Source organism: Curtobacterium flaccumfaciens, assembly GCF_051548005.1.
Taxonomy (GTDB): Bacteria; Actinomycetota; Actinomycetes; order Actinomycetales; family Microbacteriaceae; genus Curtobacterium.
This window is the reverse complement of sequence record NZ_JBPUGH010000002.1, coordinates 1-57,671: the sequence shown is the minus strand read 5'-3', so window position 1 is coordinate 57,671 and position 57,671 is coordinate 1. Positions and strand designations below refer to the sequence as shown.

Genomic DNA, 57,671 nt, shown 5'->3' with positions numbered 1-57,671 from the left:
GTGACGATGCGCGTGCTGCGGGTCGTGCTGTTGCCCTGGTCGGTGTTCATGCGACGACCACCTCGACGTCCGCTTCGGCGAGCGCGCCAGCGAGGTCCGCCGGGGGCTCCTGGTCGGTGACGATCGTGTCGACCTCGTCGAGCCGAGCGAAGCGCATGAGGGCCTCGACCCCGTGCTTCGCCGCGTCCGCGAGCACCACGGACCGGCGAGCCGAGACGACGTAGGCGCCCTTCACGGCAGCCTCGTACTCGTCCGGCGTGCTCAAGCCGAAACCAGCCGAGAGCCCGTTCGTCCCGACGAACGCGATGTCGGGCCGGAGTGCGCCGATCTGCTCGACCGTGGCCGTTCCGACCGCGGCGCTCGTGACACCACGGACCCGGCCGCCGAGGAGGTGCAGCTCGACGTGCTCGCTGTGCTGCAGGACGCTGGCGATCGGCACCGAGTTCGTGATCACGGTGATGGTCGCTCCGGCCGTGGCGGGCTCCCACCGGGCGAGTTCCGCGGCGACGGCCGCGCAGGTGGTTCCCGCGTCGAGGCTGATCGAACCGGTGAACGTCGGCGGCACGAGACGCATGGCGGCCCGGGCGATCGCGGTCTTGGCGGAGCCGTGCTGCCCCTCGCGCTCGGCGACGCTCAGCTCGACGACGCTCGACCGTCCCACCGGCACCGCTCCCCCGTGCACGCGGCGCAGGACACCGGCGGACTCGAGGGCGTCCAGGTCACGCCGGACCGTCTCGGTCGTGACGTCGAAGTGCTCGGCCAGTTCGGCGACGGACACGCGCCCTGCCGACAGCAGCGAGGCGGCGATGGCGTCGTGCCGCTCGGTTGCGTACATGCCCGAACTCCTTCGTTCCCGTGGGTTTCGAGCACTGTACGCCGCAAACCCACACGATCGCAACTCTTCCGCCGCAGAACCAACACGACCACAGACGAACGCCCCGCCCTGCACACGGCAGGACGGGGTGTTCGGGCACGAGCACCGGTGCCGACTACCCCTTGACGGCGCCCGCCGTCATCCCGCTGACGAGCCGCCGCTGCACGATGAGGAAGAACACCACCACTGGGATCGAGAACAGCACCGACGCCGCCATCAGCCCGCCGAAGTCAGTCCCCTTGTTCGTCGAGAACCCGGCGAGCCACACCGGCAGCGTGTACATCCCCTGGTCCTTCAGCATCACGTACGCCGTCAGGTAGTCGTTCCACGCGGCGATGAACGCGAACACGCTCGTGGCGATCACCCCCGGCATCACGAGTGGGAACAGCACGCTCCACAGGATCCGGAACGTCCCCGCGCCGTCGACCTTCGCCGCTTCCTCGATCTCGACGGGCACGGCCACGAAGAACCCGCGCATCACCCAGATCGAGAACGGCAGCACACTCGCCACGTACGCGAGGATCAGCCCGACGTAGCTGTTCAGCAACCCGAGGGTCTGGAACGACAGGAACAGCGGGATCAACAGCGCGCCGGAGGGGATCATCTGCACGAACAGGATCGCCACGAGGATCGCCCGACGACCGCGGAACCGGAACCGCGACAGCGCAGCCGAGGCCAGGAACCCGACCACGATCGAGAGCAGCACCGCCGCGACCACGACGATCGCCGAGTTCCGCAGGTAGACGAGGAAGCCGTCCTGCGTGAGTGCACGGGTGAAGTTCTCGAGCGTCGGCCGGAGCGGCAACCAGATCGGCGTCAGGGTGGTGACCTCGTCCGCGGGCTTGAACGCGGTGTTCACCATCCAGTAGATCGGGAACACCCAGACCAGGCAGAACACGACCGCGATCGCGTTCGCGACCACGCGCGGCTTCCGCCGTCGCACACGCACCGGCGCGGCGGCGCCGTCCCGTCCGCCCGGCCTGGAGGCACGCCCCGCCCCCGCCACGGCTGCTTGCGCCTCCGACGCGGTCACCCCGGTGACCCCGGGTGTCGATGTCGTCGTCACAGGTCTTCCTCTCCACTGCGCACGAGCCGGCGGATGTAGTAGCTGGTGAGCGCCCCGAGGATCAGGGTCGAGATGACGGCGATCGCGGCCCCCTGCCCGTACGCGTTCGACACGAAGGACTTCACGAACGTCCAGATGCCGAGCGTGAGCGTGGTGTCCTCCGGGCCGCCCCTGGTGAGCAGCCAGATCTGGTTGAAGACGTTGAAGTCCCAGATCACCGAGAGGATCGTGACGAGGAGCAGCGTCGGCACGAGCGCGGGGAGCGTGATCGCCCGGTACATCGCCCACGCCGAGGCCCCGTCGAGGGCACCCGCTTCGTAGTACTCCGGCGCGATCTGCGACTGCGCGGCGTACAGCGTGAGGGCCACGAACGGCACCGCCTGCCAGATGACGAGCGAGAGCACGATCGCCAACGACTGCCCCGGCGTCGAGGCCCAGTTGTCCTGCGTGTGGTCCCCGAACACGCCGAGCTGCGTGATCATCCAGTTGAGCACCCCGTAGAACGGCTGGAAGAGCCACTGCCACACCAGGCTCGACGCCACGTTCGGCATCGCCCACGCCAACACGAGCACCACGCTGACGACCGTCCGCATGACGACGCCGAGTCGGGTGAGCAGCTGCGAGACGGCCATGCCGATGCCGATCGTCCCGACCACCATCGCCCCGGTGACGAGCACGGTCCGGAGGATGACGGGCCAGAAGCTCGCGTCGGTCAGGACGTTCGTGTAGTTCGTGAACCCGGCGAACCCGGCCTGCCCCGTGAAGATCGCGCGGAGCCCGTAGTCCTGGAAGGAGATGACCAGCAGCCGCACGAGCGGGTACACGACCAGCGCGAGCAGCAGGATCGCGGCCGGTGCCAGCAGCACGAGCGGCGCCCGCGACGCCGTCAGCGGCCGCCGACGGCGACCGGGACCTCCGGTCGAACCGGCGCCTGACGGACCCGCCCCGCTCGAACGACCCCGACGCGAGCCGCCACGCCGGGTGTCCGGCCCGACCGAGGCCGGACCGGACACCCGCTCAGCAGTGGAGGTCATCGACTACTGCTGCGCGTTCAGCGCGGACGTGAGGTGCTCCGAGAAGCCCTCGGCTGCCTGCTGGGGTGTCTTCCGCCCCGTGGCGATGTCCGCGAACATCGTCTGGAAGCTGGAGTCACCCTCGATCGTCGCCCAGCCCGGGGTCGCCGGGGTCGGACGGCTCGTCGAGGCTGCCTCGAAGTACGGCTTGTGGAGCTCGTCCACGTCACCGGCCACCGCATCGAGCAGCTGCGTCGAGTTCGGCTCCCACCCGTCGACCCCGAAGACCTGGTCCTTCTGGAACTCCTTCGAGGTCAGGATCTTCATGTAGTAGAGCGCGAGCTCCTGGTTCTGCGACTTCGCCGGGATGCCGAGGTCGGAGCCGCCGAGGAACACCGGCTGGGTCTTCCCCTCGGTCGCGGACGGCATCGGGAACGTGCCGATCTGGTCCTTCAGCTCGGGCTTGGCAGTCGTGATCGACCCGATCTCCCACGCCGACCCGAGGATCGCCGAGGTGTTGCCCTGCGCGAAGACGTCGGACTCGGCCGGCTTGTCGGTGTTGATGTCCTGCGTGGACTTCGCCGAGTACGAGTTCTGGAAGTCCTTCCACGCCGTGAGGCCCTTGACGGCATCGGCGGAGTCGATCGCTCCGGTCCACTTGCCGCCCTTCTCGGTGGCGATCTGCCCGCCGGCGTCCCACACCCACTGCAGGCCGCCGTACCAGTACTGCCCGGGCATGTAGAACGCGGAGAAGTCGGCCTGCGGGTTCTTCGCCTTCACCTTGTCGAGGTCGGCGGTGAGCTCGTCGTACGACTTCGGCACGTCGGTGACCCCGGCGTCCGCCCACGTCTTCTTGTTGTAGATCACCGCGCGGTTGCCGGCGAACAGCGGAGCGCCGTAGAGCTTGCCGTCGACGGTCGCCGGGCCCTCGAGGCCGGACAGCCACGTCTGCCCGTCCTGCAGCTCCTTCTTGTACGGCGACAGGTCCATGAGGCCGCCCGTCGCCGCGTACACCGGCACCTGCGTGTTGCCGAGGTCGACCACGTCCGGCGCGTCCTGTTGCGCGAGCGCCGTCGTGAGCTTCGTCGTGATGCCGTCCCACTGCTGGAGCTGCAGCTTCACCTTGGCCCCCGTGGCCTCGGTGAACTGCTTCTCGGCGACGTCGAGGATCTTCGGGCTGAGGTCCCCGTTCATGATCCACACGGTGATGGTCTTGCCCTTGCCGTCGGGTGTGCCGATGGACTTCGTGCCGCCGTCGGAAGCTCCGTTGCTTCCGGCGGAGCACCCGGTGAGGGCGAGCGCGCCTGCGAGGGCGAGCGCACCGAGTGCGGCGAAACGCGTGCGTGTCACGTTGACTCCCTTGGTCCGACCTTTATGAAAGGACGTTGCGTATTGGTGAGTAAAGACCCATCACACGGGGATGTCAACACCGGATCGCAAGCCTGTGGACAGTCGCGATCCGCATGTTTCCGGGGGATCACGGATGTCGAACAGATCGGGATGCAGCCTTGACGAACTGGTCATGACCAGGCATCATCTGCACCTCGATCGAAGACAGACGGGAGGCCCGTGGCGATCCCGCCACGGGCCTCCCGTCGGTCGTCGAGCGCGTCGCGAACGCGACGGACGGCTCGGTCGTCGGGGTGGTTCAGTCGTCGAACGGCACGTGCTCGCTCGAGCCGACACCCGCACGCTGCCGGTAGGCCAGGTGCCCACCGAGGTACCCGCCGACACCGACGACGGTCAGTCCCGCGAAGCCGAGCAGTTTGCCGGCGCCGTGGTTCCCGCGCTTCCGCTGCATCCACGACAGACCGTAGAGCGTGATCCCGACCCAGTTCACCGCCTGGTGCACCCAGCCGGTCCGGAGCTGCTCGCGGTCGAGCTCGGACCAGTCCACGTACCCGGCGACCGAGGCACTCCCGGACGACACCAGTCCGACGCCGACCAGGGTCTTCGCGGCCTTCGCGTTCCCCTTCCCACCCAGCAGGTCGAGCACCGCGGCGGAGATCCACGCGCCGAGCGGCACCTGCACCATCAAGGGGTGCAGCGGGTGCCCGAAGGGCACGCCGTGCAGCAGCTGGCGGAGCGCCTTCGGACGCGCGAGCGCGCGGACGACGGAGCGATCGATGTCGACGGCCTTGTCGAGCACGGCCGCGTGCTCGACAGCGTCGGTGAGGCGACGGATGGCGCGGGTCTCAGGCATGCCCTGGACGCTAGGCCTGGAGGCCCGGGGCGGGTTCCAGGAACGCGCCCCGGGCCTCCAGACGGTCACCCCGACCACCGCGAGGGAACCTGGTCCCGGACACCACACCCCGCCGTTCCGCGACGCGGTGTCCGGAACATGGTTCCCGCGGAGCGATCCCGCTACTCCTCGACGATCTCGCCCTCGACGACCTCACCGAGGTCGAACGGCTCGACGGTCAGCTCATCGCCCCCGTCGGCCACGTCGACCCGCACGGTGTCGCCGTCGCGGACGTCCCCGGCGAGGATCGCCCGCGCCAGCCGGTCGTCGATCTGCCGCTGCATCAGTCGGCGGAGCGGACGAGCGCCGTACACCGGGTCGTACCCGCGCTCGGCGAGCCAGGTCCGGGCCGACGGCGTCACCGCGAGCTCCAGACGGCGGTCGGACAGTCGACGCGCGAGGCGGTCGACGTACAGCGACACGATCTGCCCCAGGTCCTCCGAGGTGAGCGCCTGGAACACCACGATGTCGTCGAGTCGGTTGACGAACTCCGGCCGGAACGCCTGGGTGACCATCTCCCGGACACCCTCCTCACGCTGTTCCTCGGTGAGGGACGTGTCGGTGAGGAACTGCGAGCCGAGGTTCGACGTCAGGATGAGGATCGTGTTCCGGAAGTCGACCGTCCGCCCCTGGCCGTCCGTCAGCCGGCCGTCATCGAGCACCTGCAGCAGCACGTCGAACACCTCGGGGTGCGCCTTCTCGACCTCGTCGAGCAGCACCACCGAGTAGGGCCGGCGGCGGACGGACTCGGTGAGCTGCCCACCGGCCTCGTAGCCGACGTACCCGGGAGGGGCGCCGATGAGCCGCGCCACCGAGTGCTTCTCGCCGTACTCGCTCATGTCGATCCGGACGAGGGCCTTCTCGTCGTCGAACAGGAACTCCGCGAGCGCCTTGGCGAGCTCGGTCTTGCCGACGCCGGTGGGCCCGAGGAACAGGAACGAGCCGGTCGGCCGATCCGGGTCGGAGATGCCCGCGCGGGTGCGTCGGACGGCCTCGGACACGGTGTTCACCGCCGAGCGCTGCCCGATGATCCGGCGGCCGAGCTCGTTCTCGAGGTGCAGCAGCTTCTCGGTCTCGCCCTGCAGGAGCCGCCCCATCGGGATCCCGGTCCACTGCGCGATCACGGCGGCGATGTCCTCGTCGGTGACGCTGTCGTTCACCATCCGCTCGGCGCTCTCAGCCTGCTCGGCGGCGGCCAGCTCGGCCTCGATCCGGGGTTTCTCGCCGTACTCGAGTCGGCTGACGGTCTCGTAGTCGGCCTCGCGCTGCGCCCGCTGCGACCGCATGTTCAGGTCGTCGAGCTGCTGCTTGAGCTCGCCGATCCGGTTGAGCGAGGCGCGCTCGGCCTGCCACCGCTGCTCGAGCTCGCCGAGCAGGGTCTCGCGGCTCGCGAGTTCGGCCCGCAGGGTCTCGAGTCGCGCCTTCGACGCGTCGTCCTTCTCCTGCTTGAGCGCGAACTCCTCGACGCGGAGGCGATCGACCGTGCGCTTGAGTTCGTCGATCTCGACGGGCGACGAATCGATCTCCATCCGGAGCCGCGACGCGGCCTCGTCGATGAGGTCGATCGCCTTGTCGGGCAGTTGCCGCCCGGAGATGTACCGGTTCGACAGGCTCGCAGCGGCCACGAGGGCGGAATCGTTGATCGTCACCTTGTGGTGCGCCTCGTACCGCTCCTTGAGCCCGCGGAGGATCGCCACCGCGTCCTCGACGCTCGGCTCCCCCACGTAGACCTGCTGGAAGCGGCGCTCGAGCGCGGCGTCCTTCTCGATGTACTCGCGGTACTCGTCGAGCGTCGTCGCGCCGATGAGCCGCAGCTCACCGCGCGCGAGCATCGGCTTGAGCATGTTCGACGCCGCGACCGATCCCTCGCCGCCGCCGGCACCCATGAGCGTGTGCAACTCGTCGATGAACGTGATGACCTGCCCGTCGGAGTCGTTGATCTCCTTGAGGACGGCCTTGAGTCGCTCCTCGAACTCACCGCGGTACTTCGCACCGGCGATGAGGGCGGAGATGTCGAGCGAGACGAGCCGCTTGTCCTTGAGGGAGTCGGCGACGTCCCCGGCGACGATGCGCTGTGCCAGCCCCTCGACCACGGCGGTCTTGCCGACGCCGGGCTCACCGATGAGCACGGGGTTGTTCTTGGTCCGGCGCGTCAGCACCTGGGAGACGCGCCGGATCTCGGCGTCGCGGCCGATCACCGGGTCGAGCTTGCCACTGCGGGCGATCGCCGTGAGGTCGACGCCGTACTGCTCGAGGGCGGTCTTCTGTCGCTCTTGCGAGTCAGGAGCGCCCTGGAGGTTCGCCATGCGTTCCGTCCTTTCGTTGCGTTGGTCGTCTACTTGAGTCTACTGCACTCAACTTCTGTCCGGCACGGATTCTTCCCGCCCCGGGTTCCGGATGCCGATCGCACTGACGACCGCCCCGGCGATCAGCAGGAGACCCATGACCACCACCGCGCGGTGGAACCCGGTCGTGCTCATGGCCCCACCGAGCACCACGCCGGCGAGCGCCACCATCACGAGGCTCGCGATCCGGGCGACGGCGTTGTTGACCGCCGAACCTATCCCTGCCTCGGACTCCGGTACCGATCCGAGGACCGCACTCGTCAGCGGCGTCACCATGAGCGAGATCCCGAAGCCGACGAGCACGAGCCCGGGGAGCACCGTCCACCAGTAGGCTGCCGGGTCGTCGCCGACGAGCACCATGAGGAACGATCCCACGGCCGCGATCGCCGGCCCCGCGGCCATGAACCACCGCGGCCCGCACCGTCCGGCGAACGAGCCCACCGTCGTCGAGAGCAGCAGGAGCAGGATCGTCGGCGGCAGCGTGGCGATCCCTGCGACCCAGGCGGGGAACGCCCAGACCTCCTGCAGGAACAGGGTCACGACGAAGCCGACCATGCCGAGCGCCCCGTAGATCGACAGCGTCGCGAGGTTCCCGACCGCGAAGTTGCGCGCCCGGAACAGCCGCAGGTCCACGAGCGGATGCGCGACCCGGTGCTCCCAGGGCACGAACGTGACGAGCGCCAGCCCTCCGACCACGAGTGCGCCGACCACGAGCGGCGACGACCAACCGAGGCGCTCCTGCTCGATGAGGCCCAGGACCACCCCGCCGATGCCGACCACGGCGAGCACCGCGCCCACCACGTCGACCCTCGGGCGCCCGACTGGGCGGACGTCTCCCGAGATCCTGGCCACGAGCGGGATCGTCACGGCGATCGGCACCGCCGTGAGGACGAAGATCCACCGCCAGCCGATGCCGTCGACGATCAGCCCGCCGATCACCGGGCCGACGATCACGGCGGCGCTCGACCACGCCGTCCACGAGCCGATCGCCTTGCCCTGCGCGGCTCCACGGAAGGCGGCGATGATGAGCGCGAGCGAACTCGGGGTGACGAGCGCTCCGCCGACCCCCTGCAGTGCCCGAGCCACGATGAGCACCTCGCCCGAGGGAGCCGCTGCACAGACGATCGACGCGACACCGAACACGATCAGCCCGAGCGTGATGATCCGCACCCGTCCGAACAGGTCCGAGAGCGACCCCGCGACGAGGATGAGCGACCCGAGCGTCACCATGTAGGCGTCGACGACCCACTGCTGCACGACGAGCCCGCCACCGAGCTCGTGCCGGATCGCCGGGAGCGCCACGTTCACGACGCTCGCGTCGAGCCCGACCACGAACGACGCGAGGATCGCCACCACGAGCACCACGCGGCGGTCGTCGCGGAGCGGTGCAGCGGGCGTCGTCATGCGCTCATCCAACTCCGCACCACGGACGTCGCGCACGAGCGCACGCATGACGAAGCCCCCGCGACCGGAGTGGTCGCGGGGGCTGCCGACAGGACGGGGCTGGGAGTCCTACTGCTTGGAGTCGGCGTTCGGCTGGACCGAGGGGCCCGGGTTCACGACCGGAGCCGCCGGCTGCGCGGCCGTGTTCTGCGCGGTCGTGTTCTGAGCGGTGGCATCGGACGCCTGCTTGTCCTCGGTGCCCATCTCCTTCTTGAAGATGTTGATCGACTGACCGAGGCCCTTCGCGAGCGCCGGGAGCTTGGTCGCCCCGAACAGCAGGATGACGATCCCGAGGATGATCAGCAGATGGATGCCGGTGAGGCCTGCGAACATCATGACTCCTTCGATGGTGAACTGGTCGCCGTGCTCGGGTCTTCTTCGACACACGCGGCGGAAGCTCGTGGTCGGATCATCGTAACTCGGTCTGTCCGGGAATCACAGGCGGGGAGCCCGAACGGACACCGTTCGCACAGGCTCGGCGACTTCGACGTTCGGCTCAGTACGCCCCGTGCGAGCGCAGCACCGACGGGATCGTCCGCGCGAGGATGACGAGGTCGTGCAGGAACGACCAGTTCTCGACGTAGTGGAGGTCGAGCCGGACCCCCTCGGCCCAGTCGAGGTCTGAACGCCCGCTCACCTGCCAGAGCCCGGTGATGCCCGGGGTCACGAGCAGCCGACGGTCGGCGAAGTCCTCGTACACGGCAACCTCCTTCGGCAGCGCTGGACGCGGCCCGACGAGGCTCATGGACCCCGTCAGGACGTTCCAGAGCTGCGGGAGCTCGTCGAGGGAGGTCTTGCGGAGGAACGCCCCGACCCGGGTGACCCGGGGGTCGTCCTTCATCTTGAAGAGCGGACCAGCGCCCTCGTTCGACGCCTCGAGCGCAGCGACCCGTGCTTCGGCGTCGACGCACATGGTCCGGAACTTCAGGATCGAGAAGTCCCGCCCCTTACGACCCACTCGGGTCTGGCGGAAGAACACCGGCCCGCGGTCGTCGAGCCGGATGACCAGCGCGATCACCGCGAACGCCGGAGCGAGCAGCAGGAGCCCGAGCCCCGCGCCCACGACGTCGAGGAGTCGCTTGCCGAAGCGTCGGCGGTAGTCGGGCGTCTCGACGTGCATGAGCGGCAGACCGTCGACAGGTCGCTCGTGCACACGACCGGCGGCGATGTCCGCGAGCGGCGAGGACACGACGAGTTCGACTCCGCGCTCCTCGAGCTGCCACCCGAGGCGCCGGAGCCGTTCGTGGCCGCCGCGGATCGCCCCCGCGACGACGACGGCGGACACGCCGCTCGAGACAGCGTGGTCGAGCACAGCGTCGATCCCACCGACGACCGCGACCCGAGAGGCGCCGAGCGCGAGCGAGGACCCGACCGCGACGCAGTCCGTGACCACCCCGGCGACCCGGTACCCCGCGACCGGAGTGGCCGCGATGCGACGCCCGACGTAGCGGACGTCCTCGACGTCGCCGACGAGCAGGACGTCCTGCAGCCGCTCACCACGCCCTCGCCGACGGGCGAGCACCGTCCGGACGACCTTGCGCTCGGCCACGAGCAGCGCGAGCCCGAGGGGGAACGCGATGGCGACGTACCCGCGCGCGATGTCGAGCTGGACGGCGTACGCCACGATCGCCACGACCGCCCCGGTGACGAGGCTCGCGGTCACCAAGCGGCGGTACTCCTCGTTGCCGACACCCGCCACCCGGGCGTTGCGGGTGCCGAAGCTCGCGAGCAGCGTCATCCACGCCAGGACGATCACGGGTGCGACGACGAACTCGACCCAGCCGGCCGCACTGGAACCGGCCGGGAGCTCTCCCGGGAACCGGACGAGGTGCGCCGCCGCGAAGGCGAGGAGCAGGACGGTGAGGTCCAGAGCGGCCAACGCGAACGGGAACCCGCGGCCAGCACCAGCAGGGGTGTTCGTCGGAACGGCGCGGGTCGGGGTCGCGACGACAGCGGTACCGGCGCGCGTGGGACGGATGGCGAGGGACATCGCGAGACCTCCGGTCGGACGCCGATCGACGGAGGCCGACCGGGCACCGCCGTCGCGGACGCGCGACAGCAGTGCCCTACCAAAATATCACTGCGATGTGCGATACATCAAGAGCCGAGTGCGTACGAGAGTGTCCAGAGGACGGGTCGCTCCAGCAGCGCCCCCGCGTCGGCCGCCTCCACCCCGCGCACCCGGAACACCGCACGCTCACCGGGGAGCAAGGTCACGAAGCCCCGGTCGACGACACCCTCCGGCGACACACGGTCCGGCTGCAGGAGCAGGTCGCGCACCACCGACTGTGCCTCGACGACCACGCGGATCGTCGCTCCGTCGACCTCGGTCGCCGCGGTGAACCGAGCGGACTCCCACCGCATCTCCCGGTCCGGCGCCGGTGTCCACACGGCACGTCGCTCGTCGAGGTCGGCGACGATGAGCTCGTTCCGCGGGTCGTCGACCACACCGACCGATTCGGGCAGCGCGACGACGGCGACGCCGGCCGACAGGTGCACGGGGAGCGTGACCTCGGCGAGCACGGTGCCCGCGAGCGTGATCCGCCGCACACGGACGACGCTGTCGTTGCCGCTCCGTGTCGAGCGCACGGCCACCTCGACGGGCGACGACCCGAACGCCCCCGGCGACACCCCGAGCGAGACGCCACCGGACCCGAGCGACAGCGTGTCCGCCAGCTCGCCCAGCTCAGCCGCCTCGCCGACGGGAGCCGATGGGGACGGGCGATCCGCGCCTCCAGTCCGATCGTCCGGCGACCCCGCCGGCCGCGGTCCGGCGACCGACGAGACGGGCCGGATCGTCAGCAGCACGTCGTCGTACAGCCGCCGCAGCTCGTGCGCGAGCGGCTTCAGCCGCCCCGCGGAGTCCACCGCCGACCACGAGGCCACCGGCCACAGGTCGTTGAGCTGCCACAGGACGACCCCGGTGTTCCGGGGCCAGTGCGTCCGCCAGTGCTCGACCCCGGTCGCGATCGCGCGCGCCTGCTGCAGCTGCGTCAGGAAGTGCCACGCATCGAACGATGCCGGGTCGACGGCGCCGAAACGCGGCGCGATCCCCCGCGCCAACTTGCCCATGCCGTCGTCGGCCTTCTGGTGGTGGACGACGCCCGGTGCATCGACGGTCAGCTCGGGGTCGGACACCGCGTCACGGAGCGTCCGCCACGCGGGCGGGGCCTGCCAGCCGAACTCCGACACGAACCGCGGTACCGACGCGCGGTAGGCGGTGTCCGGGAGCCGGTTCCAGGCCTCCCACGAGTGGTGGGTCTCGTGGTCCACGTCGTTCGCCGGCAGGTCCTCGTCGCCGGACCACGGCGAACCCACCGTGTAGAACCGCGTCGGGTCGACCGCGTCGACGATGGTCGGGAGGAGGTCGAGGTAGTAGTCCAGGCCCCACCCGCGGTCCCCGAGCGTCTCCGCCCACCCGTCGACGTCGTGCAGCCAGATGTTCTCGTTGTTGCCGTTCCACACCACGAGGGAGGGGTGGCGCGACAGCCGCGCGACGTTGTCCCGCGCCTCGGCGACGACCTCGCTCCGGATCGGCTCCGTCTCCGGGTAGGCGGAGCAGGCGAACGTGAAGTCCTGCCAGACGAGCAGCCCGAGTTCGTCGCACACCTCGTAGAAGTCGCGAGATTCGTACACGCCGCCGCCCCACACGCGCACGAGGTTGGCCCGGAGCGCCGCCGCGGTGCCCAGTCGGGACTCGTAGCGCTCTCGTGTGACGCGCGAGACGATGACGTCGTCGGGGATCCAGTTCACCCCGCGGACGTCGATGAGCATCCCGTTGACGTACACGCCGAACGGCTTGCCGATCGTGTCGGACGCCGTGTCGATGCGCGTCGACCGGAAGCCGGTGCGGAACACGTCGCGGTCGAGGACCTCGCCCTCGACGGTCTGCAGCTCGACGGTCACGTCGTAGAGGGGCTGCTCGCCGTACCCCCGCGGCCACCACCGCTGCGCGTCCGGCACCCGCACGGTCACGACGGTCTCGTCGTCCTTCGGCGTCAGCTGCGCACGCGAGCGCTGCCGGGTCGTGCCGCCCTCGGCGTCCGGCCCGCTCACGGTCACGACGAGCACGAGGTCGTCGTCCTCGCCGTCCTGGTCGAGGTCGTTGATACCCGACCGCTCGACCGTGATGTGCGCGTCGAGCACGCCCTCGCCCGCCTCGACGTCGACGAGCGGACGCACCTCGCGGAGCCGCGCCGTCGACCAGCGCTCGATCGCGACCGGCCGCCACGGACCGCTCGTGACCGCCGTCAGCCCCCAGTCCCAGCCGAAGTTCGACGCCATCTTCCGCACGTACGGGAACGGCTCGTCGTAGGGGCCCGGCATGCTCCCGGCCCGGGCGGCGACGCGTCCGGCCTCGCGGTAGGGCGACTCGAACAGGATCTCGAGCTCGCGTTCCGTCCGCGCGTTGGAGCCTCCGGTCGCGTCCCGCAGGTCGAACCGGTAGCGACGGTGCATGTTGCGCGTCGTCCCGACCGTGACGCCGTCGACCGTGAGCGTCGACACCGTGTCGAGTCCGTCGCAGACCAGGTCGATGCGCTCGTGCCCGCGCAGGTCGACGTCGACGGTCCGCTGGTACGCCCAGTCCGCCCGCCCGACCCACTTGCCGTCCGCCTCGTTGCGGTCGAAGGTCGGGTCGGCGAGCAGGCCCTCGCGCTGGAGGTCGGTGTGCACCTGGCCCGGCACCGTCGCCGGGATGGAACGGCCTGCGACGCCGTCAGGGGCGCCGCTGCCGCCTGCCATCGTCACGGTCCAGCCGTCGCGGAGTTCCTCGCGGTCGAGGGTCATGCGGGTCCTTCTCTGGGCGGGCGGGACCGGTGGTCCGCTCGGTCGGGACGCCGGCCGCGTGTCCGCCAGACGGCCGGGTACCGGCCTGGAGGCACGACACCGGTCGGCCGGGCGTCGTCACGTCGCGCGCGCGAACGCCTGGGCGATCGCACGAGGGGGTGTGCGGCGATGGTAGTACGCGGAGCTTGCACGGCCGTGGGTGGCAGGCTGGGGAGCGTGATCACAGTTGCTCTCGCCGCCGCCCTGCGTGACGCAGGACTCCGCTGGCACCCCGCGACCGGCGACCGGTTCGTCATCGACAAGCCCGGCGTCGACGACGACGTCTACACGGTCTCCGAGATGACCGTCGAACGGCACGACTACCCGAGCGGCACCGTGCTCGGGTTCAACGGCACCACGGAGTGGGCGCTCGACTCGGTCGAGGCCGCCGAATCGCTGTGGCTGCCGCGCGAGGACCAGTTGCGGACCTTGCTCGGGAGCGCGTTCGTGTCCCTGGTGCCGTCCTTCACCGTCACCGCGACGATCGACGGCGCCCCGCAGACGTTCGACGCTCCCGATGCCGCGGATGCGTACGCCGCCGCGTTGCTCGCGTACATCCGATCTGCGCTGGACTGAACTCCCTCGCACCGGGTGACGCGCCCGGCTGGGAGTTGCTGGAATGCGCGCTGGGCGGGCTTTGGTTGCATGGCGACATGACCGTTCCGAACATCACCCTGAACGACGGCAAGACCATCCCGCAGCTCGGCTTCGGCGTCTTCCAGATCAAGCCCGAGGACACGAAGGACGCGACGCTCGCAGCGCTCGAGGTCGGCTACCGCCACATCGACACCGCCGAGATGTACGGCAACGAGAAGGAGGTCGGCGAGGCCATCGAGGCGTCCGGCATCCCTCGCGAGGAGATCTTCGTCACCTCGAAGCTCAACAACGGCTTCCACGACCCCGAGGCCGCGCTGGAGAACGGCAAGAAGTCGGCCGACCTGCTCGGCGGCTACACCGACCTCTTCCTCATCCACTGGCCGCTGCCCACCGTCTCGGACTTCGTCCCGACGTGGAAGGCGATGGAGGAGCTCTACCGCGCCGGCACGGCCCGTTCGATCGGCGTGAGCAACTTCCAGGCACACCATCTCAACCGCCTCGCCGCCGAGACGACCATCACCCCGGCGGTGAACCAGATCGAGGTGCACCCGTACCTCACGCAGGAGGAACTGCGCGCGTACGACCGCGAGCACGGCATCGCGACCGAGGCCTGGTCCCCCATCGCGCAGGGCCTCGTCCTCGACGACGAGACGATCACCCGCATCGCCGGCAACACGGGCAAGACCCCGGCACAGGTCGTCCTGCGCTGGCACATCCAGCGCGGCGACATCGTCTTCCCGAAGTCGGTCACCCGTGCCCGTGTCGAGGAGAACTTCGCGATCTTCGACTTCGAGCTCTCCGACGAGGACATGACCGCGATCACGTCGCTCGACAAGGGGCACCGCACCGGTCCCGACCCTGACACGTTCGACTACGTCCCCGCGTAGCCCCCGCACCGCGGAACGGCCCCCGCACGGTGTGTGCGGGGGCCGTTCTCGTGTGTTCAGTTGTGGTGGGTGCTACTCGGTGGGGTTCGGTGCCCAGGTGAAGGGCAGGGTGTCCTGCTCAGCGCCGTAGACATCGGTCTGCACGAAACGCAGCGGGTAGGTGGTGCTGTCACCGTTGGGCGAGCCCCAGGAACGGGTGTAGGACCAGTCACCGTTCGCATCCGCCACCGCGGTCGCGTTCGCCAGCGGGGTCTCCCCACGCGAGTACGTCGTGATCGTGGCGAACGGCGACGCCTTCCCCGAGAACGTCACGCGCTGCAGCGGCTCGTACGTGTCGCCGACCGCGTGGCTGGTCAACGTCAGCGCGGCGAACTTCGGCGAGTTCAGGTTCACCGTGAACGTGTTGCCGTCCGTGCCACGCGTGGCGGTGAAAGTGATCTGGTAGTCAGCACTCGGCCCGACGTTCCGGTCGAACGCCCAGCGACCGTTCGCGTCGACAGTGGCCTGCCCCATCAGCGTGCCCCACTGGTTCTTCGCCACGATGTTCGTACCCTCCGAACCCGTGCCCGTGAACGTGGTGACACCCGGCTTGTACGTCGAGTTGTTCGACGGCGAGGTCAGAGCCGCGTCCTCGTAGGCCTGCATGTCCGACGAGAGGTCCATCGTGACCATGTCCTTCTGCTCGTCCGGCGCGGTCTGCGTGAACGTCAGCGTGTAGGGAGCAGTCGGCCCGAGCTTGCCCTTGGCCTCCCACGCCCCCGACACCGGCGATGCCTGCGTGGACGCGATCACACGACCCCACTGGTTCGTGATGCGGACCATCGCGTCCGGTGTCGCGGTCCCACGGAACGTGTTCTCACCCGACGTGTAGGTGCCGCCGTCCTCATGGCTGGTGACCGTCAGCGGACGGAAGGCACCGATCGGGCTCATCACGAACGCACCCGACTGCGACGTCGTGCCGTCCACTCGCGTCTGCGTCGCGATGAACGTGTAGACGCTCGACGGTCCGTACTCGCGGTTGAACGACCAGTTCCCGTTCTTGTCCGCCTTGAGCACACGGATCTCCTTCCCGTACTTGGTCTCGATCTTCACCGACGCGTACGGCGTCGCCGTACCCGTCAGCGTCGTCTCGACCAGCGGCGTGTACTCGTGCGACGACGGCTCATCGATCGTCACCGCACGCGCCGGGATCGGGAGGTTCGGCGTCGTGGACGCTGCCCCGGTCGTGACGGTGTTGCCCTGCGCGGTCTGCGAGACCGTGATGTTCGCCGCCGTGTTCGACGGAGCAAGCTCCACCGTCGTCGACCAACGATCATCCACGACATCAACCGTCTGGGTCTGCGTGCCGACCTTCACCGACACCTTCGCACCGGTCTCACCGGTACCCGCAACGGTCACATCGCCCGGCGTCGACTGCGCCGGGAGCGCCGTCACTGCGACCGCGGCACCGAAATCACCCACAGCCCGAGTCGGCTCCGACACCTCATTGTCGATCCGCTGCGTCACGAAGAACGACCGCTCACCCGCACCCGGCGAGTTCACCGGCAGCGAATACCGGCCATCAACAACCTGCGGCGACCCAACAACAGCATTCTTCGCGTCACGAACCGTGACCGTCGCGCCATCCTGCGCGGTGCCCGTCACACGAGCACGATCCGTCACAGCCGCACCGAACTCGACCTTCGCGGTCGGAGCCGGAACCGACGACTCGCCCTCGTTCACGATGATGGTGTCGGTCTGGACGTTGCCGCCCTTGGACTTCTGCGTCACCGTCAGACGGTGCTCGCGCGCGTCCAGGTCGGTCGTGTCCAGGTCCCAGCTCTGCGAGGCACGCACCTTCACGGGGCCGCCGACACGGCGATCACCTTCGTGAACCTCGACCGTCGCACCGGGCTCACCGGTGCCGCGGACATCGATCTGTCCGCCCGGGTGGACGAAGCCGTCCGCCGGACGCGTCACCACGAGCTGCTTGCCGTAGTCGATCGACACCGGCGTCTTGCTCGCCCGCTCACCCTGCAGCGCCTGGTACACGTTCACGTCGTACGAGCCGCCCTTGTTCGGCGCCGGAAGCTCCACGCTCCACGCACCCGTGATGCTGTCCGCCGGCTCCGACCCAACCACCCGCTGGTCGTCCTCGTTGAACACCTCCACGATCGCACCGCCCTGCGCCGTGCCCGACAGGGTCACCAGGTCCGAAGCGTTCTCACCAAACTTGTGCTCGACCACCAGGTCAGCGATCTTCAGCTCGACGTCGAGGTCATACTCCGAGGTGAGCTCCTGGTTCTCGTACTGCAGCAGCTTCACCGGGTTCGAGCCAAGCTTGAGGTTGTCGAGTTCGAAGTCCCAGACACCCTCGTCGTTCACGCGGGTCTCGTCCTCGTACTCGCCGTCCCCCCACTGCAGAACGACATCAGCGCCCGGCGTACCACGCCCCGTCACGACCGCTGATCGACCAACGATGTCCACCGTTGTCACTTCAGCTCCGAACGAGGTGAAGTCCGCGATTGTCTCGATTCGGTCGGCCGCTGAACCCGTCTGCGTGCCCATAATGCGGTCGTTCTTATACGAGAACGAGAAATAGTGACCGGGACGACCCACAGATTCGAGCCCGGTACCACTCACCCCATAGCCCGATGACGTCTTCGACAGCCGCCACTGCTGTAGAGGATCACCTGGTACGCAAGATGCAAGCTGTGCGACGGAGTTCAGGCAGAGCTCTGGATTCGAGGTCGGTCGGACCGTACTCTCCATTCCTTCTCGGGGGATTGACCACTCAGTGGCATGGGCTTTGGCTTCTGTCGCGGACGAGAAGCCGCGCATCGAAACGGAGCCAATGCCGTTCGCGAACGGAGCGCTGTAGTCCTGCAAAGTCGATGCGGTCACGAGCAGGCCTCGTTGCGTCCTGTTGGACTCCGAATTGATCGAGGCCGATGCGGCGGTGGCGCCGAAGGAGAGGCCGGAGGCGATGGTCGCGATGGCGAGGGCGGATGCGCCCAGGCCCTTCGCGAGACGCTTGGTCTTCTTGGACATGAGGATGATCCCTTTCGAGGGGTCGTGCCGCGTGCGTCGTTCGGGACGATCGGGTCGCCCGCGGCTCGCGGTCAGTGTCATCGCGGGAGACCCCGCTGCCATACCAAAATATCAAACAATGAACTGAAATACAACCTGCTGTGATGAGGACGGGTTGAGTCATTCGGACGCAACTTTCAGCTGCCAGAGTTGACGCGCCTCCTGTCAGGAGTAGGGTTGAGTCCATCGGACGCAAGTCCATCGACTTCGCATCACCAGCACTGACAGAAGGAGCACCAACACATGGGACGTGCAGTAGGCATCGACCTCGGAACCACCAACTCGGTCGTCAGCGTGCTCGAGGGCGGCGAGCCCACGGTCATCGCGAACGCCGAGGGGCTCCGAACCACGCCGTCGATCGTGGCGTTCACGAAGGACGGCGAGGTGCTGGTCGGCGAGACCGCCAAGCGCCAGGCCGTCACGAACGTCGACCGCACCATCGCCTCCGTCAAGCGCCATATCGGCACCGACTGGAAGGTCGACATCGACGGCAAGCAGTACACGCCGCAGGAGATCTCGGCCCGCACCCTCGGCAAGCTCAAGCGCGACGCCGAGCAGTACCTCGGCGAGGACGTGACCGACGCGGTCATCACCGTCCCGGCGTACTTCAACGACGCCGAGCGCCAGGCCACGAAGGACGCCGGTGAGATCGCCGGCCTCAACGTCCTCCGCATCATCAACGAGCCGACCGCTGCCGCGCTCGCCTACGGCCTCGACAAGGGCAAGGAAGACGAGCTCATCCTGGTCTTCGACCTCGGTGGCGGCACCTTCGACGTCTCCCTGCTCGAGGTGGGCAAGGACGACGACTTCTCCACGATCCAGGTCCGCGCGACCGCCGGAGACAACCGCCTGGGCGGCGACGACTGGGACCAGCGCATCGTCGACTACCTCGTCAAGAAGTTCAAGGACGAGCACGGCGTCGACCTCTCGACCGACAAGATCGCGAAGCAGCGCCTCAAGGAAGCCGCCGAGCAGGCGAAGAAGGAGCTCTCGTCGCAGATGTCGGCGAGCATCCAGCTGCCGTACCTGACCCTGACGGCGGACGGCCCGCTCAACCTCGACGAGACCATCTCGCGCGCACAGTTCGAGCAGATGACCTCCGACCTGCTCGACCGCACGAAGAAGCCGTTCAACGACGTCATCAAGGAGGCGGGTGTCTCGGTCAGCGACATCGCGCACGTGGTGCTCGTCGGTGGTTCGACCCGCATGCCCGCAGTGGCCGAGGTCGTCAAGAGCCTCACTGGCGGCAAGCAGCCGAACCAGGGCGTCAACCCGGACGAGGTCGTTGCCGTCGGCGCCGCGCTGCAGGCCGGTGTCCTGAAGGGCGAGCGCAAGGACGTCCTGCTCATCGACGTCACGCCGCTGTCGCTCGGCATCGAGACCAAGGGCGGCCTGATGACGAAGCTCATCGACCGCAACACCGCGATCCCGACGAAGCGGAGCGAGACCTTCACGACCGCCGACGACAACCAGCCGTCGGTCGCGATCCAGGTCTTCCAGGGCGAGCGCGAGTTCACCCGCGACAACAAGCCGCTCGGCACCTTCGAGCTCACCGGCATCGCTCCGGCTCCCCGTGGCGTCCCGCAGGTCGAGGTCACGTTCGACATCGACGCGAACGGCATCGTGCACGTGTCCGCGAAGGACAAGGGCACCGGCAAGGAGCAGTCGATGGTCATCTCCGGCGGCTCGTCGCTGCCGAAGGAGGACATCGAGCGCATGGTCCGCGAGGCCGAGGAGCACGCGGCCGAGGACAAGGCCCGTCGCGAGGCCAACGAGCGTCGCAACCAGGCCGAGCAGCTCGTCTACTCGATCGAGAAGCTCATCAAGGAGAACGAGGACAAGCTCCCCGCGGACGTCAAGTCCGAGGTCCAGGGCGACGTCGACTCCCTCAAGTCGGCACTCGCGGGCGAGGACGACGACGCCGTGAAGGCCGCGTTCGACAAGCTCAACGAGTCGCAGGGCAAGCTCGGCCAGGCGATCTACAGCCAGCAGGACGCGGGTGCCGCGGCCGGTGGCGAGCAGCCCGCCGGTGACGAGGCGACGCAGGACGACGAGGACATCGTCGACGCCGAGGTCGTGGACGACGAGGACGACAAGGACAAGAAGTAACGATGACGGATCCCAAGGACAACGTGCCGAACGAGGACGAGCCCCAGGTCGAGGGCGACGCCACGAACGCGCAGCAGCCCGAGGACCTCATCGAGGCGGAGGGGCCGGACGTGGAAGTCCCCACGGACGGCCCCGCCGCCGGCGGTCCCGCAGCCGACGAGCAGAACGACCTCTCCCCCGAGGACGAAGCGCTGCTCGCGGACGCGGCCCGGGGCATCGCCGAGGACAAGCTCAGCTCCGAGGACCGCGACCTCGTGGCGGAGATGCGTGCGGACATGCTCCGTGCGCAGGCAGAGCTGGTGAACTTCCGGAAGCGCGTCGAGCGCGACCGTGAGGCCAACCGCGAGGTCGCCATCGCTGAGGTCGTCCGGGCACTCCTGCCCGCGCTCGACGACCTCACCCGCGCCGAGGCGCACGGCGACCTCGCCGAGGGCCCGATGCAGGTCATCGGGCAGAAGATCCGCGGCGGCTTCGAGAAGTTCAAGCTCGTGCAGATCGGCGCGAAGGGTGAAGCCTTCGACCCGAACATCCACGAGGCGATCGTGCAGCTCCCCACGCCGGGTGCGACCGCGCAGACCGTGGCAGACGTCGTCGAGCCGGGCTACAAGCTCGGCGAGCGCGTCCTGCGTGCGGCCAAGGTCGCGGTCGCGGTCCCGGCCTGACCGCGGGAAGGAGGTAGGGATTCATGGCCAGTCAGGACTGGTTCGACAAGGACTTCTACAAGGTCCTCGGCGTCGACAAGACGGCGAGCGACGCTGAGCTGAAGAAGACCTACCGGAAGCTCGCGCGGCAGTACCACCCGGACTCCAACCCGGGCGATGCCGCCGCCGAGGCCCGCTTCAAGGAGATCAGCGAGGCCTACTCCGTGCTGTCCGACAACGACCAGCGCGCCGAGTACGACCAGGTCCGCGCCATGGGGTCCGGGGCTCGCTTCACCGCGGGTGGCCCGGGCGCTCAGGGCGGCTTCGAGGACGTCTTCGGCGGCATGTTCGGTGGAGGCGCTGGCGGAGGCGGACAGCGCGTGCGCTTCGGCCAGGGCGGTGGCGGCGGATTCGAGGACATCCTCGGCGGGATGTTCGGTGGCGGGGGCGGCTTCGGCCAGTCGTCGGGTGGCTACCGCGGCTTCGGCGGCCCCTCGAAGGGTCAGGACGTCACGGCGTCGACGACGCTCGACTTCGCGACCGCGATCGCCGGCGACACCGTCAAGCTCTCGCAGGGCAACGGCCGTCCGGTGAACGTCCGGATCCCGGCCGGCGTCGCGGACGGGCAGAAGATCCGCCTCCGCGGACGCGGGCAGCCCTCCCCCGACGGCGGCGAGCCCGGCGACCTCGTGGTCACGGTCTCCGTCCGGAAGCACCCGGTCTTCGAGCGCGACGGGCTCAACCTCCGCGTGGACGTCCCCGTGACGTTCACCGAGGCGGCGCTCGGCGCGACGATCCAGGTCCCGACGCTCGGCGGCGATCCCGTCAAGCTGCGGGTCGCCCCCGGCACCCCGTCGGGTCGCGTCCTGCGCGTCAAGGGCCGCGGTGTCTCGACCAGCAAGGGCACGGGCGACCTGCTCGCGACCGTGCAGGTCGCGGTGCCGTCCCACCTGTCGGACAAGCAGCGGGAGGCCGTCGAGGCCCTGGCCGCTGCGCTGCCCGACGAGGACCCCCGCGAGGACCTCCTCGCCAAGGCGCGCGGGTAGGACGCGCGTCACGCGCACAGCGCGTCACAACCCGGCCTGGAGGCACGGTGCGGCTCCGTCAGGAACCCGCACCGTCCCTCCAGACTGGGTTCCAGACCACGTGGTGAACGGAAGGGGCGGTCGATGACCGACATGGACGAGAACTCCCCCGTCTTCGCCATCGCCATGGCTGCCGAGCTGGCCGAGATGCACCCGCAGACCCTGCGGCAGTACGACCGGCTCGGCCTCGTCGTGCCCGGGCGGACCCGCGGCGGCTCGCGGCGGTACTCGATGCGCGACATCGCGCAGCTGCGGGAGATCGCACGGCTCGGATCCGAGGGCGTCTCGCTCGAGGGCATCCGACGGGTGCTCGAGCTCGAGAACGAGAACCGGGCGCTTCGCTCGCGGGTGTCGGAACTCGAGACCGCCCTCGCCGACCAGCTCATCAACCGACCGGGAGCGCGCGTGTTCGCCGCCTCCGCCACGGGCGGCGCCGTCCCGCTGCGCGCCGGTGTGCGGCCGCAGCGGAACACGCAGATCGTCCTCTGGCGTCCGCCGCACTAGGCCGCACTGGGTAGGGTGGCGCCGTGCCACCGGACTTCGTCGACCTGTTCCGCCGCCGCGTCGACGACGCGCCGGACCTCATCACGATCGACGGCACCGACCGCTTCATCCTCGACGAGGCGCCGCACGTCCACGGTGACGCACTCCGGCAGCCCGGTGAGGTCGCGGTCGTCGACGACCGCAACGGCGTCCTCACGCTCGGGGTCGTCTCGTTGCACGGCGCCTCGGACGTCCGGGTGGTGCAGGACTCCCTCGTCGGCGTGCGCGCACTCGAGGCCAACGCGGGCGTGTTCGGTCGGCGCGGCTTCCACCACCCGGACTCGCTCGAACGGGCGTTCACCGACGCGCGGCTCGTGCTGCTCCGGCTGTCGAAGTCGAACGACCGGCTCGACGAGGTCGCCCGTGCGGTCGCCCGGTACGCGGCGCCCGACGTCGTGCTGCTGTGCGGCGGGGTCTCGAAGCACATGAACCTCGGGCAGAACGACGTCCTCCGCCGGTACTTCGGCGAGGTCACCGCGTCGCGAGGACGTGGGAAGTCGCGGCTGCTCGTCGCCCAGGACCCGCTCCGCGCCTCTGCCGTCCGTGCGGACACGTCGAACCCGTGGCCGCGGTCGGTCCACAACGACGAACTCGGGTTGACCCTCGTCGCACACGGCGGCGTCTTCGCGGGTACCTCACTCGACCAGGGCACGCGCGTGTTGCTCGACGTGGTGCGCGACGCCGTCCCCACGGCGAGGACCGCGGTCGACCTCGGGTGCGGGAACGGCGTCATCGCGGTGTCGCTCGCGCGGCAGCGGCCCGCGATCAAGGTCATCGCCACGGACGTCTCGCAGATCGCAGTCGCGTCGACGAGGGCGACCGCGGCGGCGAACGGCGTCGCGGACCGGGTGCAGGTCGTGCGGACCGACGCCGGCGACGAACTGCAGGACGGCTGCGCGCAGCTGGTGCTGTGCAACCCGCCGTTCCACGCGGACACCACGGTGACCACCGACGCAGCCGAAGCGATGTTCCGGAACGCAGCCACGATCCTCCAGTCCGGCGGTGAACTGTGGTGTGTCTGGAACTCGCACCTGCGCTACCGGCCGGTGCTGGAGCGGGTCGTCGGGCCGACGCGTCAGGTGGTCCGGACGGACAGGTTCACGGTGACGGCCTCGCGGGTGGCCTGACGCTCAGCGCCCGTCCGCGAGCGCGGATCGGAGCACGCCGGACAGCCGTTCGGAGTAGGCGGACGTCAGGTGTCGGTCGTCCACCCGGACCAGGACGCCCCCGGCGATCGGCGGGCAGCGATCGGCGGCGCAGAACCAGTCGACGACGTCGATGACCTCCGCACCCTCCTGATTCGACGTCGCACGTTCGTTCGCGGCGACGAGGGCCCGCCCCTCTGCGCTCGGTGCCGTGATGCAGGGCTCGACGCCGGAGAACCTCGTGGCACACGCTGCGGGCGCCGCGCCGACCGGAGGAGCGCCGAGGATCACCACGCGGTCGGCCACGAGCGCGAGGTCCGTCACGAGCGCGCGCGTCCGCCACTCCCAGTTCGTCGCGGCGGAGACCGGATCAGCACCGATCGACCGGGTGAAGGCTTGTTCGTCGTTCGAGACGATGACGAGGTCGGGGTGGACACGCTCGACCTCCTCGAGCATGCGCTCACGGGCGCCCGCGCAGAGCCGATCGCCCTCGCGGGTGGGAGTGCGACCGGCTGACGACGGCGAGCACGAAGCGAACCCGATCCCCCGGACACGCCAACCCTCCGGTTCCAGCGCGCCTCGGACGGCCGGCATCCAGGACATCGCGATCGAGTCCCCGATCACCACCGCTGTGTGCGCGGCGTCGCTCGGTCCGGAGTCGCAGGTCCGCGCGTGACGGAGCGGCGTACTGAGTTCGTTGCGGCACCCGGTCGTGCTGCTCATCTCCGGCGCGAACTGGATCGTGGAGGCGGAGTCGAACGCAGCAGCGGCCTCGGTCCGGGTCGGCGAGGTGTGCAGGCCCTCGATGATCTCCACTCCGGTCGCCGCCCGCCCCGGCATCCGCTCGACGGCGAGCCCGACGGCTCGAGCAGCGGCTGCTTGGTCGGAAGCCGCGGGGACCGCGACCTGCCCGACCGTCGCCGCCACCAGCAACGGGACCGTGCAGACGGACGCCACCCGTCGCAGGGACCGCTCGCACGCCCGTTGTCCCGACACCGTGACAGCCGAGCCGTGCGGACCTCGTCTGCCTTCCAGGAACGGTCTCTCCACCCAGCGGTGGGAACCGATCGCGGCGATGAGTGCGAGGCCGACCAGGGCGGCATCGGTGAGCGGTGCGGTGGGGAACAGCGCCCGACCGACGACGAGTACGGGGAAGTGCCAGAGGTACAGCGAGAACGAGATCCTGCCGACGTACCGGACCGGGCCCCACCGGAGCGGAGCCGTGACGGCCGCGGACGCGGACCGTCCTCCGGCGATGACCAGCACGGTGCCGAACGCCGCGGGCGCGACCCAGGGGAAGGGATTCGAGACATGGGCCGGCATCAGCACCGCGGTCAGGATGATCGTGGCACCCCCGACGACGACGGCCACGGACGCGACGACACCACGGAGGGCGACGCCCCCGGCTGCGAGGGCCGCGCCCGCGGCGAGTTCCCACGCGCGGACCCCCGGATCGAAGTAGGCGTCGGTCCGATCGAGACGGAGGACCGACCAGGTGGCCGAGACCGCGACCGTCGCGATCGCCAGCAGGAGCACGACGCGCTCCGGAGCGATCCGGCCGCGCAGAACCTGCGCAGCGACGAGCACAGCGATCGGCCAGAACGCGTAGAACTGCTCCTCGACGGCGAGCGACCAGAAGTGCTGCAGCGGTGACACCGGCGATCCTTCGGCGAAGTACGACGTGCCGGTCGCGATCAGGTGCCAGTTCTGGACCGAGAGGAGGGACGCTGCCGCGTCCTGTGCGATCGAGACCGAGCGTGGGGTGTACCAGACGACGAACGCGGCGATCGCCACGACGACGATCACCACGATCGACGCCGGGAGGATCCGACGCGCCCGTCGCGCGATGAAGGCCGGGTAGTCGACGGATCCGGTACGACCGAGCTCCCCGACCAGGCCCCGCGTGATGAGGTACCCGGAGAGCACGAAGAACACGTCCACGCCGATCCACCCAGCGCGTGGCGCGACGAAGGCGTGTTGCCCGATCACGAGCGCCACGGCGAGGGCGCGGAGCCCCTCCAGTTCCGGTCGAAAGTCATGCTGCATGTACATATTGTATTTCACGGGTGATGCTTATGGGCCAGGGGGGCCATGAACTGGCTGTGATATACTAACATTTGCTATGAAAATCCGACACGCAGCGGTGGATCCGCACCTCCTCGCCTACCCCATGCACGGCCAGCGCAAGCTGCTCGCCGAGGGGTACCGCACCCGCGACGGCCACGTCATCGAGTGGCTCGGTCGCCTCACCGACACCGACGGCGGTGTCACCGTCATCAGCCGCCCCGACCCTCTCGTCGCCGCACCCCACGGGAGGACCACGGGCAGGAGCGCGAAGGGCACCCGCCCGCTGTCCGTCCGCGCGCCCCGCCTGCCCGACCCGCGATCGCGAAGGCGGTGGTGGGTCGATTCGGCGCGGTACTACCCGGTCCTGTCGCACCGCGGGCTCGACGCCCCGGCGGTGGTGTGGAACCCGTTCGTCGCCACGGCACCCGCCGATCGCAATCCGTTCGGGCGCAACGTCGTCCTGCTCGACCTGCTCGACGACTGGACGACGCACTACGCCTTCGAGCCGATCCGAGCCGAGGTCGAGGCCGCCTACCGCATCGCCTTCGACCGAGCCGACCACGTGACCGCCAACGCCGAAGGGACGGCAGCGCTGGCCCGACGCTTCGGACGGGACGACGTCGTGCTGCTCCCGAACGGGTGCGACCCCGAGCGTTTCTCGGCTCGTCACGGGGCAGTCGGCCCGACCACGGTCGGGTACGTGGGGAAGATCGGGAAGCGCCTCGACCTCGCCGGCATCCTGAGCACGGCACGGGCACTCCCGGAGTTCGCGTTCGTGTTCGCGGGCCCGGTCCTCGACCGCTCGTACCGTGCACCGCTGCAGGCCGAACCGAACATCACCCTCCTCGGTGACGTGCACTACGACGACGTCCCGGACCTCCTCGCCTCGTTCGACGTCGGCTGGGTTCCGCACAACGTCGGGCCGTTCGAGGTCGGTGGGGACATCATCAAGACCTACGAGTACCGCGCCGCGGGGCTCCCCACCCTGTCCACCCCGGTCGCGGGTGCGGGTGAGCGAGGCATCGACGGCATCGCTGCACTGCCGATCTCCGAGCACGCCACCACCCTCCGTGCCTGGCTCGAGCCGGGTGGAGCACGTGTCGGACGACGACCCACCCGGATCCCGGACCACGCGACGTGGCAGGACAAGGCGCGGACGATGCTCGATCGGCTGGCGGCATGAGCGTCCTGCTGGTCGCCGCGCCCCTGTCCGCGCGGAGCGGTGTCTACCGCTCGACGATCGACCTCGTCCGCACAGCCCGTGCCGCCGGGGAGGACTGGAGTGCCGTGATCGGCGTCCGTCCGGGCGCAGGGGGCACGCCGACACCGGAGGCGGGCGTCACGGAGTTCGACGTCGCGACACGAGGCTCCGCGCTGCTGTCGGAGCTGCGTCAGCGGCTCGCCGCGGAGCTGGACCGGGTGGACACGGTCATCACGATGGTGCCGCAGAGCGACGTCGCCGTCGCCGGATCGCGCTCGGCCGCGCGCCACGTGGCATGGGTACGCGGCCTCCCCTGGCCGGGCCCCGGTGAGCAGCGCTGGACGAGGAGCGTGTTCCTGCGGTACCTCGAGACGCGCGCGCTCCGCCACGCCGACGCCGTCTGGGCGACCTCGCCCCTGCTCGCGGAGCAGATCCGCAGAGCTCGGCGGGCCGAACTGGTCCCGGCCGGCATCCCCCTCCTCCACCGCACCACCGACGGACGGGACATCGGACCCCTCGTGTGGGCGGGACGGATCTCACCGGAGAAGGGTGCGACGGAGTTCCTCGACGTCGTCCGGAGCACCGAGGCGCCCGCGGTGCTGTTCGGTGAGGGACCGCTTCGCGAGGCGCTCGTTCCTGACGCTCCGGACAGCCTGACATGGAAGGGATGGGCGCGGCCGGAGGACGTCTGGGCCACGCCAGGCATCCTGCTCTGCACGTCCCACCGGGATGCCTTCGGGCGCAGTCCGGTGGAAGCAGCGAGCGCGGGGATGCCCGTCATCCTGAGCGACCAGACGGGCGCCGCACCCTTCCTCTACACCGAGCAGGAGTTGGCAGACCGGTTCATCCTGCCCGTCGGCGACACGGCAGCGTGGTCTCGGGCCGTCCGATCGCTCATCGAGGACGAGCAACTCCGAGTCCGCGTGTCCGACCACGTCTACGCCAATGCGCAGCGCCTCTCGATCGAGGCGTCCTTCGCAGCAGCGCGTTCCCATCTCAAGTGATTGCATTATCGGCAATCAGCATGTGATACTTGAAACACCACGAGCATTGCGAGGAACGATGACCACTGCAGACTTCATCCGGGTGATGCGCCGCTCATGGGCGCTCATCGCGACGGCCCTGCTCCTGGGGACCGCGGCGGGAGCGGCCCTCACGCTCTCTGCGACCCCGATGTTCTCGGCGACCACCAAGGTGTTCGTCTCCGTGCAGTCCACCGGCACGACGACCAGCGAGCTGGTGCAGGGCAACAGCGCGGCGCAGCAGAAGGTGTCGTCGTACATCGATGTCGTCCCCACCGCGAGCGTGCTCCAGCCGGTGATCGACGACCTCGGGCTCGACACGACCGTCGCTGCGCTCGCGGGTCGGGTCAGTGCATCCTCGAAGGTCAACAACGTCGTGATCGCCATCACGGTGCTGGACCCCGACGCGGCAACGTCCGCGAAGATCGCCACTGCCGTGGGGAGCAGCTTCGCCGAGGTCGTCACCGACGACCTCGAGACGCCGACGTCCGGCGGACCCTCGCTCGTCCGCATCGGTACGATCGAGCCCCCGGTGGTCCCGACCAGTCCGACCACCCCGAAGCTGATCAACAACCTCGTCCTCGGCGCGGCCATCGGGTTGGTCCTGGGGATCGCCGCCGCGCTCTTGCGGAGCACCCTCGACACGAAGGTGCGCACGCAGGACGATGTGCGCTCCGTGACGGACCTGCCCGTCCTCGGCGGGATCGGCTACGACCCGACTGCCTCGAAGCAGCCCCTCATCGTCCACGCCGACCCCCGCAGTCCCCGTGCCGAGTCGTTCCGCACACTGCGCACGAACGTGCAGTTCGTCGACCTCGACGACACGGTCCGGACGTTCACCATCACCTCCTCGCTCCCGTCCGAGGGGAAGAGCACCACAGCGGCCAACCTCGCCATCGCCATGGCGGAGAGCGGGGTCCGCGTCGTGATCGTCGATGCCGACCTCCGTCGTCCTCGGTTGGACGACGTCCTCGGGGTCGAGGGAGCTGCCGGACTCACCGACGTCCTGATCGGACGCGCCGAGCTCGACGACGTCATCCACCCCTGGGGCACGGGCGGGCTGCACGTCCTGCCCGCGGGCCGCATCCCCCCGAACCCGTCGGAACTGCTTGGGAGCGCCCGCATGCGCGCGCTCGTCCAGGACCTCGCCTCCTCCTTCGACTACGTCGTCATCGATGCACCTCCGCTGCTCCCGGTGACGGACGCGGCGCTCCTCGCACGGTTGACCGACGGCGCGCTGATGATCGCTGCGTCCGGGCGCGCTTCTCGCAACCAACTCCGGGTCGCCCTGGAAGCGCTGGCGAGTGTCGGTGGAAGGACGCTCGGGCTGGTCATGACGATGCTCCCGACGAAGGGCGCGGGAGCGTACGGCTACGGCACGTACTACGCCTACTACGGCAAGGGCGCCAGCGCTGTCGACTCATCGGCAGTACCGCGGCCCGGAGGACGTCGCGCTGCGCAAGGATGACGCGGACGACCGCTGCAGGTGGTGAGAGGGCGCTGAACCGACAGGTTCAGCGCCCTCCTCGTCGTGCTCGTCGTGGTCGGGGTGCTCGTCGAGCTCGTCGAGCTCGTCGTGGTCGTCGAGCCCGTCCAGCAAGTCGCGCTCGTCGCACTCGTCGCGCTCGTCGCACTCGTCGCACTCGTCGCACTCGTCGCACTCGTCGCACTCGTCGCACTCGTCGCGCGAGGTCCCGGTCGCGACGACCGAACCCGCCGGATCCTGCACGCCGCGCCGCGGATCGCGGGCACACGTCCGTACCGAGCGCGCGACGGCCTGGCCCGGTCACAGGGCGTCGCGCCCAGGCGGAGAGGCACCAGGTCAACGACTTCGCCGGACGGGCCCAGCGACGACACTCGCGGTGAGCACGGCGTCGTGGATCCGTTGCAGATCACGATCGGCGGCGGCGTCACTACGACCCTGTCACGGGCAGGTAGGCGTCCGCCTCGTCGCCGGCAGAACACCGCCGCGGGTCGGACGATCCGCTCGCGGTCGAATGGGGACCGTCCGGAGACCGCTCGGCGACCGCAGTCAGTCGGCCGATCTGCGAGGCACGTGGCGCGTCCTCCGGTGCGGACGGTTCGATCAGGGTCGGCGAGGGGTCAGGCAGTGCGTCAGCGTCCGCCGGGCCCTGGTCGTCCGGTCCCTCGAGGACAGCGAATCCGAGCACGACCCACCGCGGCCGATGACGGACGAGTCGACGATCCGACAACGCCGCGGAGCCCATCGCTCGGAGGCGAGCCAGCCGGAGTCGGAGCTCACGGCATCGCGGACGCAGGTTCCTCCGCGGCAGACGGAGCGGTCGTCACGCGGCCCACCGACGGGAACACGAGGAACACCGACAGCAGCGTGAGCATGAGGAACCAACCGAAGTAGTCGAACGAGAAGAGCATCACGGCGAACATGGCGAGCACCCCTCGACGCATCGCGTCGCCACGGAGCCAGGCAGCCGTGAAGACCGACACGACGAGGAGGAGACCGACCACGCCCTCGGTGCCGATGGTCGTCACGAGCTGGTTGTCGATCACCATGAAGCCGTCCTGGGGGAAGAAGCCACGGTGGTAGAGGTCGAAGTCCGACCCGAAGCCCGATCCGAACAGGACCTCGAGCGGTTCGCGGCCGAGGAGCCCCGGGACCGCATCGAGAGCGCTCGCCCTGTTGGTGTACGACCCGGAGCTGACGAGTCGATCCACCGCGGCCGCGATGTCGGACGCGAAGACGACACCGCCGAGGAAGAGCACCGCGACGACGCCGAACACCCGCACGACGACGCCGTGGCGCACGCTCCACACCACGACGATGACGCCCAGCGCCACGCCGATCATCACGCTCCGGCTCCCGGAGAGCACGATCGCTGCGATGAAGGCCGCCAGCAGCGTGGTGCGCCAGAGCGCGGCCCGGCGCTTGCCTTCGCACACGACGACGAGCAGGGCGGCGCCGATGAAGGTGGCGAAGGCGATCGGATGGCCGAGCGACCCCGAGATCCGCACGGGCGATCCGGGCAGGATCGGGTTCAGCAGGATCGAGCTGCTGCCGTCGGCGCGCAGCTTGAAACCCCACGGAACGGGTTCGCCGACGACGAAGAACTCTGCGAAGCCCAACATCGACTCGACGAGCGCAAGGCCGACGAGACCGGAGAGGAACACGGCGCGGTCTGCCGGCCTGAACCCGGCAGCGCAGGACATACCGGTCACGGCGACGATCGCCAGCTTCGCCCAGGCGACAGCGCCCGCCGGGTAGACGATGACGGTGGTGACCAGGACGATCCCCGCGAAGACCACCATCAGTGAGAACACCGGCGTCGCACGACCGAGGGTGAACCGCCGCCCGGTCGTCGCCGCCCCGAGCAGGAAGAGGCAAGCGGCACCTGCCTGCGACGCGTTCTGCACGAGCGGAGGGGCAGTCGCGCTCGCACCGAACGCCAGCACGGCGACGCCGAGCGCTGCCGCCACTCCACGCCGCCGGTCGACGGGTGTGACGAGGAACACGATCGACAGGCTGGCGATGACCACGAGGCCCGCCACGATGATGCCGATCACGCCGCCACCTCCTGCAGATCGCGTGGACGACTGCGCGGAGTGAGCTTCGCCCACTGCACGACGATACCCACGAACTCCGCCAGCACGAGCGCAGCGATGACCCCCGCCGCGCCAGCGCCGATCGCGCCGAACACGATCGCCGGCAGCCCGATCGCTGCCGCGGCGAGCGCGGCGACGACGGTGACACCCGCACGACCGTCGGCGACCAGCGCCAGACCGAACCCGCGGGAAGCGCAGATGACCGCCACCAAGACACCACCGGGCACGCTCAGCGCAGCGGTCACGTCGACCGTCCCGCTGTAGAGGACCGGAGCGACGAGCGGCATCGCCGAGGCGAAGACGCCACCAGCCGCGACCCCCGAGACGACGTTCGCGACGAGTGCGCGTCGGGTGCGTCGGACACGGACGGTGTCGTCCTCCACGGCGACCCACGCCTGGAGCCGTTGGGGCACCGCTGTCAGGAACTGCAAGCCGAGGCGGAGCGGACGGTCGAGCGCCGCGTAGAGCGCGACGAGGTCGGGTGCGATCACCGCGAGGATCGGGGTGGGCAGCGCCTTGTACATCGTCGTGGCGCCGCGGCCCGCCACGAGCGCCCACTGCGCACGGAGGGTGGTCGGTACCGCACGGACGGCGGCAGCGCTCGGGACGCACCGGACACGTGCGATCGACGTCGCGAGCGCCAGCGGCAGGATGCCCCCGACGATCAGTGCGATGCCGTACAGCTCGAGGGCACCACCGCACGCGATGCCGACCGCGGCGCCACCGACGAGCACGACGCGCGGGAGGCTCTCGGTGGCCAGGGTCAGGTGTGGCCTGTTCAACCCTGTGAAGTACCAGGCGGGGCTCAACGCGCCGAGGGTCACGCCTGCGGCGACCAGGCCCGCGGCGAGCGCGTGGTGCGGTGCGAGGACCACGGCGAGCGCAGCGCTGAGTGCCGCGAGCGGCACGACGACGATGACCCGTGCGGCGAGCGCGCGGTCGTACACGTCCGAGGCATCCTGCGGCCGACGGGCGACCTGCTGCGGGCCGACGATCGACCACCCCAGTTCTCCGATCACGGCAGCGACGAGCCCGGAGGAGAGCCCGATGGCGATGCTCGACCAGCCGGCCGCGCCGTACCGCGCAGTGGTCGCCGGGATGACGAGCAGCGGTGCGACAGCGGCGAGCAGGGGTGCGAGCACGTAGAGCCCGAACGACCGAGCACGCCGGAGGTGCCGCTTCACGACGTCAACGCCGGACGGAGGGCAGCCGCGAGGCAGGCGTACCCAGCGGCGGTGAACTGCTCGAGACGCGTGTGGGCCGTTGCCGCGGTCTCGACGTCCGCCCGCACCCCGAGGATCGCGTCCGCCGCTGCCGGTGCATCCGTCCGGTCGACCACGAGGAGCTGTCGTCCGACGACCTCGACGAGCTCACGCACGGCCGGCCCGTCGCCGGTGACGGTCGTCTTGCCGCACGCGAGCCCCTGCCACACCTTGTTGGGGACGACGTCACGAGCCTTCCGGGAATCACCGAAGACGCCGAACACGACGTCGGCGGCTGCGATGTGCTCGGCGAGCGCAGTCTCCGGGACGGAGTCGATGAACCGGACCGCGCCACCGAGGCCGGCTTCCCGGACCATCTCTTGCACGTGCGATCGATCTCGCCCGTCACCGATGAACTCCGCGACGACCGCTCGCGAGCGGGACACCTCGGCGAGGATCTCGACGATCGTCGGCACGCCGTGCAACGGAAGGTAGTTGCCGTAGTACAGGAAGCGGAGGGCGTCCCCGCGCGTGGCGGACCCGGTGGACGGTCGAGCCCATTCGGGGGCACCCACCGGGAGTGCCAGGACCGGGCGCCCGTACAGCTCCTGGAGGCGCTCGGCTCGCGGTCGGGTGTCGGTGACGCAGACGTCGGCGAGGCGCGCGGCGAGCCGGTCCTGTGCCGCCAGGCGACGCGCGGCCAGGCTTCCGGGACGGACCGTCGCCCAGTCCTCCACGACCGTCTCGTGCAGCCCGACGAAGTGGTCGACGACGAGCTGCGCGCCCCGGAGTCGCGCCACTGCCCACGCCAGTGGCGCGTGCGTGAGCCGGAACTCGGACAGGACGACGACATCGGCCCCTCGTGACGCGCGCCACAGGGAGAGGACGTCCGCGACTGCCCGGCGGAGCTTGCGCCCGGAGCGGGTGCGCTCGACGACCGTCACCTCTGCGCCGAGGTCCGAGCTCAGGAACGCACGCATCCTGACGTTGCGGGGGTAGTGCACGTCGTGCACCCCGTACTGGACGACTCGCATCGCGGTGCTCAGAGGACGGTCACGTCGGCGGACGGTGCGAGCACGTTCCGACTGTCGAAGGTGGGGATCCCGGCCAGGATCGAGAGGTCGACGTCGTCGTGGTCGGTCAGGACGACGGCGAGGTCCGTCCCGACGAGCGCGTCGGCAGTCGGTTCGACGCGCTGGACCTCCGACGGCCAGCGGTGGTCTTCGACGTGCGGGTCGATGCCGATGAGCTCGGCCCCCAGACCACCCAGCAGTTCGATGACCCTGGCGGACGGGGCTTCGCGGGTGTCTCCGGAGTTCTTCTTGTACGAGAGTCCGACGAGGGCGATCCGCGATCCACGCACCGCCTTCCGCCGGTCGTTCAGCATCGAGGTCGCACGGGCGACCACGTGGTCGGGCATGTGCTCGTTCACGTCGTTCGCGAGCTCGACGAAGCGGAAGGTCTTGCCGAGGGAGCGCTTGACCTCCCACGAGAGGTAGCTGGGATCGATGGGGAGGCAGTGGCCGCCCACGCCGGGCCCGGGAGTGAACTTCATGAAGCCGAACGGCTTCGTCGCCGCTGCGTCGATGCTCTCCCAGATGTCGACACCGAGTTCGCTCGCGAACACGGCGAGCTCGTTCACGAGAGCGATGTTGACGTGCCGGAACGTGTTCTCGAGCAGCTTCGTGAGTTCCGCTTCTCGGGTTCCCGCGACCGGCACCGTCTGCTCCACGAGCGAGTCGTAGAAGTCCTGCACGCGACGGAGGGACGCGTCGTCCATGCCGGCGACGACCTTGGGCGTGTTGACGAAGCCCCAGGTCGGGTTGCCGGGGTCGATCCGCTCGGGGCTGTAGCCGACCGAGAAGTCCCGACCGGCGACCAGTCCCGACACGCGTTCGAGGATCGGTACGACCAGCTGCTCCGTCGTGCCGGGATAGGTCGTGGACTCGAGGATCACGGTGCCGCCGGGGCGCAGTGACGCGCCGAGGGAAGCGGACGCCTGCTCGACGTACGTCAGGTCCGGACGGCTCTCGTGCAACGGCGTCGGGACCGTGATGACGGCGACGTCCCAGGCGCCGATCGCATCGTACGAGGCGAGTGCACGGTACCGGCCCGAATCGATCGCGGCCCGCACCTCTGCGGAGGGGATGTCCTCGACGAAGGAGACGCCGCCGGCGAGCGCGGACGCTCGACGCTCGTCGAGGTCGATGCCGGTGACGGTGTGGCCCACAGCGACGGCTCGCATGGCGACGGGGAGACCGACGTACCCCTGTCCGATGACGACGACTGCCTGAACGTTGCGCTCCATGGTTCCTCCGTGGGTGGATCGGGTTGACATGTGAAGTATTGCGCATCAGTATTGACATTGCAAGCGCAATTGCTTGCAAAACATAGCCGCCGCACAGACCGGCGCACCCGAAGGAGACCCCCGTGAAGCGCATGCCCCTGATCACCGCCCTCGCCGTCGCCGCCCTCGCCTCCGTCGCGCTGAGCAGCTGCTCGGCGAACGATGCGGCACCCGAGCGGGACCCGAAGCCCACCGCATCGCCGACCGTCACACCGATCGAGACCGTCTACGACAAGTGCGAGGACGGCTTCGCCACGATCCTCACCAGCAACACGAAGGCCGGCGAGACCTTCACCCTCGGTGACTGCGAGAACGTCTCGATCGTCGGCCTCGGCGCGAAGGGGTCGACCTTCGAGCTCGGGAAGGTCGGCACGCTCGTCATCGAGGGTGACAGCGTGCGCGCCGACGTCGCGAGTGCGAAGAAGATCATCGTCGCGGGTCAGGAGAACACCGTCACCCACGACGGCGGTGCCGATGTCCAGGACGACGGCGCGAAGAACACCGTCACCGCTCGGTAGCCCGCATCGCCCGACTCCGTCCGCGGGCTGTCAGCCGACCGGCTGGCAGCCCGCGGTCGCTTCATCGCCGGTCATCGAGCAGCGGTCTGGACGCCGCCGCTCCCCGGCTGTCGTAGCCTTCGGCGCTGACGTCCGCTCCGGCGTGGACCCGCGGGCCGTAGGCAGCGCCGATCCTGATCCCGGCCTCGGTGAACTGGCCGAGACGGGTGCCCAGGAGGGCGGTGTCGTCGCCCGCGACCAGGTCGACGAGCACACCGCTCGGACGCCCGACCTTGCCGTTCATCCCGAGCAGCGTGCCGCCGATGAAGCGCACCCCGCCGCGGAGGACCGCACCGCGGCCGAACTGCTCCTCGTGCCGGACGAGCGGGCCCGGCCCTCCGTAGATGAGGGCATCGTGGAACTCGACGCTGCGGACGTTCCCGATCCGCACGAGGGGGTTCGTCCCGTCGCGCTGCTCCGCCTCGAAGTGCGGTGCGATGAAGCGGACGAACTCGACGAAGTCCTGCGCGGTCGACCCCCAGCCGATGTCGAGCGCGGTGTTGGCGCTCCCCTCGATGGTCAGGTTGGTGAAGGTGAGCGTGTTCGAGTTGGTCGCGGCTCTGGGCGATCGGATCCGCATGGCGGCCTGCGACGCAGAGCCGCAGTCGTTGATGAACACGTCGGTCCAGGAGTTGTTGTTCAGCTGCTCGACGTGGAGTGCCGTTCCGGTGACGCCGTGCAACCGGAGTCGATCGAACCGCGACTCGAAGCCGTTCTGCACGACGAGCAGCGGAGCCGAGCCACCCTTGCCGAGCAGGGTGAGGTTCTCGATCGAGACCCCGTGGCCGTTCACGGTGAGCATCGGTGTCGCCACCGCCGGGTCTCGGACGAGGTTCGCTCCGCCCGAGCGCGTCGTGGACGAGGCGTAGTAGCTGATGTCCGCTCCGAGCCCGACGATCTTCACGAGCTTCGGGACCGTGATGCCGTTGACCAACCAGGTACCGTTCGGCACGAGGACCCGGCCGTAGGAGCTGGACGCGGCGTTCACCGCTCGTTGGAACGCGGCTGTGCAGTCGATGGTCCCGCCGCGCTCGGCGCCGTACTCGCGGACGTCGACGCCCATGAGGGGGTCGCCGTTCAGGTCGCGAGGATGCGCGGTGACCGCTCCCGCGGCAGGAGGTCTGAGCACGGCGCCGAGCGCAGCGGCGACGGCGGTTCCGGCGGCGAGTACGGCTCGGCGGCGGGAGACGCGTGGAGGCATGCCGATGACCGTAGGGAGTCACCCCGCCGTCCGCCGAACATGTTGTATACGTTGTGGCCCGGCCACCGCTGCGGTCGGCCTGTGCAGGAATCCCAGTACAGTCGGACCGTGCGATGGAGTCGAGTGGGCTGGCCCGGGGTCGGGTACGTCTCCCTCGAGGACGTCGAGGGCTACCCCGAGCACCTCGCACGACTCCTGACCGACGCCCCGCCGACGGTGGCCGCCCTCGCGTCGGTCACCTGGAACGAGGCCCGCGTCGAGCGTTGGGAGGTCGACGCCCCGGCGGACGACGCCAGCGCCTCGGTCAGTGCAGCCGTGGTCGTGCGGAACGACGAGGTGCTCGACACCCCGGACGGCCTCTGGAAGCGCTGGAACCACGCACGCGTCACGCTCCGCTTCGACCGGGCCGTGCTCGAACCGCAGGACACCGAGCCGCTGGACCTCCTGGCCGGGGACGTCCACGTTTCGCGCGGGGAACTCGCGCACGTCGACGCGGACGTCTGGGAGCTCCGGCTCCTGCTCTCCCCCACCGGCGAGCTCGCGGTGCACTTCCGTGACGTCGCGATCGAGGTCCGCTCGGTGCACGAGGACGACTGGGCAGGCCTGGAACAGCGGCGCCAGCACGGTTGGCACGGTCCGGTGCCGGACGGCTGGGTGGAGTGGGCGACGCCGGCGGTCCGGGCTGCGGCGCACGGCGACGTCGGCGGGCTCTCCCTCGCGCTCGACGGCATCGGCGGCGATCCGGTGGGCATCGACGAGGTCGATCCTCGCTGGGGCTTCGCCCCGCTGCACGCCGCGGCGTGGTTCGACCGGCGCGGCACCACGGAGGCGCTGCTCGAACGGGGCGCGGACGTGACGGTGCTCGACGCCGAGGGGCGCCGTGCCCTGGACCTCGCCCGGGAGCGCGGTGCACGGAAGGCGGAGGAGGTCCTCCTGGCCTGGTACGACGACCAGACCGCGGGGCTCCGCTTCACCGCGGACGACCCCACCTCCGACGAATCGGCGGACTGAAGCAGCCGGGAGGCGCGACCCGCGTGGTCACGCTGGTCGCGCCTCCCGGCTGGTCCCGTCTCAGACCGTGAGCGCGTTCGCCTGCGCGACCCGTCCGTACCAGCGCGCCGAGTCCTTCGGCGTCCGCTCGAACGTCTCCGGGTCCCACGCGACGAGCCCGAAGGTCGGGCGGAAGCCCGAGGCCCACTCGTAGTTGTCGAGGAGGGACCAGTGCTGGTAACCGAGGACCTCGATGCCGTCCTCGATGCAGCGGTGGATGCCCTCGAGGGCGCCCTGCGTGTAGGCGACGCGACGGGAGTCGTCCGCGGTGGCGATGCCGTTCTCGGTGATCATGAGCGGCACGTGGCCGGAGAGCTCCCACGCGCTGCGGAGGCCGTCCGCGGAGGCCTCGGGGTAGAACTCCCAGCCCGTCAGGGTGGTCTCGACGTCGTCGGACACCGGGAGCGGGCCGGACGGCCCGATGAAGGTCCGGGTGTACGCCTGGACGCCCAGGAAGTCGTCGCCGGCTGCCTGCTCGAGGTACCAGTCGTCGCGCGGGTACCCGTACTCCCGGAGCATCTCCTCGGAGCCGGGCTCACCGTTCGCGCGGAACGCCTGCGTCGCGATGGTCCAGCCGGACTGCAGGCCGGACACCTGCGACAGGACCTCGCGGGAGCGCTGGTGCGATGCGAGCAGGGCATCGGCGACCCCGAGGTCCGGGTTCGGCAGGCCGTAGGCGACGAGGTTCGACGCGTCCTCTCCCCCGGCGAGCATCGCGGCGATGTTCGGCTCGTTGATCGTGCAGACGTAGCGGACACCGTCCTGCACGACGGGCAGCGCGGCCTCGGTGTAGCGGGCGAACAGGTCGGCCGCGTCGGGTGCCCGCCAGAAGCCGTCGCGCTCGAACCACCGAGGGACGGTGAAGTGCATGAGCGTGACGATGGGTTCGATGCCGAACTCGTGGCAGGTCTCGACCATCCGGCGGTAGTGGTCGATCTCCGCGCGCGAGACGAAGCCGCGCTCCGGCTCGATGCGTGCCCACTCGATGCTGAACCGGTAGGAGTTCAGGCCGAGGTCCGCTGCGATCCGGATGTCCTCGCGGTACCGGTGGTAGCTGTCCGCGGCGTCCCCGGACGGCTCGACGATGGTGGTGTCGGGCTCGTGCTCGTGGACCCACCAGTTGCTGTTGACGTTGTTGCCCTCGATCTGGTGGGCGGCGGTGGCGGCGCCCCAGAGGAAGCCGTCGGGGAACTGCAGCGTGGTGATGATGGTGCCTTTCAGTGGGCGGACAGGAAGCGGTCGAAGACGGCGAGCGTCGCCGCCGGGTTCTCGACCTGCGGGCCGTGGTAGCTCTCGGGGATGACCTCGTAGGCGGCGCCGGTGTCCTCCGCCATCTGCCGCTGCCACGGGATCGGCCAGGCGCGGTCCCACTCGCCGTGGGTGACGAGCACCGGGAGGCCGGTGGCGCGGAGTTCGGCGGACGAGTCGGTGTGGTCCTCGAGGATGTGGCCGCCGGCGACGACGCTCGCGGGGTCGTGCGCGTCGAAGCGGTCGCGGACGAAGCGCGGGTCGTCGGGGAGCTCCTCGTCGGGTCGGTACGCCCAGAGCGGGTTCGTCGAGTCGAACAGCTGGCGCAGGTTCCCGCCGGTGTCGTGCAGGATCGTCAGCTCGGCGACCTTGCGGTAGGGCCAGCCGTACGGTCCGGAGCAGAACTGCACGACGTCGCGGAAGGACCCCGGGGAGGCGATGGCGGCCTCGCGGACGATCACACCCCCGAGCGAGTGGCCGATGAGGTGTACGGGCGCGCCGTCGTCGAGCAGCGCGGCGACGCGGACGACGTCGGCTGCTTCCTCCTGCAGGGTGTAGCCGGAGGGCCCGGACGCCCGCGCCGAGTCGGCCTGCCCGCGGCGGGTGATCGCGACCGCGGTCCAGCCGGCGTCCCGGAGGAGCGGCATGAACGTCCGCCAGTCCTCCTTCGACCCGGTGTACCCGGGGACGATGAGGACGGTGCCCTTCGACGCGCCGTCCGGCACCACGCGGTAGGCGGTGAGGCGTCCGACGGGCAGGTCGATGCCGACGACGTCGACGCCGTCCGGGGTGGGGAGGTGTCCGAAGGCCGGGACGGTCTCGAAGTCGTGGAGCGTGGTCACAGGCGTCCTTCCGCGAGCGCCCGACGGGGGTTCGGCACCGCGTCGAGCAGGTCGATCGTGTACGGGTCCTGCGGGTCCTGCAGCACCGCGGCCGTGCGACCCCGTTCCACCACGGCGCCGTCGTGCAGCACCATGATGTCGTCCGTGATGAGCCGGGCACTCAGCAGGTCGTGCGTGATGTAGAGGAGGGAGACGCCCCACTGCTCCCGGAGGTCCTCGAGGAGCGCGAGCACCCCGGCGCGGAGCGTCACGTCGAGCATCGAGACCGGCTCGTCCGCGATGATGACCTGCGGGTCGGACGCCAGCGCGCGGGCGATCACGACACGCTGCCGCTGCCCGCCGGAGAGCTGGTGCGGGAGCTTCTGCGCGAACTGCTCCACGGGCGTCAGGCCCACGGTCTCGAGCAGTTCGAGCATCCGGCGTCGGGCGTCCCGCCCGCGGAGGTTCGTGTAGTTCGCGATGGGCCGCGACAGGATGTACTCGACCGTGTGCAGCGGGTTGAGCGCCGCGTACGGGTCCTGGAACACCATCTGCACCTCGGACCGGAGGTCCTTCAACCCGCGCCGCCCGAGCTTCGCGACGTCCGTGTCACCGAACCGCACGGTGCCCGTGGTGGGCTTCTCGACGCCGGTGAGCATCTTCGCGATCGTCGACTTGCCGGAGCCGGACTGGCCGACGAGAGCGAGCGACTGCCCGGGCTCGAGCGTGAACGAGACGTCGCGGACCGCCTGGACGGGCTGCTCGCCGCGGCGGGGTGCCGGGTACGTCTTCACGAGGTGGTCGACGACGATCGGGTTGCGGGCGGCGCTGCGCTCCCGCGAGCCGACGGTGCTGAACGACGACGTCGTCTCCTGGCGGGTGGACGACGGATCGCGGAGCGACCGGTCCGGGAAGCCCGGCAGTGACACGACCTCCGCCCGCGGGTCGGCGTAGTGCGACAGGAGCATCTTCGTGTAGTCGTCCTGCGGGTCGCGCAGGATCTCCTTCGAGCCGCCGTCCTCGACGATGCGCCCCTCGTGCATGACGAGCACGCGCTCGGTGGCCTCGAGGACGATGCCGAGGTCGTGGCTGATGAGGATCGCCGTGAAGCCCTCGGACCGCTGCAGCTCGATGATCGTGTCCATCACCGCGTGCTGCACGAGGACGTCGAGCGCCGTGGTCGGCTCGTCGAACACCATGAGGCGCGGTTCGAGCGACAGCGCGAGGGCGATCGACACGCGCTGCCGCATGCCGCCCGAGAGCTCCCCCGGGTAGCGCGCGAGCATCGTGGCGGGGAGCTTCACCTTCTCGATCAGCTCCCGCATCCGGGCGTCCCAGCGCTCCCTCGGCACGTGCCCGTGCGCCTTGAAGACGTCGATGAAGTGGTTGCGGATCGTCCGGACCGGGTTGAGGGCGTTCATGCCCGACTGCAGCACCATCGCGAACCCGCCCTGCCGCTGCTGACGGAGCGCTTCGTCGTCGAGGTCGCGGATGTCCGACCCGGCGAAGAAGATGTTGCCGCCGTTGGTGCGCGCCGGCGGCTTCTGCAGCCGCGTCAGCGCGTAGCCGAGGGTCGACTTGCCGGAGCCGGACTCCCCCACGAGGCCGACGAACTCGCCCTTCCGAAGCTGGAAGGAGACGTGGTCGACGGCTTGGACGGCCTCCTGGCCGGCGGACTCGTAGACGACCGACAGGTCGCGGACGTCCAGCAGGACGTCCTGCTGGGTCGGTTCGGACGGGAGGCGCGTGGCGGCGCCGCCACGGGCCTCCAGTCCGGTGGTGGGCTGGCCGCTCATGCTGCTGCCTCCTTGCGCTTGCGGCGCGCGCCCTCGCGCAGCCGCGGGTTGGACACGGCGTCGACGCCGAAGTTGATCAGGGTCAGGCTCATCGCCAGGAGGGCGATGCAGAGACCGGGGGCGAACAGCAGGATCCACTGGCCGGTGAGCAGGGCGTTCGAGTTCTGCGCCCAGTAGAGGATCGTGCCCCAGCTGACGATCGACGAGTCGCCGAGTCCGAGGAACTCGAGGCCGGCCTCGGCGAGGATCGCGCTCGTCGCCGCACCGAAGAACGAGCCGACGATGAGGCTCGTCATGTTCGGGAGGATCTCGCGGAACACGATGCGGGTGGCACCGTCGCCGGAGAACTGCGCGGCCGTAACGAAGTCACGGCTCCGCAGGGACTGCGTCTGGCTCCGGAGGACACGAGCACCCCAGGCCCAGCCGGTGACCACGATCACGGCGATGATCACCGCGATGCCGCCGTTCTGCAGGTACGCCGCGATGACGATCATGAGCGGCAGGCCGGGGATGACGAGGAAGAGGTTCACGATGAACCCGATGACCTCGGCGACCCAGCCGCGGATGTAGCCCCAGCTCAGGCCGATCGCGACGGCGACGAGCGTGGAGAGGAAGCCCGCGACCGCGCCGACGAGCACGGAGACCCGGGCGCCGTAGATGAGCTGGGAGAGGACGTCCTCGCCCGCGGCGGTGGTGCCCATCCAGTGCGCCCAGGAGGCGTCGGCACTGCGGGCGAAGCCGTTCTGGCTGGCGCCGTAGGGGGCGAGGAGCGGGGCGGCGATCGCCACGACGACGAAGACGCCGAGGATGATGATGCCGACGCGGGCCTTGGTGTTGCTCCAGACGACGCCGAACTGGCGGGCGGCGGCCTTGAGCTTCGACGGGGCGGCTTGCTCTTGTGTTCTCACTGCGACAGTGCTCATCGTCGAGTCCTCGGGTCCAGGACGCCGTAGAGGACGTCCACGATGAAGTTGGCGATGAGCACCGACACGGTGATCATCAGGAAGAGGGCCTGCATGAGCGGGTAGTCCTGCCCGATCACGGCGTTGAACAGCAGGTAGCCGATGCCCGGGTAGCCGAAGACCTGCTCGACCAGGACCGAACCGCCGACCACGCCACCGAGCGCGAGGCCGAAGCCGGTCAGGTTCGGCAGGATCGCGTTCCGTGCGGCGTACCGGACGGCGACCGTGCGGCCGCGGAGGCCGTTCGCCTCGGCGAACGTGACGTAGTCGTCGCCGAGCGTGTTGATCATCGCGTTGCGCATGCCGATGATCCAGCCGCCGAGACTCGTCACGAGGATCGTGATCGCCGGGAGCATCGCGTGCTGCAGCGCGTCCCCGATGAACTGCCCGCTGAAGCCCGGCGTGGTCGTGGCCGAGTAGGCACCCGTCGTCGGGAACCAGTGCAGGACGTAGCCGAGGAAGAACAGCAGCAGGAGCGCGGTCCAGAAGTACGGGAACGTCGACATGAAGCTGCCGGACAGGGTCGGGAGCGAGTCGAGCCAGGTGCCGCGCTTCCACGCCGCGCCGACGCCGATGAGGGTGCCGAGCACGAACGCGATGATCGTGACGAGGCCGACCAGCACCAGCGTGTACGGCAGGGCCTGCGCCACGAGGTCGCCGACGGGCTGCGGGTAGAACGTGTAGCTCGTGCCGAAGTCGAGCGTGACGACCTGGTGCAGGTAGCTGACGTACTGGTCCCAGAGGTTGCCGCTCGGGACGCCGAGCTGCGCCTCGATGGCCTTCTTCGTGGCGTCGGTGACGGGGCCGTTCTGGCTGAGCTTCGCGAGCGCTGCGTCGGTCGGGCTGCCCGGCATGAGGCGCGGGAGCACGAAGTTCAACGTGACCGCGGCCCAGAGCGTCAGGACGAACAGGACGAGTTTCTGGAGGAGGTACTTCACTTCGCTGCCTCCTGTTCCTCGAGGATCTGGCGGCCTGCGGCGCTGTCCCGGAGCCGCAGCTTCGAGAAGATCAGCAGCGGTGCCGAGTCGTAGTTCTGCGGTGCCATGTACGGGTCCTCCGCGCTCGGCCACCCGACGAACTTGTTCGTGTTGAACAGGCCCCAGAGGCCGCCGTAGTACATGCCGATGACCGGGACGTCGTCGAACACGATGTTCTGCAGCTGGTGCAGGATCTCCAGCTGCTTCGCCTTGTCGGTCGTGGCCTTGTACTCGTCGAGGAGCGCCTGGGTGTCGGCGTTCTCGTAGCGCTCGTAGTTGTTCACCGTCGACTTGCCGACGGGCTGGTAGAAGTCGCTCGACAGCAGCGAGTTGAAGGCCTGGTAGACGTCACCGTTGCCCATGCCGCCCATCGCCATGTCGAACTTGCCGTTGTTGAGGTTGGCCTGGTAGCCGGCGGGCTGCGGCGCCTGGAGGGTCACCTTGATGCCGATCGCCGTGAGGTCGCGCTGCACCTGCTGGGCCGCGCGGAGCCAGTCGGAGTAGCCGTTCGCGGTCATGATCGTGATGGTCAGCTGCTTGCCGTCCTTCACGAGCTTGCCGCCCTGCTGCGTGTACCCGGACTTCGCGAACTCCTGCAGCGACCGCTTCGTGTCCTGCGTGATCATCCCCTTGTCCGGGATCGACGGGTCGAGGTACTGCTCCTGGTTCGGCAGGATCAGGCCGGTCTGTCCGGCAGCCGTCAGGTTGCCCTCGGTCGCGGTCTCGGCGATGTCGTTCCGGTCGAGCGCGTACGAGATGCCCTTGCGGACGTTGACGTCGTTGTACGGCGCCTTCGTGAGGTTCGGGACGAGGCCGATCACACCCCCGGCCGGGAACCACCACGTGTTGGTCCCCGAGGCCGCACCCCAGGTCCCCTTGACGTCGGAGATGAACGAGTACGCCCAGTCGTAGCCCCGGGTCACGGTGTCGAGCTGGGTGTTCGTCGCCGGGAGGATGAGGTGCTTGATGGCGATCTTGTCGGCTTGCCAGTACCGCGGGTTCTTGTCCATCGAGTACTGCTGGTCGGTGTAGTTCCCGAGGACGAACGGCCCGGTGCCGACGGGGTTCGGGTCCCGCCACGTGGTCGGGTCCTTCACCTTCCCCCAGTGCTGCTCGCCGAGGATGTACGTCGCGCCGATGATGTTGAGGCTCGGCACGTCGTCGCTCTTGAGGTGGAAGACGACGTGGTCGCCGTCCTGCTCGATGCGCTCGATGTGTTGCCAGGCTCCCTTGATGTCCATCGCGGGGAACTTCTTGAGCAGATCGAACGTGAAGACGACGTCCTTCGCGCTGAACGGGTCACCGTTCGACCACTCGACGCCCTGCCGGATGGTCATGTCGATCGTCCGGGCGTCCGGCTGTGACCAGCTGCTCGCGAGCCACGGGGTTCCCTTGCCGTCGAGCGGGTTGACCTCGATCAGCGGCTCGTACATCCATTTGCTCGCGGTGCGCGCGTTCGAGATGTACGGGTTGAAGTTGCGGTCGAACAGCGGGTTGCCGTGGTCGGCGTTGATGAGCATCGTGTCCTTGCCGATGCTCGGGTCCGGCTGGGAGCGGACCTGGATGCTGCAGCCGCTGGCCGCGAGGGCCACGACGGCGATCCCGGCCAGGGCGGCGAGGAGACGGCCGCGCCGGCGGGGACGGGCGGTGCCGGCGGCACGGGTGCCGCGGGCTGCGCGCGGGACGGACGGGCTCGTGCCCGCCGGCTCGCGCATGCGCTGTGGGGGAAGCGTCATTGCTCGGTCGACCTCCATGTCGATTCGGTACCGCACCAATGTATGCGCTTACATCGCGGTGTGCAACCACCGGCTTTCATTGGCGGGGTGGAACATCCTCGGGAGTCGCCGTCGCACGGTGCGAGGGCGACCGCAGAGCGGGTCGACGGTGCGAGGATCCGCGCAGCGTGCGAGGAGGCGAGCCTCGCACCACGAGCGGTACCTCGCACGCTGCCTCGCGGCGGGCGGGCGCCTCGCACGGTGCGAGGGCGGCGGCGCGTCTGCTGCGGTCAGGCGTCGAGCACCGGCGGGCAGCTCTCGCGCAGCAGCACCTCGACCGGCAGGCGCACGGCGCGCGGGGGGCCGTCGGGGTGGGTGAGCCGTTCGACGATCGCCCGCACAGCAGCCCGACCGAGCTCACCCATCGGCTGGTGCACGGTCGTGAGGCGCGGCTGCGAGAAGCGTCCCGCGTCGATGCCGTCGAACCCGGTGACGACGACGTCCTCCGGCACGCGGATGCCGAGGGCGGTCGCCGCGTCGAGCACCCCGAGCGCCGACTGGTCGTTCGAGCAGACGGCCGCACGGGGGACGTCACCCTCGAACAGCGACGTCGCGAGCTCCCGGGCGCGGGCCCGGCCGAAGTCGCCGTGCACCACCGGCACGTCGGCCGGGTCCACCCCGTGCTCGACGAGGGCCGCACGGAAGCCCGCCGCGCGCTCCATGTCGTCCGGCGAGTCGATCGGCCCGGCGACGTAGGCGATCGAGCGGATGCCGAGCCGGCCCACCACGTGCGACACGACCGTCCGCATGCCCGCGGCGTTGTCCACGCTCACCGAGTCGAAACCGTGCGAGCGCCGGTCGTCCGCGAGCACCACGACGGGGATGCGGCGAGCGACGTGTTCGAGCAGCTCGTCCGGGACCGTCTGCGCCAGCACGGCGAGGCCGTCGACGCGTCCGGCGACGTCGTTCACGATGACGTCGCGCGACGGCCCCCGACCGGCCGCGACCATGAGGGCGAGGCCGCGCTGCCACGCCTCGACCTCGGCGCCGCGGAGGACCTCGTCGAAGTAGAGGTTCGACGAGAACGGCTGCGTCACGTGCCGACGGTCGTCGACCACACGGACACCACCGTCCGTGACGAGGTCCGGCCGTTCGTCCGGGACGACGTCGAAGCCCGGGAGCAGGAGTCCGACCACGCCGGTGCGCTTCCCGGCGAGGGCTCGCGCGTTGCCGGAGGGCACGTAGCCGAGCGTCCGGATGGCGGCCTGTACGCGGTCGCGGGTGCCCTCGCGGACGGCGTCGGGGGTGCGGAGCACGCGACTGACCGTGGCGATGGAGACCCCGGCGGCGGAGGCCACGTCGTAGACCGTGGGAGGTGCGGTGCGCTGTCCAGCCATGCCGTGCCTCCCGTCCGCCGTCGCGCTGGTGGTGCCGCGCCCGGGCGGCCGGACCATCCTAGGCACGCCGCCGCGACCGGTCTGTCCACAGGGCTGCGCACACCCTTGCGCAGGACGGACAGACCGGGCCACACTTGAGCGACCTCAGTACGTCCCGTGAGGAAGCGCATCCGCAGGCAGGGGCCTGCGTCACTGATCCGATGCCCACACACACAGGAGCCCACGATGTCGAAGAACACCCGCGGACAGAGCCGTGACGTCATCACCGAGTCGATCGCCGTCGACGAGGTGAAGAGCGGACTGCTCGACCACAGTCAGGGGAACCAGAACGCCTGGATCTTCGGTGAGGCCGACGGGAGCGAGGAACCGACGCTCTGACGAGCGGCCGCTCGGCGCGAGAACGCCGAGCGCACCGTCAGCGTCCTGCCGGAGCGTCGGAGCGCTGGAGCGCTGGAGCGCCGGAGCGCCGGAGCGCCGGAGCGTCGGGCCGCCGGGCCGCCGGGCTCCCGGGCGCCACGTCAGCGCTCGGTCGGCCCGACGATCGCCATGCCCGCGCCACGCAGCCGCCGTCGCTCCTGCGCGATGAACGCGAGCAACCGGTCGTTGGTGCCGGCCACGTGCGCCGCGAGCAGGTCCGCCGCGCGGTCGGCGTCGCCCGCGCGGACGGCGTCGAGGATCGCGCTGTGCTCGTCCCAGGCGGCGTCGCGGGCCTCTGGCGTCCGCACCTCGATCCAGCGTGTCCGCTCGAGGCGGGTGAGCGCATCGGCGACGGCGTCGGTGATGAACCGGTTGCCGCCGAGTGACGCGAGGTCGAGGTGGAACGTCGAGCCCATCCGGATGCCCGAGCGCTGGTCGGGTGCCTCGCGGAGGTCGTCGAGGTGCGCCCGGACCTCGTCGAGCTGCTCGGCCGAGGCCCGCGCGACCGCCAACCTGGCAGCTGCGGGCTCGAGGACGCCACGGAGCTCCGCGAGCGAGGCGATCTCGTCGAGGTCGATCGGGGTGACCGTCCACGAACGGCCCTCGTGCAGGATGAGCCCCTCGCGCTCGAGCCGCGACAGTGCGGCACGGACGGGGGTGCGCGAGGCGTGGAACCGCGCCTCGAGCCCTCGCTCAGAGATGCGCTCACCCGGCGCGATGTCGAGGGTGAGGATCGCTGCGCGGAGGTTGTCGTAGAGCTGCGCGGTCTGCGAGACCGGCGCGTCGTCCACCGTCACCACGTCTGTCGTTCCAGCCACGGTCCGAGAGCCTAGCAGGCATGGTATACCGTTTTGGTATACCAATCAGTCCTCGAACGGAACCATCGTGACGATGCCGATCACCGCCCCGCGCCCGACGACGACCCGACGTGCCTGGACGATGCTCGCGCTCGGGGTCGCGGCGCAGGCAGCAGGGACCCTCGTCGTGTCGGCGCCCGCGCTCCTCATCCCGTACCTGCACGCCCACGGCACACCGCTGCCCGTCGCCGGTGTCCTCGCCGCGGCCCCCACGTTCGGCATGGTCCTGACGCTGATCGCCTGGGGTGCCGTCACCGACCGGTTCGGCGAACGGGTGGTGATCGCGGGCGGGCTCGTCCTGACCACCTGCGCGGTGGCGGCTGCGTGGGCCACGGCGGGCAACACCGTGCTGCTCGGGCTCGCGTTCCTGGCCGCGGGCATGACGAGCGCCTCGACGAACGCGGCGAGCGGTCGCGTCGTCGTCGGGTGGTTCCCGAAGGAGCGCCGCGGGCTCGCGATGGGGATCCGGCAGATGTCGCAGCCGCTCGGCGTCACCCTGGCCGCGGTGACGGTGCCGCAGCTCGCCGAGGGCGCCGGCATCCGCGCCTCGCTCGTGCTGCCGGTCCTGCTCTGCGCGGTGCTCGCGGTCCTCTGCGCGATCGGCATCGTCAACCCGCCGCGTGCCTCCCGTGCCGAGGCGCCGGCCGAGCACGTGGCGAACCCCTACCGGTCGGACGGGTTCCTGTGGCGCATCCACGCGGTGTCGGTGCTGCTCGTGGTGCCGCAGTTCACCCTGTCGACCTACGGGCTGGTGTGGCTCGTCGGACTCGGGTGGTCGACGAGTGCGGCCGGACTGCTCGTCGGCGGGGCGCAGTTCGTGGGGGCGATCGGACGGATCCTCGTCGGGGCCTGGAGCGACCGGGTCGGTTCCCGCGTGGGGCCGCTGCGGGTGGTCGCCGTGAGCGCGGCCGTCGTTATGGGCGTGCTGGCGCTCGTGGACGTGACACACCTGGCGGCGGGAGCGGTGTTCCTCGTGGTCGCGACCAGTGTGACCGTCGCCGACAACGGGCTGGCGTACACCTCGGTGGCCGAGGCAGCGGGGCCTTTCTGGTCCGGCCGGGCGCTCGGGGCGCAGAACACGGGGCAGTTCATCGCGGCGAGCGCCGTCGGGCCGGGTGTCGGCGCGCTCGTTGCGGGGCTCGGGTTCGCGGCGTCGTTCTCGATCGTGGCGGTCCTGCCGCTGCTGGCGCTCCCGCTCGTACCGCGGGCCGACCGGTCCCACGACTGACGCCCCTCGGAAGCGGCGCCGACGTGCGGCCTCCGTGTGCGCTGCCGAGGTTCCACGACGCGCCGCCAGCGCGTCGCTGAGGTTCCGAGGACGGCGCCGGGATCGCCTGAGATGCCGACATCCCGGAACCTCAGGAAGTTCCGCAACCCCAGGAGGACGACGCGCGCGAGACACGGACGGGAGGCCCGTGGCGGGGTCGCCACGGGCCTCCCGTCCGTCAGGGGGTCACGTGATCAGGCGGGGACCGCCGGCCCGACCGGCCAGCGCAGGAGCGCGGCAGCGGCGGTGCCGCCCGGCAGCGATGCCGCGTTGACGAGCACGAGCTCCGCGTCCGTGAGCACCGCCGCCCGCACGAGCGCGCACACCGCCGGCACCGGGCCGATCACCGGGACGCCGCCGGCCTGTTCCGGAGCCGTCGCGACCCACGGTGCCGCCCCGAGCGCGAGGAGCGTCCGGTCGCCGATCGCCACGGCGTCGAGCGCGACGACCGAGCCCTGCGCCTGCTGCAGCGCCTCGACCACCGGACCGAGCCCGGTCACGGCCTGGTTGTCGCCGCGGCCGACGTGGGTGCGGAGGAGGTCCTCGAGGTCGTGCCGACGGGTGGCGACCACGCGGGCGAGCGCCACCTCGACGTGCTCGACGAACGCCTGCTTCGAGGCGGTGTCGGCGCGCGGGTCCCCCGGGAACACGGACACGAGGGCCTTCGTCTCGGCCGACAGGGACTTCACGAGCAGCTCACGTGCGGTGACGTCGCCCGCGATGACGACGAGTCCGGGACGGCGTTCGCGGACCGTGGCGTCGAGGGCGGCGGCGAGCTCGGACTGGTTCTGCTTCCAGATCTCCTCGGTGTGCTGCTGCCAGTGCGGCTGCTTCCACCCGGTGCCGGCCTTGGCGTAGTGCAGGGTGTCGTTGCGGCCCTCGACCTGCTGCTCGTCCGGGGCGACCGGTGCGTGGCCGAGCCGGTAGGTCCGGAACGCGCCGCCCTCCTTGCCGGCGTGCACGACGAGGAACGGCAGGTCGACCGGGCGGTGGGCGACGAGCGGCACGAGGTCGGGGACGGCCCCGACACCGACGGACTCGGCTCCGTGCAGGTGACCGGGGAGGACCTCGCTCAGGACGACCGACCCGTCGTGGACGAGCACGTACCGGGTGACGGGCGAGGGCACTCCAGCCTCCTGCTCGAACTCGGCGGCGATCGCGTCGACGACGGAGTCCGGGGCATCCTGGGCGCGGAGCGACTCCTCGACCGCGCGGAGCTTGAGCGCCGCCTGCCGCCTCGGGTCCTCCACGTTCCCGGAGACGTCGGCGTAGGCCCAGGCCCAGCTCCCCCCGTCCTCCAGCCGCTGTCCCAGGATCTCGTGCAGTTCGCTCGTCGCGTTGGTCGACGTCATGGCAGCTCCTTCCGCTCAGCGTGCCGGAGCAGGACAGCCCCGACGGCGGACACCGGTTCGAGCGGACCCTGTCACGGTCCCCTGCGTCCGCGTGCGCCCACGATCCACCCCTCGGACCGCGAGCGTCCACAGTGCGGAGGGAACGTCCAGCGACCTGCGCGAAAGTACAGCAACGCTCGGTTTTGTGGTTGGCTGGGCGGGACCCCGATCGACGACGAACCGGAGCCAGGCGATGCAGCCGACAGGCAGAAGAAGCCCCATCACGAGACGACAACTCCTGGGCTTCGGCCTGGGGACGGCCGCGGCGGGTCTCCTCGCCGGCTGTGCGGTGCCGGGCTCGACGAACGTGAACAAGGCGGCGCTCATCCCCGCCGCGTCGGGCGGCGAGACCGTCCAGCTCACCTACTGGGCGTGGCTCAAGGACCTGCAGAAGGTCTGCGACGTGTGGAACGCGAAGAACCCCCGCATCCAGGTCACCGCGAACTGGATCCCCGGCGGCAACAGCGGCGGGTACCAGAAGATGTACTCCGCGCTCGCGGCCGGCGGTGGCCCGGACATCGGACAGGTCGAGCTCCGCCAGATCCCCGAGTTCATGCTCGCGAACGGCCTGACGGACCTCGCACGGTACGGCGCGAAGGACTTCGAGTCGAAGTACGACGAGGCCGCCTGGGCGCAGGTGTCGTTCGTCGACGGCATCTACGGCATCCCGCAGGACACCGGCCCGATGGGCTTCTACTACCAGACCGCGATCCTCGAGCGGGCCGGCGGAGAGCCCCCGAAGACCTGGGACGAGTGGCGCGACCTCGCCGACAAGGTGCGGGGGACCGGCAACGGGAACTACCTCGAGGTCTTCCCGGTCGCCGACGCCTCACCCTTCGCCGCGTACGCGCAGCAGGCCGGGGCACGGTGGTTCAAGATCGACGGCGACGAGTGGGTCGTCGACATGACCGACGACAAGACGATGATGGTCGCCGAGTTCTTCGACGGCTGCATCGACGAGAAGCTCGTCGACACGAGCGCCGGCGCGTACTCCCCCGGTTGGTACGCCGCGTGCGCCAACGGGAAGATCGCGGCCGTCACGAGTGCGAGCTGGGGTGACGCCCTCATCCAGTCGATCCAGGGCGGCGAGGGCAAGTGGAAGGTCGCGCCCATGCAGACCTGGGGCGACACCGGCTTCGGATCGAGCGCGATCGGCGGCTCGACCGCCGCGGTCCTCGCGAACGCGAAGCACCCGGCCGAGGCGCTCGAGTTCATCACGTGGATGACCACGTCGGAGGAGGGCATCGACGCGATGATCCGGTACTGCGGCATCGGCTGGTCGCCCGCGGTCGACTACATCGGCAAGCAGCGCGAGCAACCGTCGAAGTGGTTCTCGGGCCAGAACTACAACGAGGAGGTCTTCGTGCCGGCCTCGAGGGAGCAGAACGTCGACTGGTCGTGGTCCCCCGTGACGCAGTCCGCGTTCACGAGCCTGCAGAACCAGTTCCGCCGCAAGTTGACCGGCGGGCTGAAGCTCACCGACGCGGTGGAGCTCGCCCAACGGGAGATCGTCCAGTCCTTCAAGGACAAGGGCCTGAGCGTGAGGACCGCACGATGACCGCCACCCAGGACCGCTCGGGGGCCGCCTCCCACCCGCGCACCGGCTTCCGCACGAGCACGAAGGCCACGGCTGCCCAGAAGCGGGCCCCGTGGATCCTGCTCGGACCCTTCCTCGCCCTGTTCGTCCTGACGTTCATCATCCCGATCATCAGTGCGCTGTTCCAGAGCTTCACCACCGTCGACCGCAAGGGCCTCTTCGGTGAGGACGGCGTCGTCAGCCGGTTCGCCGGGTTCGACAACTACGCCATCGCGCTGCAGGACTCCGGCTTCGTCGCCTCGATCGGCCGCATGCTGCTGTTCGGGATCGTGCAGGTCCCGGTGATGATCGTCCTCTGCACGATCCTGGCGCTGCTCCTCGAGTCGGCGAGCGCTCGCTGGCCCGCGTTCTTCCGCGCCGTGTACTTCATGCCGTACGGCGTGCCCGGCGTCATCGCGACGATCCTCTGGTCGTTCCTCTACGTGCCCGGGCTCTCCCCGATCGTGGCGCTGCTGCAGTCGATCGGGCTGCAGCCGGACTTCCTCGGCGCGAACAGCGTCCTGTGGTCGATCGCGAACATCGTCACGTGGACGTACACCGGCTACAACATGCTCATCATCGTTGCCCAGCTGAAGTCCATCCCCGGAGAGGTCTACGAGGCCGCGAAGATGGACGGCGCGAACGCGTTCCAGGTCGCGTGGCGCATCCAGATCCCGCTCATCGCGCCGGCGCTCGTGCTCACGACCGTGTTCTCGATCATCGGCACGCTCCAGCTCTTCGCGGAACCGCAGATCCTGTCCACGGTCGCGCCCGCCATCGACACCGAGTACACGCCGAACTACGCGGCGTACACGAACGCGTTCGCCTTCAACGAGTACGGCGTCGCGTCGGCCCAGGCCGTGATCATCGCGCTGGCCGCGTTCATCCTGTCGTTCGCGTTCCTCGCGTTGACGAACCGGCCACCGAGGAGCGAGCGGGACCAGAAGAAGCGCGCGAAGCGCGACGGCCTGGAGGCACGGCGTGCGCTCCAGACGCGCGTCGCCGCCGACGGTGGGTCGCGACCCGCCACCGGCGTCGCGAACCGCAGCACGACCACCGGGGCCGCCACGGGCCTCCCGGCAGACCGCAAGGGGGCGGAAGCATGAGCGGCGAGACGATCCAGGCGCCGGTGACCAAGCAGGCGGCCGAGCCGGTCGACACCACCGCCATCACGGCGCACCAGCGCCGCAAGCTCGACCGGTCCGGGAAGTCACAGATCGTCGTGACGGGGATCCTCGTCATCGTCGCGATCTACTTCCTGGTGCCGCTGTACTGGGTGGTCATCGCGGCGACGAAGACCACCGGAGCACTGTTCGCGACGAACGGGTTCTGGTTCGGCGGCGAGTTCGCGCTGTTCAGCAACATCGCGCAGGTGTTCTCGTACGACGGCGGCATCTTCGTCCGGTGGATCGCGAACAGCATCCTGTACTCGGGCGTCGGCGCTGTGCTCGCGACGTACTTCGCCGCCGCCGGTGGCTACGCGCTCGCGAAGTACGAGTTCCGCGGCCGACAGCTCGTGTTCGGCACCATCCTCGGCGGCGTGCTCGTCCCCGGGACCGCGACGGCACTGCCGTTGTTCCTGCTGTTCTCGACGCTCGGGCTGACCGACACGTACTGGAGCGTGCTCATCCCGAGCCTCGTGTCCCCGTTCGGGCTGTTCCTGTGCCGGGTCTACGCCGCGGCGTCGGTCGACACCGCACTCCTCGAGCAGGCGCGCATCGACGGGGCCGGTGAGCTGCGGATCTTCCACACCATCGTGCTGCGGCAGATGACGCCGGCGCTCGTGACGGTGTTCCTCTTCCAGGTCGTCGGCATCTGGAACAACTTCTTCCTGCCGCTCATCATGCTGGCGGACCAGAAGCTGTACCCGATCACGCTGGGGCTCAACAACTGGCGTGCACAGGTCGATCGTCTGCCAGAGTTCTACCAGCTCACCACCGGCGGAGTGCTCGTCTCGGTCATCCCGCTCGTGATCGCGATCATCGTCCTGCAGCGCTTCTGGCGCGGGGGCCTCACGGAAGGATCGGTCAAGGGTTGACCGTCACTGCAGAACCGACCGCACTCGCCGCCCTGGCGTCCACCACTCCCGGATCCGACACACGACTGGCACCCCGTGCCTGGTTGCACACGGACGCCCCCTCGCTGTCACTCGACGGCGAGTGGGACTTCCGGTGGTCGCCCGTCGCCGACGTCCCGGTCCCCGGGGCCGACGACGACTGGGGCACCCTGCCGGTCCCGTCGCACTGGGTGCTCCACGGTCACGGGGCGCCGAGCTACACGAACCTGCAGTACCCGTTCCCGATCGATCCCCCGCACCCGCCGGAGGAGAACCCGACCGGTGACCACCGGCGCACCTTCTCGCTGCCGGACTCGTTCGACGCGGCGGCCCGGGTCGTGCTGCGGTTCGACGGCGTGGAGTCGCACTTCCGGGTGTGGTTGAACGGCTCGCTCGTCGGGTGGAGCACCGGCTCGCGGCTCGTCACCGAGTTCGACGTCACGTCGCTGCTGCGTCCGGGGACGAACGAGGTGCTCGTGCGCGTGCACCAGTGGTCGGGCGCCTCGTACCTCGAGGACCAGGACCAGTGGTGGCTTCCGGGCATCTTCCGCGACGTCACCCTGCTGGCGCGTCCGTCGGCACCGATCGACGACGTCTTCGTCCGCGCCGGGTGGGAGCCCGTGCTGGGCTCTGCCGCGACCGCGGGGACCGCGGCGTCGGGGCGGCCGTCGACCGGCACGGGGACGATCACCGTGCCGACGCTCGACGCGGTGTTCCCGGTGCGCTTCGCCGTCCCGTCGCTCGGCGTCGACGTGACGTGGGCGTCCGCGGCCGACGTCGCGCCGATCACGGTCGAGGGTGTCGAGCCGTGGAGCGCCGAGCAGCCGCGGCTGTACGACGCGACGCTGTCGACCGGCACCACTGCCGGCGGTCGCGCGGGCGGCGAGACCGTCTCGCTCCGGCTCGGCTTCCGCACGGTGCGGATCGAGGGCGACCGGTTCCTCGTGAACGGCGAGCGCGTGGTCTTCCACGGCGTGAACCGGCACGAGACCCACCCCGTCCGCGGGCGCGTCTTCGACGAGGAGCACGCTCGTGCCGACATGGCGCTCATGAAGCGGAGCAACGTCAACGCGATCCGCACCTCGCACTACCCGCCGCACCCGCGCGTGCTCGACCTCGCGGACGAGCTCGGGTTCTGGGTGATCCTCGAGTGCGACCTCGAGACCCACGGCTTCCTGTTCACCGGATGGGTCGGGAACCCCTCGGACGACCCGGCCTGGCGCGACGCGTACCTCGACCGGATCGCGCGGACCGTCGAACGGGACAAGAACCACCCGTCGATCGTCATGTGGTCGCTCGGCAACGAGTCGGGCACAGGACGGAACCTCGCCGCGATGTCGCAGTGGGTGCACGACCGCGACGACGAGCGCCCGGTGCACTACGAGGGCGACTACACGGGCGAGTACACCGACGTGTACTCGCGGATGTACCCGACGCTGCAGGAGACCGAGTCGATCGGCGGCGGGACGCCCACGCCGCTCCTCGAGTGCGGACCGGCCGAGGCGGCACGGCAGCGGTCGAAGCCGTTCATCCACTGCGAGTACGTCCACGCGATGGGCAACGGTCCGGGTCAGATCGCCGAGTACGAGGCCCTCGTCGACAAGTACCCGCGGCTGCACGGCGGGTTCGTCTGGGAGTGGCGCGACCACGGCCTGCTCACCCACACGGCGGACGGCACCCCGTACTACGGGTACGGCGGTGACTTCGGCGAGGTCGTGCACGACGGCAACTTCGTGATGGACGGGCTCGTCCTGCCCGACGACACCCCGACCCCGGGACTCGCGGAGTTCGCGGCCGTCGTCGCGCCGATCCGGATGTCGTCGTCGGACACCACGCTGCTCGTCGAGAACCGCTACCACTCGGCCTCGACCGCGGGGCTGCGCTTCTGCTGGACGCTGTCGCGGAACGGCGTCGTCGAAGCCTCGGGACGGTTCGCGCCCGGGATCATCGCCGCGCGGGCCTCGGCCACCGTCCCGGTCCCGGACGAGGTGCTCCGGGCCGCGGCAGACCAGGACGCGCTCGCACCGGGCGACGAGCTGTGGTTCGACGTGACCGCGGAACTCGCCGGGCCGACGGCCTGGGCGGACACCGGCCACGTCGTCGCGCGCACCCAGCGCCTCGTCGCGAGCCGACCGGCCGACGCACCGCGCGCCTCCAGGCAGGGGTGGGACGGCGACCGTCTCGGCGACGGCACCTTCACCGCCCGCGGTGACCTGGTCGCGTTCAAGGGCCACGAGGTCGCGGGCCCGCGGCTCGAGCTCTGGCGGGCACCGACGGACAACGACCGGCTCGCGTCGCAGGGCGGCTACGAGACGGCCGACCCGGTGCTCACCGGTGGGGTCGGGGACCCGACCGCACCGGCCTCGGCCGTGAAGTGGGTCGAGCGTGGGCTCGACCGGCTGACCCACCGACTCGTGTCGGTCGACCGCACGGCGGACGGCCTCGTGCAGCGGGTCCGGGTCGCCGCGGCGAACAGCGGGTGGGGTCTCGACGTCACGCACCGCTGGACCCTGACGGACGCCGGACTGCAGCTGCAGACGGACGCCGTGCCGTTCGGGGCGTGGGACGTGACGTGGCCGCGGCTCGGTGTGCGGTTCGACCTCCCGGTGTCGTTCCTCGACGAGACCGCGACGTGGTTCGGGTCCGGTCCGGACGAGTCGTACCCGGACTCCTCGCACGCTGCTCGGGTCGGTCGGTTCCAGGCGCCGGTGCGCTCGCTGACGGTCGAGTACTCGCGGCCGCAGGAGTCGGGCCACCGGCCGTCACTCCGGTCGCTGGAGGTCGGCGACGTCAGCGTGACCACGGTCGGGTCGCACCGTGCGGGGTTCACGCTCACACCGTGGACCGCACAGCAGGTCGCACGTGCCGGGCACCCGTACGAACTGCCGACGCCCGACCACGCGTACCTGTACCTCGACGCGGCGCAGCACGGGCTGGGGTCGCGGGCGTGCGGGCTCGACGTGCTGCCGGAGCACCAGCTGTGGCCGCACGCGGCGTCGTGGAGCGTGGTGCTGGCGTAGGCGGAGCGCGTCGGAACCAGGTTCCGGACACGACACCGCGCTCTTCCGTGGTGTTGTGT

Annotated in this window: 44 protein-coding genes and 1 pseudogene (1 of these 45 running past the window's edge); 18 read left to right on the top strand and 27 right to left on the bottom strand. The window is 70.0% G+C overall.

Annotated elements, in window-relative coordinates; translation table 11 throughout:
• From ACSW7Y_RS00695 to ACSW7Y_RS00645, 11 genes are all read right to left on the bottom strand, one after another.
• Nucleotides 1–50 carry the 5' portion of a 1-phosphofructokinase family hexose kinase gene (locus ACSW7Y_RS00695; protein ID WP_438124439.1) on the bottom strand. The gene continues 1,033 nt to the left of window position 1, outside the view, so 50 of the gene's 1,083 nt are visible here — the first part of the coding sequence; the start codon lies at nt 48–50; its stop codon lies beyond the left edge, outside the window.
• Nucleotides 47–835 carry a DeoR/GlpR family DNA-binding transcription regulator gene (locus ACSW7Y_RS00690; RefSeq protein ID WP_438124438.1) on the bottom strand — a complete coding sequence of 263 codons (789 nt, stop codon included), beginning with the start codon at nt 833–835 and terminating at the stop codon, nt 47–49. The genes ACSW7Y_RS00695 and ACSW7Y_RS00690 overlap by 4 nt, the downstream gene beginning before the upstream one ends.
• 154 nt (nt 836–989) lie before the next feature.
• Complete coding sequence (locus ACSW7Y_RS00685) at nt 990–1,940, bottom strand: carbohydrate ABC transporter permease (RefSeq protein WP_438124437.1); 951 nt, start codon at nt 1,938–1,940, stop codon at nt 990–992.
• On the bottom strand, nt 1,937–2,974 hold the full coding sequence (locus ACSW7Y_RS00680) for a carbohydrate ABC transporter permease (protein ID WP_438124436.1): 1,038 nt from the start codon (nt 2,972–2,974) through the stop codon (nt 1,937–1,939). The genes ACSW7Y_RS00685 and ACSW7Y_RS00680 overlap by 4 nt, the downstream gene beginning before the upstream one ends.
• A 3-nt stretch (nt 2,975–2,977) precedes the next feature.
• Nucleotides 2,978–4,303 (bottom strand): sugar ABC transporter substrate-binding protein, encoded by a 1,326-nt coding sequence (locus ACSW7Y_RS00675; RefSeq protein WP_438124435.1) that lies wholly within the window; start codon nt 4,301–4,303, stop codon nt 2,978–2,980.
• A 298-nt stretch (nt 4,304–4,601) separates the two neighbouring features.
• Nucleotides 4,602–5,156 (bottom strand): DUF2231 domain-containing protein, encoded by a 555-nt coding sequence (locus ACSW7Y_RS00670; RefSeq protein WP_438124434.1) that lies wholly within the window; start codon nt 5,154–5,156, stop codon nt 4,602–4,604.
• Nucleotides 5,157–5,317: 161 nt separating this feature from the next.
• On the bottom strand, nt 5,318–7,501 hold the full coding sequence (locus tag ACSW7Y_RS00665) for an ATP-dependent Clp protease ATP-binding subunit (protein ID WP_438124433.1): 2,184 nt from the start codon (nt 7,499–7,501) through the stop codon (nt 5,318–5,320).
• Between the two features lie 48 nt (nt 7,502–7,549).
• On the bottom strand, nt 7,550–8,944 hold the full coding sequence (locus tag ACSW7Y_RS00660) for an MFS transporter (protein ID WP_438124432.1): 1,395 nt from the start codon (nt 8,942–8,944) through the stop codon (nt 7,550–7,552).
• 108 nt (nt 8,945–9,052) lie between these two features.
• Complete coding sequence (tatA, locus tag ACSW7Y_RS00655; RefSeq protein ID WP_400410686.1) at nt 9,053–9,319, bottom strand: twin-arginine translocase TatA/TatE family subunit; 267 nt, start codon at nt 9,317–9,319, stop codon at nt 9,053–9,055.
• A 160-nt stretch (nt 9,320–9,479) separates the two neighbouring features.
• Nucleotides 9,480–10,973: a sugar transferase gene (locus tag ACSW7Y_RS00650; RefSeq protein ID WP_438124431.1), complete on the bottom strand. Its 1,494-nt coding sequence runs from the start codon at nt 10,971–10,973 to the stop codon at nt 9,480–9,482.
• A gap of 107 nt (nt 10,974–11,080) precedes the next feature.
• Entirely contained in the window at nt 11,081–13,771 is a 2,691-nt protein-coding gene (locus tag ACSW7Y_RS00645; RefSeq protein ID WP_438124430.1) for a glycoside hydrolase family 2 protein, read from the bottom strand.
• Between the two features lie 216 nt (nt 13,772–13,987).
• Between ACSW7Y_RS00645 and ACSW7Y_RS00640 the strand changes: the two genes are divergently transcribed.
• Entirely contained in the window at nt 13,988–14,386 is a 399-nt protein-coding gene (locus ACSW7Y_RS00640; protein WP_438124429.1) for a pilus assembly protein CpaE, read from the top strand.
• 77 nt (nt 14,387–14,463) lie between these two features.
• Nucleotides 14,464–15,294 carry an aldo/keto reductase gene (locus ACSW7Y_RS00635; protein WP_412879605.1) on the top strand — a complete coding sequence of 277 codons (831 nt, stop codon included), beginning with the start codon at nt 14,464–14,466 and terminating at the stop codon, nt 15,292–15,294.
• A gap of 72 nt (nt 15,295–15,366) precedes the next feature.
• Here the strand turns inward: ACSW7Y_RS00635 and ACSW7Y_RS00630 are convergent, their stop codons facing one another.
• Nucleotides 15,367–18,324, bottom strand: a complete 2,958-nt coding sequence (locus tag ACSW7Y_RS00630; RefSeq protein ID WP_438124428.1) for a hypothetical protein — start codon at nt 18,322–18,324, stop codon at nt 15,367–15,369.
• 282 nt (nt 18,325–18,606) lie between these two features.
• Here ACSW7Y_RS00630 and dnaK point away from each other — a divergent pair, with 282 nt between their 5' ends.
• The 5 genes from dnaK (at nt 18,607) to ACSW7Y_RS00605 (ending at nt 23,868) form a co-directional block, all read left to right on the top strand.
• Nucleotides 18,607–20,472, top strand: coding sequence for a molecular chaperone DnaK (gene dnaK, locus ACSW7Y_RS00625; protein WP_438124427.1), 1,866 nt, complete (start codon nt 18,607–18,609; stop codon nt 20,470–20,472).
• 2 nt (nt 20,473–20,474) lie between these two features.
• Nucleotides 20,475–21,134, top strand: coding sequence for a nucleotide exchange factor GrpE (locus tag ACSW7Y_RS00620; protein WP_438124426.1), 660 nt, complete (start codon nt 20,475–20,477; stop codon nt 21,132–21,134).
• 23 nt (nt 21,135–21,157) lie between these two features.
• Nucleotides 21,158–22,159, top strand: a complete 1,002-nt coding sequence (locus tag ACSW7Y_RS00615; protein ID WP_438124425.1) for a DnaJ C-terminal domain-containing protein — start codon at nt 21,158–21,160, stop codon at nt 22,157–22,159.
• A gap of 132 nt (nt 22,160–22,291) precedes the next feature.
• Entirely contained in the window at nt 22,292–22,702 is a 411-nt protein-coding gene (locus ACSW7Y_RS00610; RefSeq protein WP_438124459.1) for a heat shock protein transcriptional repressor HspR, read from the top strand.
• Between the two features lie 23 nt (nt 22,703–22,725).
• The gene (locus ACSW7Y_RS00605) at nt 22,726–23,868 is read left to right on the top strand and encodes a class I SAM-dependent methyltransferase (protein WP_438124424.1); all 1,143 of its coding nucleotides are present in this window, start codon (nt 22,726–22,728) and stop codon (nt 23,866–23,868) included.
• A gap of 3 nt (nt 23,869–23,871) precedes the next feature.
• Here the strand turns inward: ACSW7Y_RS00605 and ACSW7Y_RS00600 are convergent, their stop codons facing one another.
• A complete protein-coding gene (locus ACSW7Y_RS00600) occupies nt 23,872–25,932 on the bottom strand; it encodes an acyltransferase family protein (protein ID WP_438124423.1) in 2,061 nt (686 codons plus the stop codon).
• 76 nt (nt 25,933–26,008) lie between these two features.
• Between ACSW7Y_RS00600 and ACSW7Y_RS00595 the strand changes: the two genes are divergently transcribed.
• Genes ACSW7Y_RS00595 through ACSW7Y_RS00585 form a run of 3 tightly spaced genes read left to right on the top strand, consistent with a single transcriptional unit; the run spans nt 26,009 to nt 29,644 of the window.
• Nucleotides 26,009–27,136, top strand: coding sequence for a glycosyltransferase (locus ACSW7Y_RS00595; RefSeq protein WP_438124422.1), 1,128 nt, complete (start codon nt 26,009–26,011; stop codon nt 27,134–27,136).
• Nucleotides 27,133–28,158: a glycosyltransferase family 4 protein gene (locus tag ACSW7Y_RS00590; RefSeq protein ID WP_438124421.1), complete on the top strand. Its 1,026-nt coding sequence runs from the start codon at nt 27,133–27,135 to the stop codon at nt 28,156–28,158. Before ACSW7Y_RS00595 ends, ACSW7Y_RS00590 begins: the two co-directional genes overlap by 4 nt.
• Before the next feature lie 58 nt (nt 28,159–28,216).
• A complete protein-coding gene (locus ACSW7Y_RS00585) occupies nt 28,217–29,644 on the top strand; it encodes a polysaccharide biosynthesis tyrosine autokinase (protein ID WP_438124420.1) in 1,428 nt (475 codons plus the stop codon).
• A 791-nt stretch (nt 29,645–30,435) separates the two neighbouring features.
• Here the strand turns inward: ACSW7Y_RS00585 and ACSW7Y_RS00580 are convergent.
• The 4 genes from ACSW7Y_RS00580 to ACSW7Y_RS00565 are packed head-to-tail and all read right to left on the bottom strand — an operon-like array spanning nt 30,436 to nt 35,265.
• Nucleotides 30,436–31,716, bottom strand: a complete 1,281-nt coding sequence (locus ACSW7Y_RS00580; RefSeq protein WP_438124419.1) for a hypothetical protein — start codon at nt 31,714–31,716, stop codon at nt 30,436–30,438.
• Nucleotides 31,713–32,939, bottom strand: coding sequence for a hypothetical protein (locus tag ACSW7Y_RS00575; RefSeq protein ID WP_438124418.1), 1,227 nt, complete (start codon nt 32,937–32,939; stop codon nt 31,713–31,715). Before ACSW7Y_RS00575 ends, ACSW7Y_RS00580 begins: the two co-directional genes overlap by 4 nt.
• Nucleotides 32,936–33,991 carry a glycosyltransferase gene (locus tag ACSW7Y_RS00570; protein ID WP_438124417.1) on the bottom strand — a complete coding sequence of 352 codons (1,056 nt, stop codon included), beginning with the start codon at nt 33,989–33,991 and terminating at the stop codon, nt 32,936–32,938. Before ACSW7Y_RS00570 ends, ACSW7Y_RS00575 begins: the two co-directional genes overlap by 4 nt.
• Before the next feature lie 8 nt (nt 33,992–33,999).
• Nucleotides 34,000–35,265: a nucleotide sugar dehydrogenase gene (locus tag ACSW7Y_RS00565; protein WP_438124416.1), complete on the bottom strand. Its 1,266-nt coding sequence runs from the start codon at nt 35,263–35,265 to the stop codon at nt 34,000–34,002.
• Nucleotides 35,266–35,387: 122 nt separating this feature from the next.
• On the opposite strand from ACSW7Y_RS00565, the gene ACSW7Y_RS00560 reads away from it, so the two are divergent.
• Entirely contained in the window at nt 35,388–35,822 is a 435-nt protein-coding gene (locus ACSW7Y_RS00560; RefSeq protein ID WP_438124415.1) for a hypothetical protein, read from the top strand.
• Between the two features lie 61 nt (nt 35,823–35,883).
• Here the strand turns inward: ACSW7Y_RS00560 and ACSW7Y_RS00555 are convergent, their stop codons facing one another.
• Nucleotides 35,884–37,062, bottom strand: coding sequence for a glycosyl hydrolase family 28-related protein (locus tag ACSW7Y_RS00555; protein WP_438124414.1), 1,179 nt, complete (start codon nt 37,060–37,062; stop codon nt 35,884–35,886).
• A 108-nt stretch (nt 37,063–37,170) separates the two neighbouring features.
• On the opposite strand from ACSW7Y_RS00555, the gene ACSW7Y_RS00550 reads away from it, so the two are divergent.
• The gene (locus tag ACSW7Y_RS00550; protein WP_438124413.1) at nt 37,171–38,073 is read left to right on the top strand and encodes a hypothetical protein; all 903 of its coding nucleotides are present in this window, start codon (nt 37,171–37,173) and stop codon (nt 38,071–38,073) included.
• A 60-nt stretch (nt 38,074–38,133) separates the two neighbouring features.
• Here the strand turns inward: ACSW7Y_RS00550 and ACSW7Y_RS00545 are convergent, their stop codons facing one another.
• The 7 genes from ACSW7Y_RS00545 to ACSW7Y_RS00515 all read right to left on the bottom strand — a co-directional run bounded on the left by ACSW7Y_RS00545 (nt 38,134) and on the right by ACSW7Y_RS00515 (nt 47,028).
• Nucleotides 38,134–39,321 (bottom strand): glycoside hydrolase family 1 protein, encoded by a 1,188-nt coding sequence (locus tag ACSW7Y_RS00545; RefSeq protein WP_438124458.1) that lies wholly within the window; start codon nt 39,319–39,321, stop codon nt 38,134–38,136.
• A gap of 8 nt (nt 39,322–39,329) precedes the next feature.
• Complete coding sequence (locus ACSW7Y_RS00540; RefSeq protein WP_438124412.1) at nt 39,330–40,202, bottom strand: alpha/beta fold hydrolase; 873 nt, start codon at nt 40,200–40,202, stop codon at nt 39,330–39,332.
• Nucleotides 40,199–41,977 (bottom strand): ABC transporter ATP-binding protein, encoded by a 1,779-nt coding sequence (locus tag ACSW7Y_RS00535; protein ID WP_438124411.1) that lies wholly within the window; start codon nt 41,975–41,977, stop codon nt 40,199–40,201. Before ACSW7Y_RS00535 ends, ACSW7Y_RS00540 begins: the two co-directional genes overlap by 4 nt.
• Nucleotides 41,974–42,900, bottom strand: coding sequence for an ABC transporter permease (locus tag ACSW7Y_RS00530; RefSeq protein ID WP_438124410.1), 927 nt, complete (start codon nt 42,898–42,900; stop codon nt 41,974–41,976). Before ACSW7Y_RS00530 ends, ACSW7Y_RS00535 begins: the two co-directional genes overlap by 4 nt.
• Nucleotides 42,897–43,877, bottom strand: a complete 981-nt coding sequence (locus ACSW7Y_RS00525; RefSeq protein ID WP_290132920.1) for an ABC transporter permease — start codon at nt 43,875–43,877, stop codon at nt 42,897–42,899. The genes ACSW7Y_RS00530 and ACSW7Y_RS00525 overlap by 4 nt, the downstream gene beginning before the upstream one ends.
• Nucleotides 43,874–45,652, bottom strand: a complete 1,779-nt coding sequence (locus ACSW7Y_RS00520) for an ABC transporter substrate-binding protein (RefSeq protein ID WP_438124409.1) — start codon at nt 45,650–45,652, stop codon at nt 43,874–43,876. Before ACSW7Y_RS00520 ends, ACSW7Y_RS00525 begins: the two co-directional genes overlap by 4 nt.
• Before the next feature lie 269 nt (nt 45,653–45,921).
• Entirely contained in the window at nt 45,922–47,028 is a 1,107-nt protein-coding gene (locus ACSW7Y_RS00515) for a LacI family DNA-binding transcriptional regulator (RefSeq protein ID WP_438124408.1), read from the bottom strand.
• A gap of 225 nt (nt 47,029–47,253) precedes the next feature.
• Here ACSW7Y_RS00515 and ACSW7Y_RS00510 point away from each other — a divergent pair, with 225 nt between their 5' ends.
• Nucleotides 47,254–47,406, top strand: coding sequence for a hypothetical protein (locus ACSW7Y_RS00510; RefSeq protein ID WP_438124407.1), 153 nt, complete (start codon nt 47,254–47,256; stop codon nt 47,404–47,406).
• Nucleotides 47,407–47,546: 140 nt separating this feature from the next.
• Here the strand turns inward: ACSW7Y_RS00510 and ACSW7Y_RS00505 are convergent, their stop codons facing one another.
• On the bottom strand, nt 47,547–48,263 hold the full coding sequence (locus ACSW7Y_RS00505) for a GntR family transcriptional regulator (protein WP_438124406.1): 717 nt from the start codon (nt 48,261–48,263) through the stop codon (nt 47,547–47,549).
• Nucleotides 48,264–48,336: 73 nt separating this feature from the next.
• Between ACSW7Y_RS00505 and ACSW7Y_RS00500 the strand changes: the two genes are divergently transcribed.
• Entirely contained in the window at nt 48,337–49,530 is a 1,194-nt protein-coding gene (locus tag ACSW7Y_RS00500; protein WP_438124405.1) for an MFS transporter, read from the top strand.
• Nucleotides 49,531–49,763: 233 nt separating this feature from the next.
• Here the strand turns inward: ACSW7Y_RS00500 and ACSW7Y_RS00495 are convergent, their stop codons facing one another.
• Nucleotides 49,764–50,921 carry a baeRF2 domain-containing protein gene (locus ACSW7Y_RS00495; RefSeq protein WP_438124404.1) on the bottom strand — a complete coding sequence of 386 codons (1,158 nt, stop codon included), beginning with the start codon at nt 50,919–50,921 and terminating at the stop codon, nt 49,764–49,766.
• A gap of 232 nt (nt 50,922–51,153) precedes the next feature.
• On the opposite strand from ACSW7Y_RS00495, the gene ACSW7Y_RS00490 reads away from it, so the two are divergent.
• The 4 genes and pseudogenes from ACSW7Y_RS00490 to ACSW7Y_RS00475 all read left to right on the top strand — a co-directional run bounded on the left by ACSW7Y_RS00490 (nt 51,154) and on the right by ACSW7Y_RS00475 (nt 57,612).
• Complete coding sequence (locus tag ACSW7Y_RS00490; RefSeq protein ID WP_438124403.1) at nt 51,154–52,518, top strand: extracellular solute-binding protein; 1,365 nt, start codon at nt 51,154–51,156, stop codon at nt 52,516–52,518.
• A pseudogene (locus ACSW7Y_RS00485) lies at nt 52,515–53,456 on the top strand (carbohydrate ABC transporter permease); the annotation flags it as partial. The gene ACSW7Y_RS00490 and the pseudogene ACSW7Y_RS00485, both read left to right, overlap by 4 nt.
• 182 nt (nt 53,457–53,638) lie before the next feature.
• A complete protein-coding gene (locus tag ACSW7Y_RS00480) occupies nt 53,639–54,574 on the top strand; it encodes a carbohydrate ABC transporter permease (RefSeq protein WP_400410740.1) in 936 nt (311 codons plus the stop codon).
• Nucleotides 54,571–57,612 carry a glycoside hydrolase family 2 TIM barrel-domain containing protein gene (locus ACSW7Y_RS00475; protein WP_438124402.1) on the top strand — a complete coding sequence of 1,014 codons (3,042 nt, stop codon included), beginning with the start codon at nt 54,571–54,573 and terminating at the stop codon, nt 57,610–57,612. Before ACSW7Y_RS00480 ends, ACSW7Y_RS00475 begins: the two co-directional genes overlap by 4 nt.
• Nucleotides 57,613–57,671: the final 59 nt, after the last annotated feature.

Bases quoted from the DNA above. Each gene is read 5' to 3' on its own strand.
- ACSW7Y_RS00650 (WP_438124431.1), bottom strand. From the start codon at position 10,973: ATGTCCCTCGCCATCCGTCCCACGCGCGCCGGTACCGCTGTCGTCGCG.
- ACSW7Y_RS00490 (WP_438124403.1), top strand. From the start codon at position 51,154: ATGCAGCCGACAGGCAGAAGAAGCCCCATCACGAGACGACAACTCCTG.
- dnaK (WP_438124427.1), top strand. From the start codon at position 18,607: ATGGGACGTGCAGTAGGCATCGACCTCGGAACCACCAACTCGGTCGTC.
- ACSW7Y_RS00535 (WP_438124411.1), bottom strand. From the start codon at position 41,977: ATGAGCGGCCAGCCCACCACCGGACTGGAGGCCCGTGGCGGCGCCGCC.
- ACSW7Y_RS00600 (WP_438124423.1), bottom strand. From the start codon at position 25,932: ATGCAGCATGACTTTCGACCGGAACTGGAGGGGCTCCGCGCCCTCGCC.
- ACSW7Y_RS00585 (WP_438124420.1), top strand. From the start codon at position 28,217: ATGACCACTGCAGACTTCATCCGGGTGATGCGCCGCTCATGGGCGCTC.
- ACSW7Y_RS00680 (WP_438124436.1), bottom strand. From the start codon at position 2,974: ATGACCTCCACTGCTGAGCGGGTGTCCGGTCCGGCCTCGGTCGGGCCG.
- ACSW7Y_RS00555 (WP_438124414.1), bottom strand. From the start codon at position 37,062: ATGCCTCCACGCGTCTCCCGCCGCCGAGCCGTACTCGCCGCCGGAACC.
- ACSW7Y_RS00570 (WP_438124417.1), bottom strand. From the start codon at position 33,991: ATGCGAGTCGTCCAGTACGGGGTGCACGACGTGCACTACCCCCGCAAC.
- ACSW7Y_RS00590 (WP_438124421.1), top strand. From the start codon at position 27,133: ATGAGCGTCCTGCTGGTCGCCGCGCCCCTGTCCGCGCGGAGCGGTGTC.
- ACSW7Y_RS00565 (WP_438124416.1), bottom strand. From the start codon at position 35,265: ATGGAGCGCAACGTTCAGGCAGTCGTCGTCATCGGACAGGGGTACGTC.
- ACSW7Y_RS00510 (WP_438124407.1), top strand. From the start codon at position 47,254: ATGTCGAAGAACACCCGCGGACAGAGCCGTGACGTCATCACCGAGTCG.
- ACSW7Y_RS00530 (WP_438124410.1), bottom strand. From the start codon at position 42,900: ATGAGCACTGTCGCAGTGAGAACACAAGAGCAAGCCGCCCCGTCGAAG.
- ACSW7Y_RS00520 (WP_438124409.1), bottom strand. From the start codon at position 45,652: ATGACGCTTCCCCCACAGCGCATGCGCGAGCCGGCGGGCACGAGCCCG.
- ACSW7Y_RS00595 (WP_438124422.1), top strand. From the start codon at position 26,009: ATGAAAATCCGACACGCAGCGGTGGATCCGCACCTCCTCGCCTACCCC.
- ACSW7Y_RS00690 (WP_438124438.1), bottom strand. From the start codon at position 835: ATGTACGCAACCGAGCGGCACGACGCCATCGCCGCCTCGCTGCTGTCG.
- ACSW7Y_RS00495 (WP_438124404.1), bottom strand. From the start codon at position 50,921: ATGACGTCGACCAACGCGACGAGCGAACTGCACGAGATCCTGGGACAG.
- ACSW7Y_RS00635 (WP_412879605.1), top strand. From the start codon at position 14,464: ATGACCGTTCCGAACATCACCCTGAACGACGGCAAGACCATCCCGCAG.
- ACSW7Y_RS00660 (WP_438124432.1), bottom strand. From the start codon at position 8,944: ATGACGACGCCCGCTGCACCGCTCCGCGACGACCGCCGCGTGGTGCTC.
- ACSW7Y_RS00630 (WP_438124428.1), bottom strand. From the start codon at position 18,324: ATGTCCAAGAAGACCAAGCGTCTCGCGAAGGGCCTGGGCGCATCCGCC.
- ACSW7Y_RS00615 (WP_438124425.1), top strand. From the start codon at position 21,158: ATGGCCAGTCAGGACTGGTTCGACAAGGACTTCTACAAGGTCCTCGGC.
- ACSW7Y_RS00500 (WP_438124405.1), top strand. From the start codon at position 48,337: ATGCCGATCACCGCCCCGCGCCCGACGACGACCCGACGTGCCTGGACG.
- ACSW7Y_RS00610 (WP_438124459.1), top strand. From the start codon at position 22,292: ATGGACGAGAACTCCCCCGTCTTCGCCATCGCCATGGCTGCCGAGCTG.
- ACSW7Y_RS00670 (WP_438124434.1), bottom strand. From the start codon at position 5,156: ATGCCTGAGACCCGCGCCATCCGTCGCCTCACCGACGCTGTCGAGCAC.
- ACSW7Y_RS00515 (WP_438124408.1), bottom strand. From the start codon at position 47,028: ATGGCTGGACAGCGCACCGCACCTCCCACGGTCTACGACGTGGCCTCC.
- ACSW7Y_RS00645 (WP_438124430.1), bottom strand. From the start codon at position 13,771: ATGACCCTCGACCGCGAGGAACTCCGCGACGGCTGGACCGTGACGATG.
- ACSW7Y_RS00480 (WP_400410740.1), top strand. From the start codon at position 53,639: ATGAGCGGCGAGACGATCCAGGCGCCGGTGACCAAGCAGGCGGCCGAG.
- ACSW7Y_RS00620 (WP_438124426.1), top strand. From the start codon at position 20,475: ATGACGGATCCCAAGGACAACGTGCCGAACGAGGACGAGCCCCAGGTC.
- tatA (WP_400410686.1), bottom strand. From the start codon at position 9,319: ATGATGTTCGCAGGCCTCACCGGCATCCATCTGCTGATCATCCTCGGG.
- ACSW7Y_RS00665 (WP_438124433.1), bottom strand. From the start codon at position 7,501: ATGGCGAACCTCCAGGGCGCTCCTGACTCGCAAGAGCGACAGAAGACC.